Genomic DNA, 42,755 nt, shown 5'->3' on the forward strand with positions numbered 1-42,755 from the left:
TGGTCAACAGCAAGAAATTACTGAGCGAATGGAAAAGCTCACCGCGTCTTTAGAGAACGCACTAAGCAAAGTTACGCAAGGACAGCAGTAAATACAAAATTTACCCTGGGGTGTGCGTCAGCAGGATTTAAGTCCCTGAGCCGATAAGCAATACCTAAGGGTTAGTATTTGGTAACTATTGAGCAAGCTCGGCATGCACCGAGAAGCCTACGGTTGTCATTGCTGATCCGCCTTGAACCAGCTGGTTCAAGGGCCACAATCCTCAACGGCACCCTGGGGTATTCTCTCTATGTCAGACCTCTCTCGACAAGACTTCCGCAAACAGATTCGTGAAAAGCGCAACGCATTGTGTAGCGATACGCAATTCCAAGCGGGGATCGACCTTGTCACTCAGTTCTCTCAACTTCCTGAAATCCAGCAAGCGCAGCATATTGCTATTTATCTTTCTGCTGACGGTGAACTTGATACCAAGCCGCTCATTGAGTGGTTGTGGCAACAGGGAAAATCGGTTTATCTACCTGTCATCCATCCGTTTTCCAAAGGTCAGTTACTGTTTCTTCTGTACGTAAGTGATGATCAATTGGTCTACAACAAATACGGCATCTTAGAGCCCAAACTGGACATCCGCCATCTCAAGCCCGTTCGTCAAATTGATATCATTTGTACACCTTTGGTTGGATTCGACAGCATCGGCCACCGCTTAGGCATGGGCGGAGGGTATTATGACCGTACCCTGTCTCATTGGTTTATAACCGGAGAAGGTGCCAAGCCTGTTGGTATCGCTCACGACTGCCAACATGTAGAACGCTTACCAATCGAAAGCTGGGACATTCCATTACCTAAGATCGTGACCCCAAGCCGAATATGGCAATGGGAAAGTGGCAAGTAAGCCGCTATAATCACGCCCGCAAACGTTAACGAACATCTATTCAGGAGATTGGCATGACTCAAGATGAAATGAAAAAAGCGGCTGGTTGGGCAGCACTAAAATATGTTGAGAAAGGCAGCATTGTCGGTGTTGGTACTGGCTCTACCGTGAATCACTTCATCGATGCACTAGGCACTATCAAAGACGATATTAAAGGTGCAGTGTCTAGCTCTGTCGCTTCAACTGAGCGCCTTAAAGAGCTTGGTATTGAAGTATACGAGTGTAACGACGTAATGAAGCTGGATGTGTATGTTGATGGCGCAGACGAAATTAACCCAGCACGTGAAATGATCAAAGGCGGCGGCGCGGCTCTGACTCGTGAGAAAATTGTCGCAGCAATCTCTGATAAGTTTGTATGTATTGTTGACGGCACCAAAGCAGTTGACGTACTAGGTCAGTTCCCACTACCTGTAGAAGTGATCCCAATGGCACGCTCTTACGTTGCGCGCGAATTAGTAAAACTGGGTGGTGACCCGGCTTACCGTGAAGGCGTTGTGACTGACAACGGCAACGTAATTTTGGATGTACACAACATGCAGATTACTAACCCGAAAGAAATGGAAGACAAGATCAACGGTATCGCGGGTGTGGTGACTGTGGGTCTTTTTGCTCACCGTGGTGCTGACGTCGTAATCACAGGCACACCAGAAGGCGCAAAAATTGAAGAATAAATAACAGCTCAAATCGACCTATCTGGTTCACTTTTCTGTTATTTCATTACATACGGTGCTGCAAGGCACCGTTTTTTATTCCTTTCTCTAAGAAAATTATCTCTTATTCCGTAATTTTCTTACCCAAAGCAATTTTTTTTTGTTACTTTATTGAACAGAAGACGCACAAGGAAACGTTTGTCCTCCTACAAAACTATCAATTATCCCCTTTTTAATAGTTTTGCCCAATGTGCGCCACATTAGCCCACCTTTCCATTTTAAGGACGAGAAAAAATGGCCAAAGTTTCACTGGAAAAAGAAAAGATTAAGATCCTCTTGTTAGAGGGACTCCACCCTTCTTCAGTTGAAGTTCTTCAAGCAGCTGGTTATACCAACATTGAGTACCATAAAGGTTCCCTTCCGGAAGAAGAATTGATTGAAGCGGTTAAAGACGTGCACTTCATCGGTATTCGCTCCCGTACGAACCTATCCGAAGAGGTAATCAATGCGGCGAATAAACTGGTTGCAATTGGCTGTTTTTGTATCGGTACTAACCAAGTAAACCTAGACGCAGCAGCAAAACGCGGCATTCCTGTGTTTAATGCACCGTTCTCTAACACACGCAGTGTGGCGGAGCTGGTACTTGGTCAAATCCTACTACTTCTGCGTGGCATTCCTGAAAAGAATGCGCTTGCACATCGCGGTATTTGGAAGAAAAGTGCTGACAACTCTTACGAAGCACGTGGCAAACGTCTTGGCATTATCGGATACGGCCACATTGGTACGCAGCTAGGTATTATTGCCGAAAACTTAGGTATGCGCGTTTACTACTACGACATCGAGAACAAATTGTCCCTTGGTAATGCGACGCAAGTGCATACCATGAGTGAACTACTAAACAAGTGTGATGTAATTTCTCTGCACGTTCCTGAAACGCCAGAAACAAAAAATATGATGGGTGAAGCTGAGTTTGCTCGCATGAAGCCAGGCTCAATCTTTATTAATGCAGCACGCGGCACTGTCGTGGATATTCCAGCGCTTTGCCATAGTTTAGAAGCAGGTCATATTGCGGGTGCAGCGATTGATGTATTCCCAACAGAACCAAAAACGAATGCCGACCCGTTCGAATCTCCTTTGCAGAAGTTCGATAATGTCATTCTCACTCCACACGTTGGTGGTTCAACGCAAGAAGCACAAGAGAACATCGGTGTTGAAGTCGCAGGAAAACTGGCGAAGTACTCTGACAACGGCTCTACGCTTTCAAGCGTAAACTTCCCAGAGGTGTCACTGCCAGAGCACGGTGGTGAATGCTCTCGCTTGCTTCACATCCATAAAAACCGTCCTGGTATTCTTACTCAGATCAACACCATCTTCGCGGAAGACGGTATTAACATTGCCGCACAGTACCTACAAACAGCCGCTGAAATCGGCTACGTGGTGATCGATGTTGAAACCGAGCGCTCAGAAGAAGCGCTAGCGAAACTGAAAAGTATTGAAGGCACTATCCGTGCTCGTATCCTTCACTAATTTGTGAAGCAGAAATAACAAAGGCAGGGAATACCCTGCCTTTTCTTTTTGCACCCAGTATTACTTCAGCTTGTAAATCACGTCAACTTGATCGCGAATAATCATGGTAGAATCCTGGTAGCTGTTTGCCCCTTCTTTACTGTCCATCGCCATCGAGCGCATTAGAACTGGCTGAACGTGCATCTGTCTGTAATTGATCTGCCAGACATCACCCAATTTTTTCTCAAAGCCAGTAGCCAGTGACGCTGCTTTTTCTCGCGCATCTTGGATAGCCGCCATGCGTGCCTTTTGCTGATACTCAGCCTGGTTGCTTACCTTAAGTTGAATATTATCAACCTGATTAATCCCTGCTTCTAACGCCATATCTAGGTACTGGTTTAGGTTTTTTAGATCCGTAACCGTCACATCAATGCTACGAGAAGCGCGATAACCAACGAGCTCTGCTTTACCAGATTTAGGGTAATGGTATTGAGGCGCAAGGTATAAATTCGAGCTGGTAACATTGTCTTTTGATAAGCCAGCATCGGACAGATTTTTCAGAAATTGCTCAACGGTTTTGTCTACTGACTGCTTGGCCTGTTCAGCAGTCATTGTCGTGTCTACCACTTTTACAGAAAACGTCGCCATATCTGGTGTAGCAATAACTTCACCATAACCTGTCGTCGTTACGTGAGCAAATTCAGGCGAGTTCGCCAACACTGAAGCACTAGTAAGGCTGAGTGCAGAAGCCAGCAAAAATGAATACAGTCTCATTCAATAAATCCATCCATACAAAAATAAAGTACTTACTCTCAGCAGAAAGGCTCAAGATTCAGACAAAACTATCACTACTGAGAAAGTGTATGGTTTCATAATAGAAACTTCTGTCGATTATCCAAGCACTCAGAATGACTTCTAACACAACTTTGACTATGTAACATTGGCGTAATTTTTCAACGAAACACTCTGTCGGCAATGAACCCATCGATGCGACAATGAACTTATTGAGGTAAGTGCCGCTGAGCATACCCGACTATCGCGTGTGAGATTTCTTGTAGAACCCCCGTTTCCAGTTGCCAATGATGCCAATAAATCCGATGGGACATTAAAAAACCGGGAGTAACATCAACCAACGCGCCACGCTCTAGCTCGTCGGTAATTTGCAAACGAGGGATTAAGCAATAGGCTACACCAGCTAACGCCACTTTTAGAAACGCTTCAGAGCTGCTGATGTTATGGTGAATGACGCTATCAGGGCTGACATTGAAATGCTCGGTAAGAAAGGTTTTATGTAGGTCATCATATTGATCATACGAAACGGCCGGCGCCTTGGCCAACGTCTGGTTATTAACGCCTTGAGCAAAGTAACGCTGATAAAACTCCGGGCTCGCGACACAAACGTAATCAACACGTCCCAAGTAATCCGCTCTACAGCCAGGTATCGGCTGGGATTCTAAGCTGATCGCCCCCGTCACTTCGCCACTTTTTAGCTTTTCGATGGAACGAGATTCACCATAGATAGTGAGTTTGAGTTCAACTTGACGCTGCTTCATGACATCTTGCAGTGCAGGCAGTAGCCAAGTAGCAAGGCTATCAGCATTGGTCGCCAAAGAGAGTTGTACAGGTCGAGTACTGGTATCATTCTTGATTTCGGGCAGAATTTCATGCTCGAGTAAGCGCACTCGACGATAAAGGCCTAATAACTTTTTACCAATCGGCGTTGGCTTGGGTGGTTGACTACGAACCAAAACGGGTTGTGCGAGAAACTTCTCTAATTGTTTAATACGTTGAGAAATCGCTGATTGCGAGACAAATAAATGTTCGGCTGCACGCTCAAAGCTCCCCTGATAAACCACTGCATCTAATGCCTCAATCCATTTATAGTCCAACCCTCTCATCCTGCTCTTCCTCTCCTGATAAAACATCAACCCTTAAATTAGCCCAGCTAATATAATATTAAAATCATTAATTATACTTATTTAGATAAACTCTTTATCTTTCACTCTTCTGAGAATTTATTGGTTATTTTGAAGTGAGGTGAAGTGTGAGCTTGTGGGTTCTATTGCAAGGGTTTGGTTTAGGGGCATCAATGATCATTCCGATCGGCGCACAAAATGCGTATGTCTTAAATCAAGGCATAAAGCGCAATCATCACCTGACGACTGCCACTATTTGTAGCATCCTAGATATGATCTTCATTTCTCTAGGTATCTTTGGTGGTGGTGCGATTTTGTCTCAAAATGAAATCTTACTAACATCGGTGACGCTTGGTGGTATTGCCTTCCTGAGCTTTTATGGATTACTGTCACTTAAGAGCGCGTTTAAGTCAGATAGTGAGTCAGAATCAAAAGGTGAAGTCGTCGCTCGTGGTCGCCGAACGGTCATATTAGGTGCTTTAGCCGTCACAGTACTTAACCCACACTTGTACTTAGATACAGTCGTTATTCTGGGCTCTATTGGTGGGCAGTTTGAAGGCCATGACCGAATTGCTTTTGCACTAGGTACGATGATGGCTTCCTTTGTTTGGTTCTATACCTTGTCGATAGGAGCCGCAAAACTAGGCCCTACCCTATCAAAGCCAAGAGTGAAAAAAGGCATCGACATCGCGGTCGCAGTAATGATGTTCACGATAGCGTATATCTTAGCGAGTGAACTTATTGAAAAGTACTGGTAATCAACAGGACAACAAAGACATGGAGTCACTAAAGCGTATCTATGATATCAATAGAGAGCGACTCAACGCGCTCTCTATTCCTTTTCGGGAATGGCAGCATGAAGCCATCTTAGACTTTGACACGGATATAAGAATTGCGTCCGAGCTTGGATGGACAGGCACGCACACCAAAAGCCTCTTCTTAAAACTTAAAGGACAAAGCTACGCAATTTATCTAACAGAAAAAGACTCTCGCCTCGATGCCAAACAAATAAAAGCCGTCACAGGCAAACGCCCCTCAATTTGTGACGACGATGAAATGGTCGAAGTGTTAGGTTGTTTGCCTGGAGCGGTATGTCCGATTGGCTTACCTGAATATGTAACGCTCATTGTTGATACAACCCTGTATCAACACGAAGAGTTGCTCTATACGCCAGGATTGCCTGAATTCACCTTTGGCTTTGCAGGTAAACATCTAAAACGTCTATTGCTTGCCGGTAATCACATTCTTTATGAGATATAAAAAAGCGAGGCCAATTGGCCTCGCTTTCGAATATCTACCGCTTGTATTAAGCGTCGATTTTGTTCAGATGAACATCCATTTGTGGGAATGGAATTTCGATACCATTTTCATCCAATGCTTCTTTAATACCTTGCATTGCATCAAAGTATACGCCCCAGTAATCTGCAGTTTTCACCCATGGGCGAACCACAAAGTTTACTGAAGAGTCTGCCAGCGTAAGTACGCCGATTGTGATATCAGGATCTTTCAAGATACGCGGATCTTTTTCTAGCGTCTCGCGAATTACTTTCTTCGTTAGTTTAAGATCCGCTTTGTATGACACACCAATCACTAAGTCGACACGTCGCGTTGCATGACGAGAGTAGTTAGTAATTGCACCACCGATTACTGACGAGTTAGGCACAACAACCATCTTGTTGTCTGGTGTTTTTAGAACAGTTTGGAAGATTTGAATTGCTTCAACACTACCCGCTACACCGCCAATTTCTACGTAGTCGCCAGATTTGAATGGACGGAACGCAACAATGAGTACACCAGCTGCAAAGTTTGATAGTGAACCTTGTAGCGCAAGACCAACAGCAAGACCTGCCGCACCGATTACAGCCACGACTGAAGCGGTTTGAACGCCTAATCGACCAAGAGCTGCGATAAGTACGATTACAAATAGCAAGTAACGAACAAGACCGTGAATAAATTCAACGACAGCCTTATCCATGTTTTTCTTTTCTAGTACTTTAGAAACACTACCAGCGACTGCTTTAACGATAATATTACCGATAAACAGAATAAGCAGCGCAGAGATAATGTTCACACCGTACTGAACCAGTAGATCTGAGTTGTTTGTCAGCCAAGTTTCAGCCTGAGTTAGACCATCCGTTAAAGTGGTATCGATACCCACCGATTCACCTGCCATAATTCTTATCCTCAAAAATAAAGATATATAAATCCAATTGCCGTTAATTTATGAACCTTGTTTTTTAAAGGCTCTTTTCTAAAACAACATCCCTATTGCCCCACTGAACAGTGTCAGATTTTTGGCACAATATCCCAACTTTGACTTTTTTCAAAGTCAGAGTTTCGCAAAGATATGCAAAACAAGACTTTATCAGAGTTTTCTGATATTGGCTTGTTACAGGTTACGCAATGCACTCTTATTTCGCCACTCCTATGACTGATATTCCTATGTTTTTATTTAAAAACGTTAAAGGGGGAACATCCCACCAGAAAATACAACCTGACGCATAAAGATATCAATAGGAAAACAGGGAAAGAAACATAGGGGCAAAATGATAGACATAAAAAAACCCGCTCAAAAAGCGGGTTTTTAAGTAACTTAATCAGTAACGATTATAGTACGTCAACTGCGTTTAGGTCAGCAAATGCTTGCTCTAGACGAGCTACCATTGAAGCTTGACCAGCACGTAGCCATACGCGTGGATCGTAGTACTTCTTGTTTGGTGCATCTTCACCAGTTGGGTTACCGATTTGACCTTGTAGGTAATCGTGGTTTTCAGCTTCGAACTTACGGATACCATCCCAAGTTGCCCACTGTGTATCAGTATCGATGTTCATTTTGATAACACCGTAACCGATAGACTCACGGATTTCTTCTAGAGAAGAACCTGAACCACCGTGGAATACGAAGTTTAGAGAGTTCGCTGGAAGACCGAATTTCTCAGAAACGTGCGCTTGAGAATCACGTAGGATAGTTGGAGTTAGAACAACGTTACCTGGCTTGTACACGCCGTGTACGTTACCGAAAGATGCTGCGATAGTGAAACGGTGGCTGATTGCGCTTAGTTTCTCGTATGCGTATGCAACGTCTTCTGGAGAAGTGTATAGCTCAGACGCATCCATATCAGAGTTGTCAACGCCGTCTTCTTCACCACCAGTACAACCTAGTTCGATTTCTAGAGTCATGTTCATTTTAGCCATGCGCTCTAGGTACTTAGCAGAAATCTCGATGTTCTCTTCTAGAGACTCTTCAGAAAGGTCGATCATGTGAGAAGAGAACAGAGGCTTACCAGTTTGCGCGAAGTACTCTTCACCAGCGTCTAGTAGACCGTCGATCCAAGGAAGTAGTTTCTTAGCAGCGTGGTCAGTGTGTAGGATTACTGGAACACCGTAAGCTTCAGCTACAGCGTGAACGTATTTCGCACCAGCAACAGCACCTAGGATTTGAGCTTCTTGACCTTCAAGTTTTAGACCTTTACCAGCAAAGAAAGCAGCGCCACCGTTAGAGAATTGAACGATAACTGGAGCTTTAACTTTTGCAGCTGCTTCAAGTACTGCGTTTACAGAGTCAGTACCCACACAGTTTACTGCTGGAAGTGCAAAGCTGTTTTCTTTTGCAACTTCAAATACTTTCTGAACGTCATCGCCAGAGATAACACCTGGTTTTACGAAGTCGAAGATCTTAGACATGGATGTAATCCTATTTATCTGTCGTTTTTAAACAAAACTTGTTAAGTTGAAAATCTTGCAAACGTTTGCTCACAACTGAGGCTATTCTAGCAGAGTTCCTCACACGTTGCAGCAAACAAGAAAGCGGGAGAATCACTCCCCCGCTTTGCTTTAATTACTTAGCGCGTGCTTCTAGCATTTCTACTGCTGGAAGAACTTTACCTTCTACGAACTCAAGGAAAGCGCCGCCACCTGTAGAGATGTAAGAAACGTCAGCTTTGATACCGAACTTGTCGATAGCTGCTAGCGTGTCACCACCACCTGCAACAGAGAAGCCTTCAGATGCTGCGATAGCTTCTGAGATACCTTTAGTACCTGCTTCGAAGTTCTTGAATTCGAATACGCCTACTGGACCGTTCCATAGGATAGTCTTCGCGTTCTTAAGGATTTCTGCTAGTTCAGCTGTTGAATCTGGGCCAAGGTCGAAGATCATGTCGTCGTCTTGTACTTCAGAAACGTGTTTAATTTCTGCTTCTGCGTTTTCGTCGAATGCTTTCGCACATGCAACGTCAGTTGCTACTGGAATTGCACACTCATCCATTAGCTTCTTAGCAGTGTTTACTAGATCCGCTTCGTATAGAGACTTACCAACGTTGTGGCCAGCAGCTGCGATAAATGTGTTAGCAATACCACCACCAACAACAAGTTGGTCAGCGATTTTAGATAGAGACTCAAGTACAGTTAGCTTAGTAGAAACTTTTGAACCACCTACGATAGCAACCATTGGACGAGCTGGGTTGTCCATTGCTTTACCTAGCGCTTCAAGTTCGTTTGCTAAAAGAGGGCCAGCACAAGCGATAGGTGCGTGCATACCAACACCATGAGTTGACGCTTGAGCGCGGTGAGCCGTACCGAATGCATCCATTACGAATACGTCACATAGTGCTGCGTATTTCTTAGATAGCTCTTCGTCGTTTTTCTTTTCGCCTTTGTTAAAGCGAACGTTTTCTAGAACAACAAGTTCACCAGCGTTTAGCTCTAGGCCATCTAGGTAGTCTTTTGCTAGCTTAACTTCACAATCTAGTGCGTCGTTTAGGTAGTTAACAACTGGTTGTAGAGAGAACTCTTCAGCGTATTCACCTTCAGTTGGGCGACCTAGGTGAGACGTAACCATTACTTTAGCGCCTGCTTCTAGGCAGTGCTTAATAGTTGGAAGAGATGCGATGATACGTGCATCTGAAGTTACTTTACCGTCTTTTACTGGCACGTTTAGGTCAGCACGGATAAATACACGTTTACCTGCAAGATCCAGGTCAGTCATCTTGATTACAGACATGATGTGTCCTCTCAAATATTGATAATTAAAGTTTTCGAAAACTCGGCAACCCTGCCAAGCCTGTTAATTCTTCAAACTGGTTATAGATGATATGGAGATATCATGGATTTATTTCAAGGCTTGAAATAAAAATTCTCCATCACTTCTTCGTCATTACTGCTCCACTTGAGAAGAAGCTTGCATTGCTAAGGCAGTATCCAGCATCCGGTTAGCAAAGCCCCATTCGTTGTCGCACCAAACGAGCATTTTTACGAGTTGCCCGTTACTCACTCTAGTCTGGCTTCCATCTACAATCGCACTATGGGGGTCGTGGTTAAAGTCGATGGAAACGAGTGGCGATTCAGTATAGTCAACAATGTTACGTAATGTACACTGAGATGCGTTAACAATGGTTTGATTTACGTCATTAACTTTCACATTTGTATTAATTGTGACACTTAAATCCATTGCGGTGACGTTAACGGTTGGGACACGAACAGAAATTGCTTCGAATTTGTTGGAAAATTTCGGGAAGATTCTTTCAATCCCCTTATGCAACTTGGTGTCAACCGGAATAATAGATTGGCTAGCAGCGCGGGTACGGCGTAGATCGTTATGGTACGCATCGATTACTTGCTGATCGTTCATGGAAGAGTGAATCGTGGTAATGGTACCGGACTCAATACCGAAGGCTTCATCTAACACTTTAATGATGGGAACGATACAGTTGGTGGTGCATGAGCCATTAGAGACAACACGGTGTTCATCTTTCAGAGTTTCGTGGTTCACACCATAGATAATCGTATTATCTATGTCGCTTGCGCCCGGGTGTGAAAACAGCACTTTCTTCGCGCCAGCTTCTATATGCGCTTGCCCATCGGCTTGTGAACCAAACACGCCAGTGCAATCCAAAACAATATCGACTTCTAAATCGCGCCAAGGAAGTAATTCGAGTTCAGAGAGGTGAAGAATGCGAATAGAATCATATTCGCCGCTGTCATGATGAACATGCAAGTGTTCTTGGTCGTGGGAGATTTTTTTACCGAAGCGACCATGACTAGTGTCATATTGCAGTAGGTGCGCCATCGCTTCTGGCTGAGCTAATTCGTTAACCGCCACAACCTTGATCTGCTGATGTTTTCCGCTTTCATACACGGCTCGCAGAACATTACGACCTATACGTCCAAATCCATTGATCGCAACCTTTAGCATTTATCCTTCGCCCTACCAAAAATTTCGTGTCACAGATACTACCTGATCAGGCTGAAAAACGCACCTGTTGAATCATAGTAAAGCAGGATTAAAAAAGGCCGAGACAATGCTCGGCCTTATTACAACAATAATTAAAATGCGACGTCTAAACCTAACCAGTAACGACGACCATCTTCGACATATCCGTATTCTTCGTAACTGATTTCCTCATCCAGCAAGTTATAGATCGCGCCTTTAATACGAGTATTATCGGTTAACTGGTATGTCACACCAGCGTCCACAAAGGTATAAGCAGGCTCTACGATACTGTTTCTTGATGGGCCAGTAACCGGATCCATTTCTTTACCTCGGTAAGTGACTTTAGCCCAACTTTCTAGATCTGTTGTTGTTTGCCAAGTTACATCCACATTAAACAGATGCTTTGGTAGCTGCTGCAGCGGCATGCCTTTGTATTCACCTGTTTTTTGCTCTGAGTCAGTAAATGTGTAGCTCGAGCTGAGGTAAATGGTTTCCGTTAATGGCGATGCTAAGGTCGCTTCAATACCTTGTGTGACCGCTTCGTCCACGTTAATGCGGTACGTTGGATCTGCACCCCATTGGTTTGGTCCATCTGTACAGATGGTATCTGGGCAAACAACACGTGTGATCTTGTCTTTGAACTCATTATGGAACGCAGTCAAAGAGACATCTAAACCAGAGTCACCTTGATACAAGACACTGATTTCTTTGTTTAGCGACGTTTCAGGGTCAAGGTCTGGGTTACCGTAGATATTACCGCCGCCACTGACTTGCGCCCAACCAGGAGTAATTTCACGTAATTGCGGAGAACGGAAACCTGTTGCCACACCGCCTTTCACAGTCCAAGACGGGTCAACTCGCCATACACCATAGACACGCGGACTAAAGTGCGCGCCATAGTTTTCGTCATGATCTAGACGACCACCAAGCGTAACGCTAAACGGATCGGCGATTCTCCATTCATCTTCAATGAAAACAGCCCACTGCGTATTCGATGTTTCGGTCTTCGATGACGCTTTGTTGGAGGTGAAATCCTCAAGCTCTGCATGAGTGGCGTCCACACCAGTCGTCAGCGTATGGTTTCCAATTCCAGTCACTAAGCTCGATTTGAACGTGGTGTTGGTGATCGTCATCTCGCGAGATTTGTTCTCGCTCTCTTCACGTTGTAAGTAAGTATCTGAGATGCCAACCGAGTCCCAGTCGCCATTGTGACTTAGCGTTACATAATTACGACGATATTCGTTGAGTGAATCCTCACAACCTCTTCGGCAACCCGTCGTTGGTACGGAAAGGCCAACGTTACCGCGACGACTTTGTGCCGATGTGCCACCCTCTAGTTGCACAGAATGGCGGTCATTAATCTGGTAGGTCAGTTTTGAAGAGATACTTTGCATATCTTTATCTTCATAACCGTATTCAATATCGTCTTCTTCTCTTGCGGTATACTGACCGTATACTTGGAGAGATAGATTTTCGGCTAGCGGCCCATTGACGAAGAAATTCGCGCTCTGCTCTCCGCCCGAGCGACTGTTTTCTTGCAGAACCGTGCCTAGCTGAACATTACCTGTCCACTCCATCGCGTCTTTTCGCGTGATCACGTTAATTACACCACCAATCGCATCAGAGCCATAAAGCGTCGACATTGGACCACGGATAACTTCAATTCGCTCAATCGCTTGAAGAGGGGGTAACCAGCCTTGTTCGATACCAGGGCCGTCACTATTTGGGCGAGTTTCACGTGTGCTTTGACGTTTACCATCGACCAGTATCAAAGTGTATTTAGAACCCATACCACGGATACTGATATCGGTAGTGTCACCACCACCTGTTACGACGACACCAGGCACACTTTTTAGTGCATCAGTCACATCGCGGTAATAACGAGAGTCCAACTCCTCACGCGAAATCACACTAATACTTGCAGGCGCGTCCGCTTGAGATTGCTCATAACTTGATGCAGTTACAACCACTGTTTCCATTTTAGAAACCGCATCATTGGCAAACACATGAGGGACACTGACGAAGGCTAAAATACCAGTTGCAGTAATAACTGGCAGTCTAAGAGTAGACATCTACATCTCCATAATTGATAATGATTATTATTTTCGAAAGTGAATTATTCACAAATAGAATGAGATGCATAGTGAGAGTTATGGAACGGTTCTTCCCATTTATGGAACCCGTGCATAACGCAGTAAGGAGTAAATGAAATATGCACGACTTAGCATCAATTAGAGCCTTTGATGCGCTCAATCAGCATAAGAGTTTGACCGCCGCTGCCAAGGCCCTTAACCAGCCTAAATCAACGCTGAGTCGTCGCTTAGCACAATTAGAAGAAGATTTCGGTCAGGCTCTCACCGCAAGACAAGGTAACCGATTAGTTCTGACAAGAGCGGGAGAAATTTTTGCCCACTACAGTCGCCAGATTCTTGAGTTAAGTGAAGAGAGTTATGACGCGCTTCAAGGTTTAACGAACCAAGTTTCAGGGCCACTGCATATTGTTTGTCACACTGCCTTAGTTAGAAGCTGGCTCGGCGGCGTACTCAATCGTTTTCTTGCTGATAATCCTGACGTTAGGGTTCAACTTACCAGTGACTTTTCTGAAGCGCACCATGACCCAGATTTGTTCATCTGGCTCGGTGAACGTAAAGAGCTAGACTGGCGAAAAGAAGTGCTGGGGGTATTTCGCTATACGCCTTTTGCCTCTCCAAATTATCTAAAACAACATGGGCCTATACCGCACCCCAAAGAACTTGAAGCACATCCATGGATCGATTTTGGTTCAGTGCAAGAAAATGGATTGATGCTCTCACACCCTCAACACGGTGAGTTCTTTTTAGAGCCATTTGTGAGTCGCTTATACAGCGACAACATCGCAATGCAGATCGACAGCATCGCGAATGGTCATGGTATTGGACTGTTGCCAACTTGGACAGCAAGCGGCTACGAGAAACATCACCCGGGTCGAATCACACCTTGCTTAGAAGGTTGGCTTTCAGAGCCCATCTCCATTAACTGCTATACGCCTGCAGGAAGACCACCACTGCGCTTATCCGTACTTTTAGACTGTATTCACCAAAGCATTCCACAAGGTTGGAAAACCTGACAAAAAACAAAAAGGCCATCGCAATGATGGCCTTTCCAACTTTAGTATCTAACAGTCGTCCTTTACGTTCGGACTATTGAGACAATCTAGCAGTTACGCTAGCAATTCTTTTGCTGTGTTCACTACGTTTTCAGTCGTAAAGCCAAACATCTCGAATAGCTGACCAGCAGGTGCAGATTCACCAAATGTCGTCATGCCGATGATGCGACCGTCGAAACCAACGTACTTGTACCAGAAGTCTGCGATTCCCGCTTCGATAGCGATGCGTGCCGTTACGTCTGATGGCAATACTGCTTCACGGTAAGCGGCGTCTTGTTTGTCGAATGCATCTGTTGATGGCATTGAAACCACGCGTACTTTCTTACCTTCTGCTGTTAGTTGAGTCGCAGCTTCTACTGCTAGCTCAACTTCAGAGCCTGTTGCGATAAGGATAAGCTCTGGCTTGCCTTCGCAATCTTTCAGGATGTAAGCACCTTTCGCGATGTTCGCTACTTGCTCAGCTGTACGATCTTGTTGCGCTAAGTTTTGACGAGAGAAGATAAGTGCTGTTGGTGCATCTTTACGTTCAATCGCTAGTTTCCATGCTACGGCAGACTCAACCTGGTCACATGGACGCCATGTGCTCATGTTTGGCGTTACGCGTAGAGATGCCATTTGCTCAACCGGTTGGTGAGTTGGGCCATCTTCGCCAAGACCGATAGAATCGTGCGTGTACACTTGGATGTTCTGAATTTTCATCAGCGCAGCCATACGCATTGCGTTACGCGCGTATTCCATGAACATTAGGAATGTCGCACCGTAAGGAACGAAACCGCCGTGTAGTGCGATACCGTTCATAATAGCAGTCATACCAAATTCACGTACACCGTAGTGGATGTAGTTGCCAGAGAAGTCATCCGTTTCTAGAGACTTAGAACCAGACCACATGGTCAGGTTAGAAGGCGCTAGGTCAGCAGAGCCGCCCATGAATTCAGGAAGCATTTGACCAAACGCTTCTAGTGCATTTTGCGATGCTTTACGTGATGCAATATTCGCTGGGTTTGCTTGAAGATCAGCAATGATTTGGTTCGCTTTTTCTTCCCATTCTGCTGGAAGTTCGCCGTTTAGACGACGTTTAAGCTCTGCTGCTTCTGCAGGGTAAGCTGCTGCGTATGCTTCAAACTTTTCATTCCAAGCCGCTTCTTTCGCTGCACCTGCTTCTTTTGCGTCCCACTCAGCGTAAACATCTGCAGGGATTTCAAATGGACCGTACTCCCAACCTAGGTATTCGCGAGCCGCTTGAATCTCATCGTGACCTAATGGCGCACCGTGACAGTCGTGCGAACCAGACTTGTTAGGAGAACCGAAACCGATAATTGTTTTAGTACAGATTAGAGTCGGACGAGGATCCGCTTTAGCCGCTTCAATCGCTGCGTTGATTGCTTCAGGATCGTGACCGTCTACCGCTGGGATTACGTGCCAGCCGTAAGCTTCGAAACGCTTAGGTGTATCGTCAGAGAACCAACCTTCAACGTGACCGTCGATAGAGATACCGTTGTCATCCCAAAACGCGATCAGTTTGCCTAGACCTAATGTCCCAGCAAGAGAACATGCTTCGTGCGAGATGCCTTCCATTAGACAGCCGTCACCCATGAACACATACGTAAAGTGGTCAACGATGTCGTGACCTTCTTTGTTGAACTGTGCCGCTAGTGCTTTCTCTGCGATAGCCATACCAACAGCATTAGTGATGCCTTGGCCAAGAGGACCCGTTGTTGTCTCGATACCAGGCGCGTAGCCGTACTCTGGGTGACCTGGGGTTTTTGAGTGCAATTGACGGAAGTTTTTCAGATCATCAATAGATAGCTCATAACCGCTTAAGTGCAGTAGAGAGTAAATAAGCATTGAGCCGTGACCGTTTGATAGCACGAAGCGGTCGCGGTCGGCCCACTCTGGGTTTGATGGGTTGTGGTTTAGGTGAGAGCGCCAAAGAACTTCAGCGATATCAGCCATACCCATTGGTGCGCCTGGGTGGCCTGAGTTAGCTTGTTGAACACCATCCATGCTTAGAGCACGAATTGCATTGGCAAGATGTTTACGAGACGACATGTCTGCTCCTGAGTACATTAAGCGAAACGAAAAGTAGGTCATAATTCTCTCAAAGCCCTGTTGGGTGTGCAAACGTTTTCCAGTCCAAAACCTCACAAATATTGCACCTTTCGCGCCAAATCGTTCGAAGTTCTTAAAATTATCAATAAATCAGGCAAACGTTTGGTTATAACAAAAACCAAAAAAGAGCTTGTAATTCGAGCAATCAAATTTAGAATAGACGTCTAGATGTAGATACACCTACAAAAATTAGTATTAATTTGCGCTGGAGAGTTTATCATTCCCCAGTTTTAAACCAGATATAGTGGAGCTAACATGGCTAAGCACCTGTTTACTTCTGAGTCAGTATCAGAAGGTCATCCAGATAAAATTGCAGACCAGATTTCTGATGCGGTTCTTGACGCGATTCTAGAGCAAGATCCAAAGGCTCGTGTTGCATGTGAGACTTACGTTAAAACCGGTATGGTAATGGTGGGTGGTGAAATCACGACTTCAGCATGGGTAGACATCGAAGAGTTAACTCGTGAAACCGTTCGTGAAATCGGCTACGTACATTCAGATATGGGCTTTGACGCAGATTCTTGTGCGGTACTAAACACAATCGGTAAACAGTCGCCAGATATCAACCAAGGTGTTGATAAAGCTGACCCTAAAGAACAAGGTGCAGGCGACCAAGGCATTATGTTTGGTTACGCTTGTAACGAAACTGAAGTACTAATGCCAGCGCCAATTACTTACTCTCACCGTCTTGTTCAAAAGCAAGCAGAAGTTCGTAAAAACGGCACACTACCTTGGTTGCGTCCTGATGCAAAATCTCAGGTAACATTCCAATACGATCAAGGTAACATCGTTGGTATCGACGCGGTTGTTCTTTCAACTCAACACTGTGATTCAATCTCAACTTCAGACCTGCGTGAAGCGGTAATGGAAGAGATCATTAAACCAGTGCTACCTTCTGAGTGGATCAACAAAGAAACAAACTTCTTCATCAACCCAACTGGTCGCTTCGTAATCGGTGGTCCTATGGGTGACTGTGGTCTAACAGGTCGTAAGATCATCGTAGATACTTACGGCGGCGCAGCTCGTCACGGTGGCGGTGCGTTCTCTGGTAAAGATCCATCAAAAGTTGACCGTAGTGCAGCATACGCAGCACGTTACGTAGCGAAAAACATCGTAGCGGCTGGCATGGCTGACCGTTGTGAGATCCAACTTTCTTACGCAATCGGTGTTGCTGATCCAACGTCTATCATGGTGGAAACGTTCGGTACTGAGAAAGTACCTCACGACATCATCATTGAAGCGGTTCGTCAATTCTTCGACCTACGTCCATACGGTCTACAAGAAATGCTTAACCTTCTTCAACCTATCTACAAGAAGACAGCGGCATACGGTCACTTCGGTCGTGAAGAATTCCCGTGGGAAGCGACAGACAAAGCTGCACTTCTACGCGATTTCGCTGGCATCAAATAATCAAGCTAAGCAAGAATCTATCAAGCCCTCGCCTATGGTGGGGGCTTTTTATTTTCAGCAACTTTTATCTAGTCATTTCGGCTCATACCGCCCTGCCGCACAAAGCAGTCCTGTTTCTCCCTCATTTTTATACCGAATAAATTTTAAGCAATTATTTGTAAATTATCCCATCTCCGCCAATAGTTAAAATATTGTTAATTCCAATTTAAATAGAGACGTCGGATGCTGGCGACTGTGGAAGCAACACTTAAGTAAAGACATGAGTTAAGCATCTTTATGGCCGATACCAAACTAAGCCAATGCTCAGATGTAAACTTGAAAAAGTCGCTTCAAGTTTGACTGAACAAAAACCGCTGTCAGTTGGTATAAGCGGATAATGTGGGAATAAATCAAGGAGGAGTTATGCCTCGAACTGTTAATCCATCGGACTTCCACAACAAGCGAAAGGAAGTGCCAGACAACGAATACGCCAGAACCATACCGTGCAATACGGTCAATCTTTCTGCACCTTTTCATTGGCTCGCATTAGGTCTGCATGATTTCGTGCGAATGCCGCTTATTAGTGCTTTCTATGGCATCTGTTTTATGGCAGCTGCGATAGGCATTGTTTTGCTCGTACAGTGGCAAGGCACACACTTAGTCGTCATGCCCAGTTTGATTGTTTACATGTTAATTGGTCCGTTTCTCGCGCTGGGCTTGTATGATGCCAGTTGGGAGAGAGAGCGCGGACACAAAGCAAGCTTGTTCCATTCAATGAAAGCGATCGGTCGTAACTCAACATCTCAATGGGCGTTCGCCGTGTTACTCGCAGTGTGTATGATATTTTGGATGCGCATTGCCGCTCTACTTCATGCACTCTACCCTTCTGTTCAAGGGGCACCTTTAAGTGAGTTCCTACCCTTCCTTGTCATCGGCTCTTTAGTTGGCTTTGTTTTGGCTTGTGTGGTGTTTAGCATTTCAGCCTTTTCTATTCCGCTCATGATGGAGCGTCGCGTAGACATGATGACCGCTGTGTTTACCAGCTTTAATGCCGTGAAATCCAACATTCCAGCAATGATTGTTTGGGCAGCGATCATCTGTGGCGGTATTCTTATCGGCTTTGCGACCTACGGGATCGGAATGTTGTTTACCATGCCAATTCTAGGCTACGGTACATGGCACGCTTACCATGCCACCATCAAGAAAAAACACACACCATAATTAACTGATGCTATGATCTGGCCCTCGCAATGCGGGGGCTTTTTTATTTGATTTATCGAGGTGAATTGTGGATATAGAACTCAGCTATAAAGCCAAGCAAGTGATGGCGGACTGTATCGCGATGGCGGAACAAGCTTTCAAACGTTCTTTCCCGATTCCAACAATCACCTTCGACGTCCGTGGGAAAGCGGCAGGAAAAGCCTACCTTCAATTAAATCAAGTACGCCTAAACCCTGTTTTATTTCGCGAAAACACCCAAGCATTCTTAGATGAAGTCATTCCTCATGAAGTAGCACACCTGATTACTTATCAGGTTTACGGGCGAGTTAGGCCTCACGGTAAAGAATGGCAAGGTGTCATGGAAGCCGTATTTAACGTACCAGCCAAAACCACTCACAGCTTTGAAGTAAAATCCGTTCAAGGTAAAACCTTTGAGTATCGTTGTGGTTGTATGACCTACCCTCTATCGATTCGCCGTCATAATAAAGTGCTGCGCAAAGAGGCGACGTACTCTTGTCAAAAATGCCGCCAACCACTTAACTTCACCGGCATTCAATTATCGTAGCCCTTACCTCATAGTGTTACTTGCGTTCCCAAAATAAAGATCGAGTTGATCAAAACCTTCCCTTCGCCACTTATTGTTAACTTACTCATCACTAAAGCTATTTTATGCGTGTTATCATGAATAAAGTCATACTTTATAAAGACTTTTATCATGAAATACCTATTCTCTTTGTTACTTATCGCGCTTTCTAGCACTGCGATTGCCGCGCCACCGAGCTCATTCTCTGCCGCCAAACGTGAGGCGGTCAAAATTTATCAAGACCACCCAACAAGCTTCTACTGTGGCTGTAACATTCAATGGCAAGGCAAGAAAGGCTTACCCGATTTAGCCTCTTGCGGTTACCAAGTCCGTAAACAAGAAAAACGGGCTGCACGAATCGAATGGGAGCACATTGTTCCTGCGTGGCAATTTGGCCACCAGCGTCAATGCTGGCAAGATGGCGGACGTAAAAACTGTAAGAAAAAAGACAAAACTTTTCGTTTGATGGAAGCAGACTTGCACAACCTAACTCCTGCTATTGGTGAAGTAAACGGTGACCGTTCGAACTACAACTTCAGCCAATGGAACGGTATGGATGGCGTGAGTTATGGTCGCTGTGAGATGCAAGTGAACTTTAAGCAGCGTAAAGTCATGCCACCAGACCGTGCTCGAGGTTCGATTGCTCGTACCTACCTATACATGAGCAAAGAGTACGGCTTTAAATTATCAAAACAACAAACGCAGTTGATGAGTGCTTGGAACAAAACCTACCCAGTCGATAAATGGGAATGTGAGCGTGACGAGCGCATTGCCAAAGTACAAGGCAATCATAACCCATTTGTTCAAAAAGCCTGTCGCGCACTCTAGTGCTCCTCTACCTTGAAGCGTTTCAATAACTGATATTGAAACGCTTCTTGCCCCTTGTTTTTTCGGTGGAAAGCATCCATGTTAGGGTTTAAGTTTATTCTCTTGCTGGAAATCTCATGCGTATCCCTCGAATTTATCATCCAGAAACCATTCATCAACTTGGCTCACTTGCTTTAAGTGACGACGCAGCAGGCCATATCGGCCGTGTTCTGCGAATGAAAGAAGGCCAAGACGTTCTCCTATTTGACGGCAGCGGCGCAGAATTCCCAGCGGTTATCAGTGAAGTCAGCAAAAAGACGGTTTTGGTTAACATTACTGAGCGTGTAGAAAACAGTATTGAATCCCCTTTAGACCTGCACCTTGGTCAAGTTATTTCACGTGGCGATAAGATGGAGTTCACTATCCAAAAGTCAGTGGAACTTGGCGTCAATACCATCACACCTCTGATTTCCGAACGTTGTGGCGTCAAGCTTGACCAAAAGCGCTTTGAGAAAAAACTCGCGCAATGGCAAAAAATAGCCATCAGTGCCTGTGAGCAGTGTGGACGCAATGTCGTTCCAGAAATTCGTCCAATTATGAGCTTGGAAGAGTGGTGTAAAGAAGAGTACGATGGCTTAAAGCTCAATCTTCATCCTCGTGCTAACTACTCAATCAACACACTGCCAACACCGGTTGAAAAAGTGCGCCTACTGATCGGCCCTGAAGGCGGTTTATCGTCTGAAGAGATCGAGATGACTCGAGAATATCAATTTGAAGAAACGCTACTCGGCCCTCGCGTTCTGCGCACCGAAACAGCGGCTCTGACAGCAATTACAGCCTTACAAGTTCGTTTCGGCGATCTTGGTTAAACGGAGAAAAATAATGATCAAACTCGGCATTGTGATGGACCCAATTTCGTCCATTAACATCAAAAAAGACTCTAGCTTTGCCATGATGCTTGAAGCGCAACGACGCGGCTATGAAATCCACTACATGGAAATGAATGATCTGCATCTCGATCAAGGCGTTGCCATTGCAGATACTAAAGTGGTGGAGCTAAAAGAAGATCCAAACGGTTGGTACGAGTTCAAATCAGAGCAAACGATCAAACTGTCTGAGCTAGACGCTGTACTAATGCGTAAAGATCCTCCGTTTGACACAGAATACATCTACGCGACTTACATCCTTGAGCGTGCAGAAGAACAAGGTGCACTGATCGTTAACAAACCTCAAAGTCTACGTGATTGTAATGAAAAACTGTTTACAGCGTGGTTCCCTGAGCTGACACCAACGACAATAGTGACGCGAAAAGCAGAGAAAATTAAAGAGTTTCGTGAAAAGCATGGTGATGTCATCCTAAAACCGCTTGATGGTATGGGCGGCGCATCTATCTTCCGCGTAAAAGAAAACGACCCTAACGTCTCTGTAATCATCGAAACACTGACCAACCACGGTCAAAACTACGCAATGGCGCAAACCTTCGTGCCAGATATCAGCAACGGTGACAAACGTATCTTAGTCGTAGATGGTGAACCAATGCCTTACTGTCTAGCTCGTATTCCTGCAAAAGGTGAAACGCGCGGCAACCTAGCCGCTGGTGGCACAGGTGAGGCTCGACCACTAAGCGAGACCGATATTAAGATTGCTCAAACTGTCGCTCCGACACTGAAAGAAAAAGGTCTTATTTTTGTTGGCCTTGACGTAATTGGCGACAAGCTAACAGAAATCAACGTCACCAGCCCAACCTGTATTCGCGAAATTGAAGCGGCTTTTGACATCTCAATCACTGGCAAACTGATGGATGCGATTGAGCGTCGAGTAAAAGGCGAATAACTCAAACTGTATTACAGTTAATAGAGAGCGTAGTACATTAACTTAAGCAAACTCATGCACATACCTAGAGGTAAACTATATGATGTTTGCTTAGGGGCATTTACGAGAGTTAAGGGTCAATATGAGTATGAATCTCACAAATCACTTTTTAGTTGCCATGCCTGGGATGAAAGATCCGTACTTTCAAAACAGCGTGATCTACGTTTGTGAGCACAACGAAGACGGCGCTATGGGGTTGATGATCAATGCTCCTGTTGATATCACCGTCGGCAACATGCTCAAGCAGGTGGAAGTTCAGCCAGTACACCCGCGCCTATTTGAAGCCAGCCTAGATAGACCAGTCTACAATGGCGGCCCAATCTCGGAAGATCGTGGTTTTATTCTGCATAAACCTAAAGATTACTACGAGTCCAGCGTCCAAATGACCGATGACCTCGCAGTAACCACTTCACGTGATATTCTTTCGGTGTTAGGAACAGAAGCAGAACCAAGTGATTACTTAGTGGCACTTGGCTATTCAGGTTGGAGTGCAGGCCAATTAGAAAGTGAGCTGGTCGAAAACTCTTGGCTCACCATTGAAGCGACGCCTGAAATTATCTTTAATACACCAATCAACGAGCGTTGGAAGAAAGCGGTCGAAAAGCTGGGCATCGACCCCAGTCATCTTTCAGCAGACTCTGGACATGCTTAGTCCGAAATACAGTTACATTAGATAGAGACACCTTATGTCACGCACAATTATGGCTTTTGACTTTGGAACCAAAAGCATTGGTAGCGCTATTGGCCAAGAAATTACTGGTACAGCTTCCCCATTAAAAGCCTTTAAAGCCAATGACGGTATTCCAAATTGGGACGATATCGAAAAGCAAATCAAAGAGTGGCAGCCAGATTTGCTAGTGGTCGGTTTACCAACTGATCTTCATGGCAAAGACCTTGAGACCATAACCCCTCGTGCACGAAAATTTGCTAAGCGTCTGCAAGGCCGATACGGCTTACCTGTTGAACTGCATGATGAGCGTTTATCTACAGCAGAAGCTCGTGCGGAGTTGTTCAGCATGGGCGGCTACAAAGCCCTATCGAAAGGGAATGTGGACTGCCAGTCAGCGGTGGTGATTCTAGAAAGCTGGTTTGAAGCCCTCTGGGGTGAGTAAAAACTTCAAGCACAATGAAAAAAGGTTGGCTTCTGCCAACCTTTTTTGTTTCTGGATTGGATTAATCCATATCGATCTTAACGTTCGCCAAACTGCCCGTAGAGAATGCTTCACCACGCTGCGTTTTCAACATCAAGCGCAGATCATTCGCCGAGTCGGCACTGTGCAGCGCATCCTCTTCGCTGATCTTACCTTGCATCACCAACTTATAAAGAGATTGATCGAACGTCAGCATACCAAACTCATTTGAGCGAGCCATGGTTGACTTCAACTCATGCAAATCTCCGCGACGGATCAAATCAGATACTCGTGGGCTATTTAGCAAGATCTCAAATACACCATGACGCCCCTGCCCATTTTTGTCTCGGATCAGCTGCTGACCAACCACACCTTTTAGGTTCATCGACAAATCAAACAAGAATTGTTCTTTTTGATCTTTCGGTACCAAGTGAAGAATGCGCTCTAAGGCTTGGTTGGCGTTGTTGGCGTGCAACGTTGCCATACACAAATGGCCTGTTTCAGCGAATGTCATCGCGTATTCCATTGTTTCACGGCTACGGATCTCTCCAATCAAAATCATATCTGGCGCTTGGCGCAGCGAGTTTTTAAGCGCAACTTCATAGCTTTCCGTATCTAACCCAACTTCGCGTTGAGTCACGATACAGCGCTTGTGCTCATGCACGAATTCGATCGGATCTTCGACCGTCAAAATGTGTCCCGTCTTGTTGCTGTTTCGATAGCCCGTCATTGCCGCCATTGTGGTGGATTTACCTGACCCAGTAGCACCAACCACCAGCACCAAACCACGCTTGGCTATCGCTAAATCTTGCAACACTAACGGTAACTTTAATTGCTCAAAGGTGGGAATATTGGTTTCAATACGACGAATCACCGCACCCGGTAATTCCCGTTGAAAAAAGGCACTAACACGGAAGCGGCCACAATCTCTCACAATAGCAAAATTCGACTCACGACTTTTACGAAATTCCTGACGCCGATCTGGCTCCATAGCGCTGTCGAGTAATGCCGCGACATCACTCTCGGTAAGTTTTTCACCCTGTGGTCGCAATTCGCCATCCACGCGAAACAAAATTGGCGCACCAACCGTGATGTAAAGATCCGACGCTTTCAGCGCCAGCATACCTTCGAGAAATTTATTTAGATCCATCTTCCGTGTTCACCTACGTATTACGAGAATTGCTGCACTTCTAACCCGATCTTACTATCGACCTCTTCACGAGCGACCATACCTTGTGCCATTAACTGACGAGCATTTTGCTCCATGGTTTGCATGCCGTGAGCCGCACCAGTTTGAATGATCGAATACATCTGCGCGACTTTGTCTTCGCGGATCAAGTTACGAATCGCAGGCGTTGCCATCATGATTTCATGGCATGCAATACGGCCACCACCATTACGTTTCAATAATTTTTGTGCGATAACCGAACGAAGGGACTCAGAAAGCATCGATCGCACCATGTCTTTATCACTGCCAGGGAACACATCGATAATACGGTCAATGGTTTTTGCCGCTGAGCTAGTGTGTAACGTGCCGAAGACTAAGTGCCCCGTTTCCGCCGCCGTTAACGCAAGGCTGATGGTTTCTTTGTCACGCATCTCACCAACCAGAATGACATCCGGGTCTTCACGCAATGCGCTGCGCAGTGCGTTTTGGAAACTATGCGTATCACGGTGTACTTCACGCTGGTTGATCAAACATTTATTGTTGTTGTGAACAAATTCAATCGGATCTTCAATTGTGAGTACGTGCTTGTTGTGATTACGATTAATGTAGTCAACAATGGCTGCTAAGGTCGTCGATTTACCAGAACCTGTTGGGCCAGTAACCAGAACTAAGCCTTTTTCAGCGTTCGCAATTTTTTTGAAGATCTCGGGAGCTTCCAGCTCTTCCAAAGTTGGAATGCTACTTGGAATGGTACGGAATACTGCCGCACAGCCACGAGATTGGTTGAAAGCGTTGACACGGAAACGACCAACGTTATGCAACTCAAAAGAGAAGTCGACTTCGAGTTTTTCTTCGAACTCACTGCGTTGGGCATCGTTCATGATTTCGAAAACCAAACGATGCACTTCTTGGTGTGTAAACGCTGGAATGCCTAGTTTTCTCACATCCCCATCAATACGAACCATTGGTGGGACACCTGCAGAAAGATGTAGATCCGAGGCATTATGTTTTACACTAAAATCCAGTAACTCAGTGATATCCATTTAAAATCCTTAAGTCTAAAGTACAGCTATGAGTAGTATTCAACAAAATATTGAACATATCACCTCTCAAATTCGATATGACGAGCAAAAATGTGGTCGAACTCCAGAGTCAGTGCAACTTCTAGCGGTAAGCAAAACTAAACCTGTCGAGGCAATTCTCGAAGCCTACCAAGCGGGACAAACCGCCTTTGGTGAAAACTACGTCCAAGAGGGCGTCAGTAAAGTTCAGCACTTTGCCGAGCATTATCCAGATAATCGAATCGAATGGCACTTCATTGGCCCGATTCAGTCGAATAAATCGCGACTTGTTGCCGAACATTTCGATTGGGTTCACACCATAGATCGAACCAAGATTGCTCAACGCCTGAATGATCAGCGTCCAAGCGAACTTAAACCGCTACAAGTTCTGATTCAGGTTAACACCAGTGGTGAAGCATCTAAGTCTGGTGTCACCGAAGCGGAAGTATTCGAGCTGGCGGAGTTGATTTCTCGCCTACCCAACCTCACTTTAAGAGGGTTGATGTCGATTCCTGCCAACGTGTCTGACTACGAATCACAGCTTCATGAGTTTCAGAAGTTGGCCACATTGAAGCAAACACTCGAAGCACAGTTCCCAGAAATCGATACATTATCAATGGGAATGAGTGGTGATATGACCGCTGCAATCGAAGCTGGTAGTACAATGGTTCGTATTGGAACCGCTATTTTCGGCGTGCGAGACTACAGCTAAATCAACAAAACGCTCACTAGCGACATAAATTCGTCGTTAAATTAAAGAGTAAATCGCGCAATCATCTTACTCGCCAATAGGAGCAGTAAGTAACAGCGGCGCCATTATACACCTGAGCGCACAATAAACTCTAAATATCATGATGGAAATCAGACAAATGGAACATAAAAAAATCGCCTTCATTGGTGCTGGCAACATGGTGAGAGCCATTGTTTCTGGCTTGGTTGCTAACGGATACCCAGCGCAAAACATTACCGCGACAGCTCCTTCAGAGGCTCGCCGTCTTCCGCTAGAACAAGATTTTGGCATCCGTACCACCAGCGATAACATCCAAGCGGCGACCGAGGCGGATGTGGTGGTATTGTCTGTGAAACCGCAAATGATGGCGGATGTTTGTAAACCACTGCAAGCGATCGATTTCACTAATAAACTGGTGATTTCTATTGCCGCTGGCATCAACTGTTCACGATTGGATGATATGCTAGCCACCAAATTGAACTTGGTTCGTGTTATGCCAAATACACCATCACAACTGGGATTGGGCATGAGTGGTTTATTCGCACCAGCCCATGTAACTGAGCAAGACAAAGCTTTTGCCGCAGAGTTAATGGAAGCGGTCGGTAAAGTATGTTGGGTTGAGCAAGAGTCTGGCATCAATAATGTGATTGCCGCAGCAGGCAGTGCTCCGGCATACTTCTTCCTGTTTATGGAGGCGATGCAAGCAGAAGCGATTGCTCAAGGTTTTGATAAAGACACCGCTCGACTATTGGTTCAGCAAGCTGCATTGGGCGCGGCCAGTATGGTGGTTAGCAACCCAGAAACTGAGCTATCGACCCTGCGTGAGAACGTGACATCGAAAGGTGGGACAACGGCAGAAGCACTGCGTACATTCAACGAACATCAACTTTCAGATATTGTTGCTAAAGCCATGCAAGCTGCTGTGGCTCGCGCGGAAGAAATGGAAAAACTGTTTTAATTATTTGGATGAACTCCGTTTAGTATCATCCATCACTTGTTAAGGGTACCTTATGAATTCAATGAGTTTTCTCATCTCAACCCTATTTGACCTGTACATCATGGTCGTAATTTTGCGAATTTGGTTGCAAGCTGCACGCGCAGACTTCTACAACCCATTCTCGCAATTCATAGTAAAAGCGACTCAGCCGGTCATTGGTCCACTGCGCCGCATTATCCCATCCGTGGGGAATATTGACCTAGCAACCGTGTTGTTTGCCTACGTGTTGTGTGTGCTTAAATTTGTCGTTCTGATCCTGATAGCTTCGAACGGTTCCGTCTCTTTCAGCGCTGATTTCTTGTTCTTGGGCTTGTTATCATTAATCAAAGCCGCTGGAGGTCTGCTGTTCTGGGTACTATTGATCCGTGCAATTTTGAGCTGGGTAAGCCAAGGTCGCAGCCCTATCGAGTACGTATTCCATCAATTAACCGAGCCAATGTGCGCACCAATCCGTCGTATTATTCCGGCTATTGGTGGTCTTGATTTGAGCGTACTGGTACTGTTTATCGGCTTGCAGTTCGCGAACTTCTTGATGGGTGATATCATTGGTCCAATTTGGTTCCAGTTATAATGTCAGCCGCAGTTTGGCAAGATGGCGAGGACATCATCCTAAAGCTCTATATTCAACCTAAAGCAAGCCGCGATAAAATTGTTGGCTTGCATGGTGAAGAGCTCAAAATCGCCATTACTGCTCCACCTGTCGATGGCAAAGCTAATGCGCACCTAACTAAGTTCTTAGCCAAGCAGTTTAAAATCGCTAAGGGTTTGGTTCACATAGAAAAAGGTGAATTAGGACGGCACAAACAAATTCGGATAGAATCACCTACCCAGATACCGACAGAAATTAAAGCCATCTTATGATGGCTTTTTATTTACAATTTTGTACCACACTTACTAGTACCAATGACTGAGTTCGCATTTTTACCCCGTGACCAAGGTAAAATTGCGGCTATGGTTGTTTTATAACAAGTGCTTTGAGGAAGTAACAATGAGCAAATGGATTACCGCATTACTGATCAGCCTATTGTCGTTACCAAGCTTCGCCGATCAGTTTAAAAATATGAAAGATATCGAAGTACACTATGTCGCGTTTAACTCGACATTCTTAACACCGAAAGTCGCACGTAGCTACGATATCAAGCGTAATGGATACCTCGCTGTGGTTAATATTAGCGTGCTAGATAGAGCTTCATTGGGTAAACCTGCATTAGAAGCAAAAATTGCTGGACGCGCGAAAAACCTCATCGGCCAAACTCAGACCTTGTCCTTTCGTGAAGTCAAAGAAGGCAATGCGATATACTATTTAGCCGAACTGCCAATTACCCACGAAGAAACTTTTACTTTCGATATTGACGTAAAAGCTGGAAACAAAGGCTCTGGTAAGCTTAAATTCACCCAGAAGTTTTATGTTGAAGAGTAATTGGGTTGTGATGATCCAAAAGCTTTTGGATCTAAGCAGGCTAAAAACCACTTATTAGTTAAAGAATATCTAGAGGAGAACGATTTGTTCTCCTCTATCACTATTAAAAGAGATTCCCATGAAAAAAATTGTGCTAGCAACCGGTAACCAAGGCAAAGTTCGTGAAATGGCAGATTTGTTGTCTGACTTCGGCTTTGAAGTATTAGCGCAAAGTGAATTCAATGTATCGGAAGTAGCTGAAACGGGTACAACTTTCATTGAAAACGCAATCATTAAAGCTCGCCATGCAGCACAAGAAACAGGGCTTCCTGCGATTGCAGACGACTCTGGCTTAGAAGTCGATTTCTTAAAAGGCGCTCCGGGCATTTACTCTGCACGTTACGCAGGCGAGAACGCATCTGATCAAGAGAATCTAGAAAAATTGCTAGCGGCAATGGAAGGCGTACCAGAAGCAGAACGTACAGCACGTTTCCACTGCGTATTAGTCCTCATGCGTCACGAGAACGACCCAACGCCTATCGTCTGCCACGGTAAATGGGAAGGCCGCATTCTAACTGAAGCACACGGTGAAAATGGCTTTGGCTACGACCCAATCTTCTTTGTTCCTGAAAACAACTGTGCGTCAGCCGAACTTGAACCTGCACGTAAAAAACAACTGTCTCACCGCGGTAAAGCGCTCAAGTCGTTGTTTGCTCAACTGTCTGAGCAAGTGTCTCAGTAATCACGAGCGAATTAGACCATGTTAACGCCCCCAGCACTCAGCTTGTATGTACACATCCCTTGGTGTGTACAAAAGTGCCCGTATTGCGACTTTAACTCTCACGCGCTCAAAACCGAGATTCCAGAAGAAGAGTACATCAGTGCCCTTCTAGAAGATTTGGATACTGACATTGAGAAATACCGCCTTAACGAAGCGCCACGTCCACTGCATTCAATCTTCATTGGTGGTGGTACGCCGAGTTTGATTTCGGCAGAAGGCATCGAGCGTCTACTTAAGGGCATTGAAGCGCGTATTCCGTTCAAGCCTGAAATCGAAATCACCATGGAAGCGAACCCAGGCACCATCGAAGCAGAGCGTTTTGTTGGCTACCGTAAAGCCGGTGTAACGCGTATCTCTATCGGTGTGCAAAGCTTTGAGCAGCAGAAGCTTGAGCGTTTGGGGCGCATTCACGGCCAAGACGAAGCCGTCAATGCTGCTAAGCTGGCGCATCAAATCGGTTTGAACAGTTTTAACCTCGATCTCATGCACGGCTTACCTGATCAAAGCATCGAACAAGCCTTGGCAGATTTGGACAAAGCGATTGAGTTGGCACCGCCGCACCTGTCTTGGTATCAGCTGACCATCGAACCAAACACCATGTTCTACTACAAGCCACCAACGCTACCTGACGATGATGACTTGTGGGATATTTTCGAGCTCGGACACCAAAAACTTGCAGCCGCGGGTTATGTGCAATATGAAATCTCCGGTTACAGCAAGCCGGGTTATCAGTGTCAGCACAACCTCAACTACTGGCGCTTTGGGGATTACCTTGGTATCGGTTGTGGCTCTCATGGCAAACTCAGTTTTACCGACGGACGTATTATTCGAACGACAAAGGTAAAACACCCGCGAGGCTATTTAGCGGCTTATCAAAATATGGTCAAACCTTATCTGCATACAGAACATGTCGTCGCGGATGAAGACCGTCCATTCGAGTTTTTCATGAACCGATTCCGCTTAATGGAAGCATGCCCGAAGCAAGATTACGTGGACACCACAGGCTTGCCGCTCAGTACGATTCAAGAAACCATCGATTGGGCGTTAGAAATGGGCTACTTGAGTGAAACCGCCACTCATTGGCAAATAACTGAAAAAGGTAAGCTCTTCCTTAATGACTTGCTCGAAGCCTTTATGGCCGAAGAAAGCGAAGAGTAACGCAGCCCAAAAACAAAAAAGCCTCTCAATTGAGAGGCTTTTTATATAGAACTTCAACATTAGAAAATCGAACGGCCAATTCGCTCCGATAGCAACTCAAGCGCCTTAGTGCCAGCAAGCGAGTTACCTGAAGGATCAAGCTCTGGAGACCATACTGCAATGGTCATTTCGCCAGGTACTACCGCGATAATGCCACCACCGACGCCAGACTTACCAGGCATGCCAACACGATAAGCAAACTCGCCCGCGCCATCATACAGGCCACACGTTGCTAACAGTGCATTAAGTTGTTTGGTTTGCACGGGAGAAACTACAGGCTTACCCGTTTGTACCGATGTGCCCTTGTTTGCTAAATAGCTAAACGTTTTAGCCAAATCGACACAGCTCATCTTCAGCGCACAAGCGTGGAAGTAGTTTTGCAGCACTGGAATCACTTCATTTTCGAAGTTGCCAAACGAGCGCATGAGATATGCAATCGCCGCATTACGATCACCATGCATCATTTCGGATGCCGCGACGACTTTGTCATACACAATATGAGTATCACCAGAAAGCTGACGTACAAATTCCAATAGACGCTGACGAGGTGCAGATAAGCGAGTTTGCAACAGATCCGCCACAACTATCGCTCCGGCATTAATAAAAGGATTGCGAGGAATACCTTGCTCCATTTCTAGCTGGATTAGCGAATTAAATGCCTGCCCCGAAGGCTCTTTTCCCACTCGAGACCAAATTTCTTCTTGCTTGTACAAGCACATCGCTAACGTCAAGCTCAATGCTTTTGAAATAGATTGGATAGAGAAAGGTTCATCGGCATCGCCCGCCTTAATAACCTCACCTTCGTTGGTGTATACCGCAATACCTAACTTGTTGCTTGGTACTTTTGCCAGAGCAGGAATGTAATCAGCCACTTTGCCTTGGCCGATTAAAGGGCGCACTTCCGCCAAAATATCTGTCAAAATTTCCACTGTCGGTTTCATTCTCTACCTTCTATTTACAAGAGAACTCGTTGAGCTCAGAGGTAAAAAAAGCCAACGTGTCGTTGGCTTTTCCATAGGGTTCGTTCGACTCAAGTCGATTATGGTTTTACTGCCACAATAATATTGCGGTTGATAGATTGATCAACACGGTGAAGATAACCGATGTAAGGCTCTTCTGAAAGTACCTTCCAACCTTGCTCTTCAAATAATGCCGCGACGTCTTTCCATCTCAACGTAAATTCATTGAAAGACAACACCACTGAACCTTGTTTTTTCAGTACCACTTTCCATGCAGGCAGAGCCTCTTTTAAAAGCTCTAGTGGGCTGCGGTTCAGTTTGCTGTCCTTGGCATTTTTGCTGCCGTGCTGCACGCCGTAAGGCAAGTCAGACACCATCACGTCAACTGAGTTCTTTTTCACGACTTGATCAGCGATACGAGTATCAGCCGAATACAGCTTTATAAACTGAAGATTGCCTTGGTTGTAATCTTCTTTATTTGCTGCAGCTTCAACCACGAAACCATCCGCCACTTTCTTGCCACCCGCGGTGCGCTTTTCTTTGCTCACTTTGTGCTTAAAGCGGCCATTCTTCATGAACTTAACGATAAAGGTCTGGATCTCTTGCACCCACTTGGCATTGATCTCTACCCCCACAACGTTCAAACCATGGATCAAGCCTTCAAACAAGGTTGTACCTTTACCACACATTGGATCCATTAAGGTCAGCTGCTCACTTCCCGTATTGGACGCACTAATGCCGATATTTACCATCAAGCGAGTAAACTGCTCGTTTGTTTTCCCGGTATAACGCAGAATCTGACTCATGCTTTCCGGGAAAGTATTGAACGCTGGCGCTTGAATTGGTCGAAGTAAACCATCTTCGCGCACTTCAAATAGTGCATAGTAAATCGAAGAGGCTGCGATTCTTCGCGTCTGCTCATCGCTTAGAGCTTCCTGACAAGAAAACACCAACGCTGCAGGTAAGCCAACCTCTTTACTACCAATTTCTGTCACATCCACGCCTTGTGAAGCTAAAATTGCTTTTAGCTCTGAACAGGCAATGGTCATTGCGCTATCAAAGTAAATTCGGTTATGACCCGGATTCGCTAATATCGCGTAATGGTACATCCCATGAACTCCTCTAGTTACGCGATACGCTTATATTTGATATCCCACACACCGTGACCAAGACGGTGACCACGAGCTTCAAACTTCGTTAAAGGACGGTCGTCTGGACGAGGAACGAAATCACCATCTTTAGCAATGTTTTCGAAGCCTGGCGCTTGGTTCATCACTTCAATCATGTGCTCTGCGTAGTTTTCCCAGTCTGTCGCCATGTGGAAAATACCTTCATTAGGGATCAGCTTCTCACGAACCATTTCAGCAAAACCTAATTGAACGATGCGACGCTTGTGGTGACGTTTCTTGTGCCAAGGGTCTGGGAAGAACAACTGCAGTGTCGATAGGCTGCCGTTTGGAATCATATGCTCAAACACTTCGACTGCGTCATGGCACATCACACGCAGGTTAGTGACTCCCGCCTCACGCGCATCCGCAAGACAAGCACCAACACCCGGGCTGTGTACTTCGATACCAATGAAGTTCTTCTCTGGTGCATTCTTTGCCATTTCAACCAATGAAGCACCCATACCAAAACCGATCTCTAGTACAACGGGGTTGTCGTTACCAAACACTTCTTTCCAATCGAGAAGTTCAGCTTTGAAGTCAATACCCATCGTTGGCCAGCATTCATTCATCGCGCTCTCTTGACCTTTAGTCAAACGCCCTTCACGGCGCACAAAGCTGCGGATTTTGCGGATCAGCTTTCCGTCTTCGTTGTATTCGTTAGTGGTTACTTCACTCATTGATTTTGCCTGCACATTGATTAATCAAAGCGGGGATTATCCAAAGAATTTACTGAGGTGCAAGTATTTGTTGAGCTCTTGGCCTATGGCAGCCCAAAAGCAATAGCACACCTCTTTATATCCCTACTGTTTATCCGTTGTACTTCTTGCCCATTATGTGGTGCAATTTTGCACCTAACCAATAATAGAATACAGAGCAAGTCGTGACACCTTTCGCCAGTGCCATCCTAGAATGGTATGACGCATATGGAAGAAAAGATCTTCCGTGGCAACAAAATAAGACCGCATACAGTGTCTGGTTGTCTGAAATCATGCTTCAGCAAACTCAGGTCACTACGGTTATTCCGTATTACCAACGTTTCTTGGAGCGTTTTCCAACCGTGATCGATCTTGCCAATGCTGAGCAAGATGAAGTCCTGCACCTTTGGACTGGCTTAGGGTATTACGCCCGAGCCCGTAACCTTCACAAAGCAGCACAAGAGGTCGCCTCTACATACAATGGTGAGTTTCCTCTTGATATAGAGAAAATGAACGCCTTACCGGGGATTGGCCGCTCTACCGCAGCCGCCGTTTTATCGTCTGTGTATAAACAACCACATGCGATTCTTGATGGCAACGTGAAGCGCACCCTATCCCGCTGTTTCGCAGTCGAAGGATGGCCAGGACAAAAAAAGGTTGAAAACCAGCTGTGGGAAATTGCCGAAACGCATACCCCACAAACGGACGTAGATAAGTATAACCAGGCAATGATGGACATGGGCGCGATGGTCTGCACACGCAGCAAACCCAAATGTAGCCTCTGCCCTGTTGCGGATCTGTGTGTGGCAAAACAACAAGGCAATGTGCTCGACTACCCGGGTAAAAAACCGAAAAAAAACAAGCCAATCAAGCAAACTCGTTTTGTAATGCTTCACCACAACACCGAAAATGGTCATGAAGTGTGGTTAGAACAAAGACCACAAACAGGCATTTGGGGTGGCTTATTTTGCTTCCCACAAACCGAACATGTGGATGTAGAAAGCGACATTGAATTGCTACTGGATCAACGTGGCATTCAAGCCAGCAATATCAAGCAGCAGCAAACACTGATTACCTTTCGCCATACCTTTAGCCATTACCACCTCGATATCACGCCAATTTTGATTGATTTATCAAAGCAACCGGACGTGATAATGGAAGGCAACAAAGGTCTTTGGTATAACTTATCTAAACCTGAAGAAGTCGGTTTAGCCGCGCCAGTAAAACTATTGCTGGAAGCGCTACCCCACGAACTTCGTTAATTGAATACAAGGAGTCATTATGAGCCGCACTGTATTTTGTGCTCGACTAAAAAAAGAAGGCGAAGGTCTAGACTTTCAACTTTACCCTGGTGAACTAGGTAAACGCATTTTCGACAACATCTCGAAAGAAGCGTGGGCTCAGTGGCAACACAAACAAACCATGTTGATCAACGAAAAGAAACTCAACATGATGGATCCAGAGCACCGAAAACTGATCGAAACAGAAATGGTAAACTTCCTCTTTGAAGGAAAAGACGTTCATATCGAAGGTTACACACCGCCGAGCGAATAAAGTCGCTTGAGTTAAAACAATGACATCACAACCACTTGTGGTGTCATTTTTCTATTACCTTCAATAGCCCTGATACTTATGAAAAAAATTGTCTTTATTGCTGCTGCACTTTTAATGGCTGGCTGTAGCCGTGAATTCGTCGAAAAGATTTATGACGTCAACTACGAGCCCACAAACCGTTTTGCCAATAACTTAGCTGAGCTACCTGGACAATTTGAAAAAGATACCGCCGCGTTGGATGCCCTGATCAATAGTTTCTCTGGTAATATTCAAAAGCGCTGGGGTAAAAAAGAAATTAAGTACGCAGGCAAAAGTAATTACGTCAAATATATCGATAACTACCTTAGCCGTGCCGAAGTCGACTTTCGCAAAGGCGTGATCACGATTGAAACCGTATCACCGACCGAGCCCCAAAAGCACCTCAAAGAGGCGATTGTCACTACCTTACTCACGCCAGACGATCCAGCTCACGTCGACTTGTTCTCCTCAAAAGGAATCACGTTAGAAGGGCAACCATTTCTGTATAAACAAGTTGTCGATCAAGACAATAAGCCAATTCAGTGGTCTTGGCGGGCAAACCGATTTGCGGAGTATCTCATCGCAAACAAAATCAAGACCAAAGACGTTGATTTCAAGAAAGCGTATTACGTCGAAATCCCCATGGTTGAAGACCATTTTTCAACACGCAGCTACCAATACGCCGATATCGTGCGCCGAGCTTCCAAGAAATACGATATTCCAGAAGATTTGATATACGCCATTATTAAAACCGAGAGCAGCTTCAACCCGTACGCAGTAAGTTGGGCAAATGCGTATGGCTTAATGCAAGTTGTACCTAAAACCGCCGGTCGAGACGTATTCAAGCTCGTGAAAAAGCGCTCAGGCCAACCAAGCCCGGAATATTTGTTTAATCCAGAAAACAACATCGATACCGGTACTGCGTATTTCTACATTTTAAAAAATCGTTATTTAAGAGAAGTCCATCACCCTACCTCTCTCGAGTACAGTATGATTTCCGCTTACAATGGCGGTACAGGGGGCGTTTTAAACACATTCAATCGCAGCGATCGCAAACGCGCAATGCAAGATCTTAATTCGTTGCAACCCAACCAAGTTTATTGGGCATTAACTAAGAAACATCCGAACGTAGAAGCACGTCGTTACCTAGAAAAAGTTACAAATTTCAAAAAGGAATTTAACTCAAAGCAAACTTTGTAGTGACAGTTGAATAAAAAGCGTTCGAACAAGCACTTTTTTGAAATTATTTAAAAAAAGTGGTTGACGCAAAGCGGGAAAATCCGTTTAATAGCGCTCCGTCGCCCGGATAGCTCAGTCGGTAGAGCAGAGGATTGAAAATCCTCGTGTCGGTGGTTCGATTCCGCCTCCGGGCACCACAATTTGATTTGTTGGTGTCTTAACGAAATGTTATAACACGGACAAAAGCACAAAGAATAAAGTGTGCCGACTTAGCTCAGTAGGTAGAGCAACTGACTTGTAATCAGTAGGTCACCAGTTCGATTCCGGTAGTCGGCACCATTCTTTTGCCTCGATAGCTCAGTCGGTAGAGCAGAGGATTGAAAATCCTCGTGTCGGTGGTTCGATTCCGCCTCGAGGCACCATATTTGGTGCGCTTGCTTAATTTAAATCATTGGCAAGACACAAAACAGAATAGTTCCTCCTTAGCTCAGTTGGTAGAGCGACGGACTGTTAATCCGCAGGTCACTGGTTCGAGTCCAGTAGGAGGAGCCAAATTCAAGAATTTCATAAAAATGAGATTCTTAAAACGAAGAGTTCATCTCTTCTAAAAAGAATAAAGTGTGCCGACTTAGCTCAGTAGGTAGAGCAACTGACTTGTAATCAGTAGGTCACCAGTTCGATTCCGGTAGTCGGCACCATTCTTTTGCCTCGATAGCTCAGTCGGTAGAGCAGAGGATTGAAAATCCTCGTGTCGGTGGTTCGATTCCGCCTCGAGGCACCATTATTTGGTGTCATTGCTAAACACGATACACGAATAATTCCTCCTTAGCTCAGTTGGTAGAGCGACGGACTGTTAATCCGCAGGTCACTGGTTCGAGTCCAGTAGGAGGAGCCATTTTTAAAAGCCGCATCTTTTGATGCGGCTTTTTGGCATCTGCCCTATGCTCATTTCATTTTCTTTGTTTCTCTGTTTCTCTGTTTCTCTGTTTCTAGCATCGCAAAATATTAAGCCCAATCTCTAAAAAACACTTATTTTACGCTAAAAATTTAATCCTCATCATAATTTCAATACGCACTAGTATGCGCTCATATTCATCTTCACTAAGATGCCCGAGTTATTACATTTCTTCTTTTAACTATGCCTTGCATAGTGATGACACTTTATTTGTGAGCCAAATATGAAACTAAAAACTCAAGCCTATTTATTATCTGCGATCATATTGCTAGCACTCCTAGCACTGACCGCAACGGGCTTATGGACACTTCGCGTCGCAAGTAACCTTGATAACAAAGCTCGGGTTACTGAGCTATTCAAAAGTGCGTACAGCATTCTTACCGAAGTAGAAAAAATGGCTATCGAAGGCAAAATGCCAGAGGACGAAGCGAAATCATTAGCCACTCGCCTACTCCGTAATAATATCTACAAAGACAACGAATACGTTTATGTCGCAGATGAGAACATGATTTTTGTTGCAGCTCCGCTTGACCCTCAATTACATGGCACAAGCTTTCACGACTTTCGTGATGGAGATGGCAACAGCGTCGGCCAACTTATCTTAGATGTTTTGGGGCGCAAAACAGGTCAAATCGTCGAATATACTTGGAGTCAAAAGCAGGCCGACGGAAGCATTGAAGAAAAACACTCTATTGCCGAGAAAACACCACATTGGGGCTGGGTTGTAGGTACAGGGATCGGCTTTAATGAGGTGAATGCTCGCTTCTGGGCTACCGCTCAATGGCAGCTTGTACTATGTTTAGTTATCGCGGGGAGTATTCTCGGTGGCCTGATTATCTCGATTCGCAAGATGCTCAATCTACTTGGTGGAGAGCCAAACGATGTGCGCAAAGCCGTTCAAGCTGTCGCACAAGGCGACATTCAGACCAGTTTTGATGCAGTGGCGCCGAGAGGAAGTATCTATCGTGCGGTGCAAGATATGAGTCAATCGCTAGCCAGCATGGTGACAAACCTTGAGAAATCCATGCACGCACTGCGCGCTGAGTTATCTGCCGTAGAATCTCGCTCAAATACGATTGCCGATCTCACCGTATCTCAGCAGCAGTCAACAGCAATGATTGCCACTGCGATGACTGAAATGGCATCTTCAGCCAACCATGTTGCCAACTCGGCAAGTGATACAGCAAACAACACAGACGAAGCCGATAAACAAAGTCAGCATACTCAGAAGCTGATTCACAGTACTGTTGAAAACATTCAAGGTTTGGCTTCTCAATTAAATACTGCAAGTAAAGCGGTCGCCGATCTAGATCAGGATGTAAATAGTATAGTGAAAGTGCTCGATGTAATTGGCGATATTGCAGAGCAAACAAACTTACTCGCACTCAATGCTGCCATTGAAGCAGCACGTGCCGGAGAGCAAGGTCGAGGCTTTGCCGTTGTTGCCGACGAGGTGCGTAACCTGGCAGGCCGAACACAAGATAGCACTAAAGAGATTCAGCATATGATCTCCAACCTGCAAGAAGGTTCCCGTAACGCTATTCACACAATGGAAGTGTGTGCAGAAACCAGTGAGGGCACAGTAACAGAGTCTAAGAATGCCTCTGAAGCTCTGCAGCAAATTGTAACGGCGTTAGAATCTATCACCGCAATGAGTCAGCAGATCGCGACCGCAGCAGCCGAACAAACTCAGGTTAGCGATGATATTGCGCTGCGCGTCAATCTTATCGAGGAAAGCGGAAGCCAGCTCAACTCTGTGGTAACGGAGAGCCAATCAAGCACTCAAAGTTTAGCTTCGCTGGCAGATGAGCTAGAAGGTTGGGTAAACAAGTTCTCTGTAAAGCACTAGGTTAAAGTCAATTGTTTAGTATAAAGCACGTTTTCAAGCGTGCTTTTTTTGTTTTTATCCATTTACTCTACTTTCAAACTCCTATCTCTCCATTAAAGAAAGCTTAGTTAATGGTGTATTTGTATCAAAAATGCATAAAAACAGCCCACTCCGAGCACATTTTCATCAAACGATATTTTATTTTAATTTTATGGTTGACCTAAGAGCCGAAAAACCGTTTAATACACCTCGTCGCCCGGATAGCTCAGTCGGTAGAGCAGAGGATTGAAAATCCTCGTGTCGGTGGTTCGATTCCGCCTCCGGGCACCACAATTTATTAATTGTTGGTGCTTAGCACGAACAATAGTTAAAGAATATAGTGTGCCGACTTAGCTCAGTAGGTAGAGCAACTGACTTGTAATCAGTAGGTCACCAGTTCGATTCCGGTAGTCGGCACCATTTATTCTTTTAAAAAGACAATTCCTCCTTAGCTCAGTTGGTAGAGCGACGGACTGTTAATCCGCAGGTCACTGGTTCGAGTCCAGTAGGAGGAGCCATTTTTCAGTTAGTAAGTCGATTACTTATTAACGAAAATGTGCCGACTTAGCTCAGTAGGTAGAGCAACTGACTTGTAATCAGTAGGTCACCAGTTCGATTCCGGTAGTCGGCACCACTTATTAAAATTTGTTCCTCCTTAGCTCAGTTGGTAGAGCGACGGACTGTTAATCCGCAGGTCACTGGTTCGAGTCCAGTAGGAGGAGCCATATTAGAAAAAGCCGTATCTCTTGATACGGCTTTTTTGCATTGGTTTAAAGTCAAACTCTTTTCTACTCATGTCACTCAGGAAAGAAAATCAGAGTTTAGATCATTACCTTGAAGGCATCTCTTAACTTAGAGTGGAATATCTGCTCACCAACAACTCTGCTTTCTATCGATAGTCCCTCCATAAGCAATGTTCACCAATAAATAATAATCATAGTGGGTGGCACACATCTCCCAGATCAAAAAAGCCAGGTAAAACCCAGCTTTTTGCTTAAATCAACCAACTCAGCTTAAACCACCGAGACAAATATACTTTGTCTCCAAATATTCATCGAGCCCTTGTTTCGCACCTTCTCGGCCAACTCCTGACTCTTTCACTCCACCAAACGGGGCCACCTCAGTAGAAATAATCCCCTCATTGACACCAACCATGCCGTATTCCAGACCTTCGCTGAAAGCAACAATACGCTTGAAGTTATTCGTGTAGAAGTAACAAGCCAAACCATACTCTGTGTCATTCGCCATTCCGAGAACTTGTTCATCATTCTCAAAGGTAATAATAGGTAACACAGGCCCGAATAGCTCTTGCTGAACAATCGACATATTCTGCTTGACGCTATCCAAAAGAACGGGCTCCATAAAGCGCCCAGGGCGCCTCTGTGGAGAGTTGGCAATAGAAGCTCCTTCTTGTACGGCTTGATCGATCACTGCCTCTAGGCGATGTTTAGAAGCCATCGTAATAACAGGACCTAATGTGACACCTTTCTCTAAACCATTACCAAGCTGTAATTTGTTTAACTTCGACAATACTTTTTCAATAAAAGCTTGTTTTACATCTTCATGGACATACAGCCGATTGGTACAAACACATGTTTGCCCTGCATTACGGAACTTCGAAGCGACAAGCCCTTCCGCAGCCACATCTAAATCTGCATCGTCAAAAACAATAAAAGGTGCATTACCACCTAACTCCATCGAAACCGCTTTGACAGAGTCACTGGCTTGTTTCATCAAAATCTTCCCGACTCGCGTAGAGCCCGTAAAAGAAACTTTCTTAATCCTAGGATCAGTACTTAGTACTTGGCCAAACTCAGCTGCCTGCTCTGATACCACCACAGGAAGCAGTTCTTTTGGGATTCCTGCCTGATAAGCTAATTCAACAACAGCAATTGCAGTAAGAGGAGTAAGCTCAGAGGGCTTGATCAACATGCCACAGCCTGCCGCCAGGGCTGGTGCTGCTTTTCTTGTAATCATCGCAATAGGGAAGTTCCACGGCGTAATTGCAGCGCATACCCCTACAGGCTGGCGAATAGCAGACAGACGTCGATCTGTCGAGGGGGCAGGTATAACTTCGCCATAAGCACGTTTGGCTTCTTCTGAGAACCACTCGACAAAAGAGGCGCCATACATCACCTCCCCTTTACTCTCGGTTAATGGTTTTCCCTGCTCTAAGGTAATAATTGTGGCAATGTCTTCTGCATTATCAAGGAGTAATTGATACCACTTTTTCAAGCGACGAGAGCGCTCTTTAGCACTTAACTTTGCCCAGCGAATTTGCTCGGTTTTACACTTACCAATAATGTCATCTAATTCCTCAAGAGCATTGGGCTTTAATCGAACTAACTCTTGATCAGTTGCAGGGTTGATGACCACAATTCCCTCTTCGGAAGACCATTGTTTAAATACGGATTTCAAGGTTTCATTTTTTATTTGTTGCATCATCAAACTTACTCCTACGAGAACTCCTCTTAGGTTAATCTTTACTAGCAAGATCAGCAAAGAAAACAAAGTTTTCTAAAAGACATGAATGTTCGAATGACTTTACTCCCTTAACAGTCTAGACGCTCATTCTCTTCCAATGACTAAATCAGACTAGCGGTAACAAACTCCAGCAATCCATTCTCCTAGGGACTATCCAGAACACTAGAACGATGAATATTTGCGAAGTAGCAGTAGAAAACTCTTATTAGAGAGGAGCGTTAACGAAATACGCAGTGACAAGAATGAGACTACGAGCTAGCTTATGCGGATTCATCGGTCTAATGACCGACATAACCCATCAATCTCCAGCATTTACTATAGGTTCGAATCTGTAGAGAAATGAGCAAGATTACATTCAACTAGAATTGTGCAATTCGGTTGCGGGTAAAGCTGGTCCTACAGATACCAAAAATCTTAGTCTTTCAAGTGAAGCTTAATATAAGTGGCAGCGGTTCCGGGCTACTAATAGGCCTTTCCGCAGGACTCATTCGATTGAAGGGAAAAATATACTCGCATTAACGAAAAAGCCCCAGTCTTTCGACTGAGGCTTAATATAAGTGGCGGAGTGGACGGGACTCGAACCCGCGACCCCCGGCGTGACAGGCCGGTATTCTAACCAACTGAACTACCACTCCGCAGTGGTATCACTCGCTTGTAATCAGCAAGTGTCCAAAATTTAAAGCCTGGCGATGTCCTACTCTCACATGGGGAAGCCCCACACTACCATCGGCGCTATTTCGTTTCACTTCTGAGTTCGGCATGGAAATCAGGTGGGTCCAAAACGCTATGGTCGCCAAGCAAATTCTTTACGTTTTGTTTTAGGCTTTAATTTAAAGTCTAAAACAAACAATAAATGGTGCTGATACCCAGAATCGAACTGGGGACCTCATCCTTACCAAGGATGCGCTCTACCGACTGAGCCATATCAGCACATTATTTGTGTCCGTAAGGACTAAAAAAGCCCGCTTTTACAAACGGGCTCTCTTAACTTTTGTCTTCAACTTTTTAAAAGGAGAAAACTAAATTTAAAGCCTGGCGATGTTCTACTCTCACATGGGGAAGCCCCACACTACCATCG

At 45.1% G+C, this 42,755-nt stretch carries 40 protein-coding genes, 14 tRNA genes, 1 rRNA gene and 1 other RNA gene (1 of these 56 cut by a window edge); 39 read left to right on the plus strand and 17 right to left on the minus strand.

Annotated features, from left to right (window positions below; genetic code table 11):
- From NDJ01_RS07595 to serA, 5 genes are all read left to right on the plus strand, one after another.
- Positions 1–91, plus strand: partial view of a cell division protein ZapA gene (locus tag NDJ01_RS07595; RefSeq protein ID WP_005384553.1) — the 3' portion only. The gene continues 218 nt to the left of window position 1, outside the view; the window shows 91 of its 309 coding nt (coding positions 219–309); its start codon lies beyond the left edge, outside the window; it ends in the stop codon at positions 89–91.
- Positions 92–99: 8 nt separating this feature from the next.
- Positions 100–284, plus strand: a non-coding RNA gene (gene ssrS, locus NDJ01_RS07600) — 6S RNA.
- Positions 285–289: 5 nt separating this feature from the next.
- The gene (locus tag NDJ01_RS07605; protein WP_170903476.1) at positions 290–889 is read left to right on the plus strand and encodes a 5-formyltetrahydrofolate cyclo-ligase; all 600 of its coding nucleotides are present in this window, start codon (positions 290–292) and stop codon (positions 887–889) included.
- A gap of 53 nt (positions 890–942) precedes the next feature.
- Positions 943–1,599, plus strand: coding sequence for a ribose-5-phosphate isomerase RpiA (gene rpiA / locus NDJ01_RS07610; RefSeq protein WP_005380982.1), 657 nt, complete (start codon positions 943–945; stop codon positions 1,597–1,599).
- Between the two features lie 273 nt (positions 1,600–1,872).
- Positions 1,873–3,105, plus strand: a complete 1,233-nt coding sequence (serA, locus tag NDJ01_RS07615) for a phosphoglycerate dehydrogenase (RefSeq protein WP_005393937.1) — start codon at positions 1,873–1,875, stop codon at positions 3,103–3,105.
- Between the two features lie 60 nt (positions 3,106–3,165).
- On the opposite strand, the gene NDJ01_RS07620 is transcribed toward serA, so the two are convergent.
- Together NDJ01_RS07620 and NDJ01_RS07625 are read right to left on the minus strand one after the other, a co-directional pair.
- On the minus strand, positions 3,166–3,858 hold the full coding sequence (locus tag NDJ01_RS07620) for an oxidative stress defense protein (protein ID WP_005393939.1): 693 nt from the start codon (positions 3,856–3,858) through the stop codon (positions 3,166–3,168).
- Positions 3,859–4,085: 227 nt separating this feature from the next.
- Positions 4,086–4,982 (minus strand): LysR family transcriptional regulator ArgP, encoded by an 897-nt coding sequence (locus NDJ01_RS07625; RefSeq protein WP_053807735.1) that lies wholly within the window; start codon positions 4,980–4,982, stop codon positions 4,086–4,088.
- Between the two features lie 146 nt (positions 4,983–5,128).
- On the opposite strand from NDJ01_RS07625, the gene NDJ01_RS07630 reads away from it, so the two are divergent.
- Both NDJ01_RS07630 and NDJ01_RS07635 read left to right on the plus strand, forming a co-directional pair.
- The gene (locus tag NDJ01_RS07630) at positions 5,129–5,758 is read left to right on the plus strand and encodes a LysE/ArgO family amino acid transporter (RefSeq protein WP_012841398.1); all 630 of its coding nucleotides are present in this window, start codon (positions 5,129–5,131) and stop codon (positions 5,756–5,758) included.
- A 19-nt stretch (positions 5,759–5,777) separates the two neighbouring features.
- The gene (locus NDJ01_RS07635) at positions 5,778–6,260 is read left to right on the plus strand and encodes a YbaK/EbsC family protein (protein WP_258586507.1); all 483 of its coding nucleotides are present in this window, start codon (positions 5,778–5,780) and stop codon (positions 6,258–6,260) included.
- A 46-nt stretch (positions 6,261–6,306) separates the two neighbouring features.
- On the opposite strand, the gene mscS is transcribed toward NDJ01_RS07635, so the two are convergent.
- The 5 genes from mscS to NDJ01_RS07660 form a co-directional block, all read right to left on the minus strand.
- Positions 6,307–7,173: a small-conductance mechanosensitive channel MscS gene (gene mscS / locus NDJ01_RS07640; RefSeq protein WP_005393946.1), complete on the minus strand. Its 867-nt coding sequence runs from the start codon at positions 7,171–7,173 to the stop codon at positions 6,307–6,309.
- Positions 7,174–7,607: 434 nt separating this feature from the next.
- Positions 7,608–8,684: a class II fructose-bisphosphate aldolase gene (gene fbaA, locus NDJ01_RS07645; protein WP_005393947.1), complete on the minus strand. Its 1,077-nt coding sequence runs from the start codon at positions 8,682–8,684 to the stop codon at positions 7,608–7,610.
- Positions 8,685–8,838: 154 nt separating this feature from the next.
- Positions 8,839–9,999 (minus strand): phosphoglycerate kinase, encoded by a 1,161-nt coding sequence (locus NDJ01_RS07650; protein ID WP_258586508.1) that lies wholly within the window; start codon positions 9,997–9,999, stop codon positions 8,839–8,841.
- A 153-nt stretch (positions 10,000–10,152) separates the two neighbouring features.
- Positions 10,153–11,190: an erythrose-4-phosphate dehydrogenase gene (epd, locus tag NDJ01_RS07655; RefSeq protein ID WP_046875106.1), complete on the minus strand. Its 1,038-nt coding sequence runs from the start codon at positions 11,188–11,190 to the stop codon at positions 10,153–10,155.
- Between the two features lie 131 nt (positions 11,191–11,321).
- Positions 11,322–13,280, minus strand: coding sequence for a ligand-gated channel protein (locus NDJ01_RS07660; protein ID WP_005393952.1), 1,959 nt, complete (start codon positions 13,278–13,280; stop codon positions 11,322–11,324).
- Positions 13,281–13,420: 140 nt separating this feature from the next.
- Here NDJ01_RS07660 and NDJ01_RS07665 point away from each other — a divergent pair, with 140 nt between their 5' ends.
- Positions 13,421–14,314: a LysR family transcriptional regulator gene (locus NDJ01_RS07665; protein ID WP_258586509.1), complete on the plus strand. Its 894-nt coding sequence runs from the start codon at positions 13,421–13,423 to the stop codon at positions 14,312–14,314.
- A 93-nt stretch (positions 14,315–14,407) separates the two neighbouring features.
- Here the strand turns inward: NDJ01_RS07665 and tkt are convergent, their stop codons facing one another.
- The gene (gene tkt / locus NDJ01_RS07670; RefSeq protein ID WP_258586510.1) at positions 14,408–16,402 is read right to left on the minus strand and encodes a transketolase; all 1,995 of its coding nucleotides are present in this window, start codon (positions 16,400–16,402) and stop codon (positions 14,408–14,410) included.
- 315 nt (positions 16,403–16,717) lie between these two features.
- Between tkt and metK the strand changes: the two genes are divergently transcribed.
- The 8 genes from metK to ruvX all read left to right on the plus strand — a co-directional run bounded on the left by metK (position 16,718) and on the right by ruvX (position 23,446).
- On the plus strand, positions 16,718–17,872 hold the full coding sequence (metK, locus tag NDJ01_RS07675; protein ID WP_005384541.1) for a methionine adenosyltransferase: 1,155 nt from the start codon (positions 16,718–16,720) through the stop codon (positions 17,870–17,872).
- Between the two features lie 402 nt (positions 17,873–18,274).
- A complete protein-coding gene (locus NDJ01_RS07680; protein WP_005381026.1) occupies positions 18,275–19,072 on the plus strand; it encodes a DUF2189 domain-containing protein in 798 nt (265 codons plus the stop codon).
- Positions 19,073–19,139: 67 nt separating this feature from the next.
- Positions 19,140–19,637, plus strand: a complete 498-nt coding sequence (locus NDJ01_RS07685; protein WP_258586511.1) for a SprT family zinc-dependent metalloprotease — start codon at positions 19,140–19,142, stop codon at positions 19,635–19,637.
- Between the two features lie 150 nt (positions 19,638–19,787).
- Entirely contained in the window at positions 19,788–20,483 is a 696-nt protein-coding gene (gene endA, locus NDJ01_RS07690; RefSeq protein WP_258586512.1) for a deoxyribonuclease I, read from the plus strand.
- Between the two features lie 116 nt (positions 20,484–20,599).
- On the plus strand, positions 20,600–21,331 hold the full coding sequence (rsmE, locus tag NDJ01_RS07695; protein WP_005393970.1) for a 16S rRNA (uracil(1498)-N(3))-methyltransferase: 732 nt from the start codon (positions 20,600–20,602) through the stop codon (positions 21,329–21,331).
- A 13-nt stretch (positions 21,332–21,344) separates the two neighbouring features.
- Positions 21,345–22,295, plus strand: coding sequence for a glutathione synthase (gshB, locus tag NDJ01_RS07700; protein ID WP_005393972.1), 951 nt, complete (start codon positions 21,345–21,347; stop codon positions 22,293–22,295).
- Between the two features lie 127 nt (positions 22,296–22,422).
- Positions 22,423–22,986 (plus strand): YqgE/AlgH family protein, encoded by a 564-nt coding sequence (locus NDJ01_RS07705; protein ID WP_005381020.1) that lies wholly within the window; start codon positions 22,423–22,425, stop codon positions 22,984–22,986.
- 34 nt (positions 22,987–23,020) lie between these two features.
- Positions 23,021–23,446: a Holliday junction resolvase RuvX gene (ruvX, locus tag NDJ01_RS07710; RefSeq protein WP_005381017.1), complete on the plus strand. Its 426-nt coding sequence runs from the start codon at positions 23,021–23,023 to the stop codon at positions 23,444–23,446.
- A gap of 61 nt (positions 23,447–23,507) precedes the next feature.
- Here ruvX and NDJ01_RS07715 read toward each other — a convergent pair whose 3' ends face one another.
- Positions 23,508–24,614, minus strand: a complete 1,107-nt coding sequence (locus NDJ01_RS07715; protein ID WP_006743091.1) for a PilT/PilU family type 4a pilus ATPase — start codon at positions 24,612–24,614, stop codon at positions 23,508–23,510.
- 20 nt (positions 24,615–24,634) lie between these two features.
- Entirely contained in the window at positions 24,635–25,675 is a 1,041-nt protein-coding gene (locus tag NDJ01_RS07720) for a type IV pilus twitching motility protein PilT (RefSeq protein ID WP_005381015.1), read from the minus strand.
- Between the two features lie 28 nt (positions 25,676–25,703).
- Here NDJ01_RS07720 and NDJ01_RS07725 point away from each other — a divergent pair, with 28 nt between their 5' ends.
- From NDJ01_RS07725 to hemW, 7 genes are all read left to right on the plus strand, one after another.
- Positions 25,704–26,405, plus strand: a complete 702-nt coding sequence (locus NDJ01_RS07725; protein WP_053807738.1) for a YggS family pyridoxal phosphate-dependent enzyme — start codon at positions 25,704–25,706, stop codon at positions 26,403–26,405.
- Between the two features lie 157 nt (positions 26,406–26,562).
- Positions 26,563–27,381: a pyrroline-5-carboxylate reductase gene (gene proC, locus NDJ01_RS07730; protein WP_047008834.1), complete on the plus strand. Its 819-nt coding sequence runs from the start codon at positions 26,563–26,565 to the stop codon at positions 27,379–27,381.
- Positions 27,382–27,433: 52 nt separating this feature from the next.
- Positions 27,434–27,991 (plus strand): YggT family protein, encoded by a 558-nt coding sequence (locus NDJ01_RS07735; RefSeq protein ID WP_012841393.1) that lies wholly within the window; start codon positions 27,434–27,436, stop codon positions 27,989–27,991.
- Positions 27,991–28,281, plus strand: coding sequence for a DUF167 family protein YggU (gene yggU, locus NDJ01_RS07740; RefSeq protein ID WP_005393980.1), 291 nt, complete (start codon positions 27,991–27,993; stop codon positions 28,279–28,281). Before NDJ01_RS07735 ends, yggU begins: the two co-directional genes overlap by 1 nt.
- A gap of 127 nt (positions 28,282–28,408) precedes the next feature.
- A complete protein-coding gene (locus NDJ01_RS07745) occupies positions 28,409–28,840 on the plus strand; it encodes a DUF4426 domain-containing protein (protein WP_005393982.1) in 432 nt (143 codons plus the stop codon).
- 118 nt (positions 28,841–28,958) lie between these two features.
- A complete protein-coding gene (locus NDJ01_RS07750; RefSeq protein ID WP_074191809.1) occupies positions 28,959–29,561 on the plus strand; it encodes an XTP/dITP diphosphatase in 603 nt (200 codons plus the stop codon).
- An 18-nt stretch (positions 29,562–29,579) separates the two neighbouring features.
- Positions 29,580–30,758: a radical SAM family heme chaperone HemW gene (gene hemW, locus NDJ01_RS07755; RefSeq protein ID WP_031780370.1), complete on the plus strand. Its 1,179-nt coding sequence runs from the start codon at positions 29,580–29,582 to the stop codon at positions 30,756–30,758.
- Positions 30,759–30,817: 59 nt separating this feature from the next.
- Here the strand turns inward: hemW and glsB are convergent, their stop codons facing one another.
- The 3 genes from glsB to trmB form a co-directional block, all read right to left on the minus strand.
- Positions 30,818–31,738, minus strand: coding sequence for a glutaminase B (glsB, locus tag NDJ01_RS07760; protein ID WP_005393987.1), 921 nt, complete (start codon positions 31,736–31,738; stop codon positions 30,818–30,820).
- Between the two features lie 98 nt (positions 31,739–31,836).
- The gene (locus NDJ01_RS07765) at positions 31,837–32,865 is read right to left on the minus strand and encodes a TRM11 family methyltransferase (protein ID WP_258586513.1); all 1,029 of its coding nucleotides are present in this window, start codon (positions 32,863–32,865) and stop codon (positions 31,837–31,839) included.
- A 17-nt stretch (positions 32,866–32,882) separates the two neighbouring features.
- On the minus strand, positions 32,883–33,602 hold the full coding sequence (gene trmB / locus NDJ01_RS07770) for a tRNA (guanosine(46)-N7)-methyltransferase TrmB (RefSeq protein WP_006743099.1): 720 nt from the start codon (positions 33,600–33,602) through the stop codon (positions 32,883–32,885).
- Between the two features lie 203 nt (positions 33,603–33,805).
- Between trmB and mutY the strand changes: the two genes are divergently transcribed.
- The 16 genes from mutY to NDJ01_RS07850 all read left to right on the plus strand — a co-directional run bounded on the left by mutY (position 33,806) and on the right by NDJ01_RS07850 (position 39,918).
- Positions 33,806–34,882: an A/G-specific adenine glycosylase gene (mutY, locus tag NDJ01_RS07775; RefSeq protein ID WP_047008837.1), complete on the plus strand. Its 1,077-nt coding sequence runs from the start codon at positions 33,806–33,808 to the stop codon at positions 34,880–34,882.
- 19 nt (positions 34,883–34,901) lie between these two features.
- The gene (locus NDJ01_RS07780) at positions 34,902–35,174 is read left to right on the plus strand and encodes an oxidative damage protection protein (RefSeq protein WP_005381002.1); all 273 of its coding nucleotides are present in this window, start codon (positions 34,902–34,904) and stop codon (positions 35,172–35,174) included.
- A gap of 78 nt (positions 35,175–35,252) precedes the next feature.
- A complete protein-coding gene (mltC, locus tag NDJ01_RS07785) occupies positions 35,253–36,392 on the plus strand; it encodes a membrane-bound lytic murein transglycosylase MltC (RefSeq protein ID WP_258586514.1) in 1,140 nt (379 codons plus the stop codon).
- Between the two features lie 100 nt (positions 36,393–36,492).
- Positions 36,493–36,568 (plus strand) — tRNA-Phe (locus tag NDJ01_RS07790).
- 66 nt (positions 36,569–36,634) lie between these two features.
- Positions 36,635–36,710 (plus strand) — tRNA-Thr (locus NDJ01_RS07795).
- Positions 36,711–36,717: 7 nt separating this feature from the next.
- Positions 36,718–36,793 (plus strand) — tRNA-Phe (locus tag NDJ01_RS07800).
- 54 nt (positions 36,794–36,847) lie between these two features.
- Positions 36,848–36,923: transfer RNA gene (locus tag NDJ01_RS07805), tRNA-Asn, on the plus strand.
- 70 nt (positions 36,924–36,993) lie between these two features.
- Positions 36,994–37,069, plus strand: a tRNA-Thr gene (locus NDJ01_RS07810).
- Between the two features lie 7 nt (positions 37,070–37,076).
- Positions 37,077–37,152 (plus strand) — tRNA-Phe (locus NDJ01_RS07815).
- A 38-nt stretch (positions 37,153–37,190) separates the two neighbouring features.
- Positions 37,191–37,266 (plus strand) — tRNA-Asn (locus NDJ01_RS07820).
- A 283-nt stretch (positions 37,267–37,549) separates the two neighbouring features.
- Positions 37,550–39,175: a methyl-accepting chemotaxis protein gene (locus NDJ01_RS07825; RefSeq protein WP_258586515.1), complete on the plus strand. Its 1,626-nt coding sequence runs from the start codon at positions 37,550–37,552 to the stop codon at positions 39,173–39,175.
- Between the two features lie 233 nt (positions 39,176–39,408).
- A tRNA-Phe gene (locus NDJ01_RS07830) sits at positions 39,409–39,484 on the plus strand.
- Between the two features lie 53 nt (positions 39,485–39,537).
- Positions 39,538–39,613 (plus strand) — tRNA-Thr (locus tag NDJ01_RS07835).
- Positions 39,614–39,635: 22 nt separating this feature from the next.
- Positions 39,636–39,711, plus strand: a tRNA-Asn gene (locus NDJ01_RS07840).
- 40 nt (positions 39,712–39,751) lie between these two features.
- Positions 39,752–39,827, plus strand: a tRNA-Thr gene (locus NDJ01_RS07845).
- Positions 39,828–39,842: 15 nt separating this feature from the next.
- Positions 39,843–39,918, plus strand: a tRNA-Asn gene (locus NDJ01_RS07850).
- 283 nt (positions 39,919–40,201) lie between these two features.
- Here NDJ01_RS07850 and NDJ01_RS07855 read toward each other — a convergent pair.
- The 4 genes from NDJ01_RS07855 to NDJ01_RS07870 form a co-directional block, all read right to left on the minus strand.
- Entirely contained in the window at positions 40,202–41,638 is a 1,437-nt protein-coding gene (locus tag NDJ01_RS07855; RefSeq protein ID WP_258586516.1) for an NAD-dependent succinate-semialdehyde dehydrogenase, read from the minus strand.
- A gap of 597 nt (positions 41,639–42,235) precedes the next feature.
- Positions 42,236–42,312: transfer RNA gene (locus tag NDJ01_RS07860), tRNA-Asp, on the minus strand.
- Between the two features lie 46 nt (positions 42,313–42,358).
- A 5S ribosomal RNA gene (gene rrf / locus NDJ01_RS07865) occupies positions 42,359–42,475 on the minus strand.
- 56 nt (positions 42,476–42,531) lie between these two features.
- Positions 42,532–42,607: transfer RNA gene (locus NDJ01_RS07870), tRNA-Thr, on the minus strand.
- Between the last annotated feature and the right edge of the window lie 148 nt (positions 42,608–42,755).

Source organism: Vibrio sp. HS-50-1 (assembly GCF_024747315.1).
GTDB classification, from domain to species: Bacteria; Pseudomonadota; Gammaproteobacteria; order Enterobacterales; family Vibrionaceae; genus Vibrio; species Vibrio diabolicus.

Bases quoted from the DNA above. Each gene is read 5' to 3' on its own strand.
- NDJ01_RS07605 (WP_170903476.1), top strand. From the start codon at position 290: ATGTCAGACCTCTCTCGACAAGACTTCCGCAAACAGATTCGTGAAAAG.
- rpiA (WP_005380982.1), top strand. From the start codon at position 943: ATGACTCAAGATGAAATGAAAAAAGCGGCTGGTTGGGCAGCACTAAAA.
- serA (WP_005393937.1), top strand. From the start codon at position 1,873: ATGGCCAAAGTTTCACTGGAAAAAGAAAAGATTAAGATCCTCTTGTTA.
- NDJ01_RS07620 (WP_005393939.1), bottom strand. From the start codon at position 3,858: ATGAGACTGTATTCATTTTTGCTGGCTTCTGCACTCAGCCTTACTAGT.
- NDJ01_RS07625 (WP_053807735.1), bottom strand. From the start codon at position 4,982: ATGAGAGGGTTGGACTATAAATGGATTGAGGCATTAGATGCAGTGGTT.
- NDJ01_RS07635 (WP_258586507.1), top strand. From the start codon at position 5,778: ATGGAGTCACTAAAGCGTATCTATGATATCAATAGAGAGCGACTCAAC.
- mscS (WP_005393946.1), bottom strand. From the start codon at position 7,173: ATGGCAGGTGAATCGGTGGGTATCGATACCACTTTAACGGATGGTCTA.
- fbaA (WP_005393947.1), bottom strand. From the start codon at position 8,684: ATGTCTAAGATCTTCGACTTCGTAAAACCAGGTGTTATCTCTGGCGAT.
- NDJ01_RS07650 (WP_258586508.1), bottom strand. From the start codon at position 9,999: ATGTCTGTAATCAAGATGACTGACCTGGATCTTGCAGGTAAACGTGTA.
- epd (WP_046875106.1), bottom strand. From the start codon at position 11,190: ATGCTAAAGGTTGCGATCAATGGATTTGGACGTATAGGTCGTAATGTT.
- NDJ01_RS07660 (WP_005393952.1), bottom strand. From the start codon at position 13,280: ATGTCTACTCTTAGACTGCCAGTTATTACTGCAACTGGTATTTTAGCC.
- NDJ01_RS07665 (WP_258586509.1), top strand. From the start codon at position 13,421: ATGCACGACTTAGCATCAATTAGAGCCTTTGATGCGCTCAATCAGCAT.
- tkt (WP_258586510.1), bottom strand. From the start codon at position 16,402: ATGTCGTCTCGTAAACATCTTGCCAATGCAATTCGTGCTCTAAGCATG.
- metK (WP_005384541.1), top strand. From the start codon at position 16,718: ATGGCTAAGCACCTGTTTACTTCTGAGTCAGTATCAGAAGGTCATCCA.
- NDJ01_RS07680 (WP_005381026.1), top strand. From the start codon at position 18,275: ATGCCTCGAACTGTTAATCCATCGGACTTCCACAACAAGCGAAAGGAA.
- endA (WP_258586512.1), top strand. From the start codon at position 19,788: ATGAAATACCTATTCTCTTTGTTACTTATCGCGCTTTCTAGCACTGCG.
- rsmE (WP_005393970.1), top strand. From the start codon at position 20,600: ATGCGTATCCCTCGAATTTATCATCCAGAAACCATTCATCAACTTGGC.
- gshB (WP_005393972.1), top strand. From the start codon at position 21,345: ATGATCAAACTCGGCATTGTGATGGACCCAATTTCGTCCATTAACATC.
- NDJ01_RS07705 (WP_005381020.1), top strand. From the start codon at position 22,423: ATGAATCTCACAAATCACTTTTTAGTTGCCATGCCTGGGATGAAAGAT.
- ruvX (WP_005381017.1), top strand. From the start codon at position 23,021: ATGTCACGCACAATTATGGCTTTTGACTTTGGAACCAAAAGCATTGGT.
- NDJ01_RS07715 (WP_006743091.1), bottom strand. From the start codon at position 24,614: ATGGATCTAAATAAATTTCTCGAAGGTATGCTGGCGCTGAAAGCGTCG.
- NDJ01_RS07720 (WP_005381015.1), bottom strand. From the start codon at position 25,675: ATGGATATCACTGAGTTACTGGATTTTAGTGTAAAACATAATGCCTCG.
- NDJ01_RS07725 (WP_053807738.1), top strand. From the start codon at position 25,704: ATGAGTAGTATTCAACAAAATATTGAACATATCACCTCTCAAATTCGA.
- proC (WP_047008834.1), top strand. From the start codon at position 26,563: ATGGAACATAAAAAAATCGCCTTCATTGGTGCTGGCAACATGGTGAGA.
- NDJ01_RS07735 (WP_012841393.1), top strand. From the start codon at position 27,434: ATGAATTCAATGAGTTTTCTCATCTCAACCCTATTTGACCTGTACATC.
- yggU (WP_005393980.1), top strand. From the start codon at position 27,991: ATGTCAGCCGCAGTTTGGCAAGATGGCGAGGACATCATCCTAAAGCTC.
- NDJ01_RS07745 (WP_005393982.1), top strand. From the start codon at position 28,409: ATGAGCAAATGGATTACCGCATTACTGATCAGCCTATTGTCGTTACCA.
- NDJ01_RS07750 (WP_074191809.1), top strand. From the start codon at position 28,959: ATGAAAAAAATTGTGCTAGCAACCGGTAACCAAGGCAAAGTTCGTGAA.
- hemW (WP_031780370.1), top strand. From the start codon at position 29,580: ATGTTAACGCCCCCAGCACTCAGCTTGTATGTACACATCCCTTGGTGT.
- glsB (WP_005393987.1), bottom strand. From the start codon at position 31,738: ATGAAACCGACAGTGGAAATTTTGACAGATATTTTGGCGGAAGTGCGC.
- NDJ01_RS07765 (WP_258586513.1), bottom strand. From the start codon at position 32,865: ATGTACCATTACGCGATATTAGCGAATCCGGGTCATAACCGAATTTAC.
- trmB (WP_006743099.1), bottom strand. From the start codon at position 33,602: ATGAGTGAAGTAACCACTAACGAATACAACGAAGACGGAAAGCTGATC.
- NDJ01_RS07780 (WP_005381002.1), top strand. From the start codon at position 34,902: ATGAGCCGCACTGTATTTTGTGCTCGACTAAAAAAAGAAGGCGAAGGT.
- mltC (WP_258586514.1), top strand. From the start codon at position 35,253: ATGAAAAAAATTGTCTTTATTGCTGCTGCACTTTTAATGGCTGGCTGT.
- NDJ01_RS07825 (WP_258586515.1), top strand. From the start codon at position 37,550: ATGAAACTAAAAACTCAAGCCTATTTATTATCTGCGATCATATTGCTA.
- NDJ01_RS07855 (WP_258586516.1), bottom strand. From the start codon at position 41,638: ATGATGCAACAAATAAAAAATGAAACCTTGAAATCCGTATTTAAACAA.